The sequence below is a fragment of the Streptomyces sp. NPDC006476 genome (assembly GCF_040612015.1).
GTDB lineage: Bacteria > Actinomycetota > Actinomycetes > Streptomycetales > Streptomycetaceae > Streptomyces > Streptomyces griseorubiginosus_B.
The window spans coordinates 1-55,018 of sequence record NZ_JBEXPK010000002.1 but is presented as its reverse complement, the minus strand read 5'-3'; the positions used below and the strand labels follow the sequence as shown (position 1 = coordinate 55,018).

The 55,018-nt window shown below is 71.2% G+C and carries 59 protein-coding genes; 35 read left to right on the top strand and 24 right to left on the bottom strand.

The genetic code is table 11. From position 1 onward, the window contains the following. Window positions 1-114 precede the first annotated feature (114 nt). Together ABZZ74_RS02340 and ABZZ74_RS02335 are read left to right on the top strand one after the other, a co-directional pair. Window positions 115-336 (top strand): helix-turn-helix domain-containing protein, encoded by a 222-nt coding sequence (locus tag ABZZ74_RS02340; protein ID WP_004002281.1) that lies wholly within the window; start codon window positions 115-117, stop codon window positions 334-336. Window positions 337-463: 127 nt separating this feature from the next. Beyond that, entirely contained in the window at window positions 464-1,267 is an 804-nt protein-coding gene (locus ABZZ74_RS02335) for an enoyl-CoA hydratase/isomerase family protein (protein ID WP_356761188.1), read from the top strand. Between the two features lie 205 nt (window positions 1,268-1,472). On the opposite strand, the gene ABZZ74_RS02330 is transcribed toward ABZZ74_RS02335, so the two are convergent. Beyond that, a complete protein-coding gene (locus ABZZ74_RS02330; protein WP_356761186.1) occupies window positions 1,473-2,225 on the bottom strand; it encodes a nucleopolyhedrovirus P10 family protein in 753 nt (250 codons plus the stop codon). A gap of 88 nt (window positions 2,226-2,313) precedes the next feature. On the opposite strand from ABZZ74_RS02330, the gene ABZZ74_RS02325 reads away from it, so the two are divergent. The 5 genes from ABZZ74_RS02325 to amaP are packed head-to-tail and all read left to right on the top strand — an operon-like array spanning window position 2,314 to window position 4,636. After that, a complete protein-coding gene (locus ABZZ74_RS02325) occupies window positions 2,314-2,811 on the top strand; it encodes an Asp23/Gls24 family envelope stress response protein (protein ID WP_356761185.1) in 498 nt (165 codons plus the stop codon). A gap of 37 nt (window positions 2,812-2,848) precedes the next feature. Then, on the top strand, window positions 2,849-3,034 hold the full coding sequence (locus ABZZ74_RS02320; RefSeq protein ID WP_356761183.1) for a hypothetical protein: 186 nt from the start codon (window positions 2,849-2,851) through the stop codon (window positions 3,032-3,034). After that, window positions 3,031-3,414 (top strand): hypothetical protein, encoded by a 384-nt coding sequence (locus ABZZ74_RS02315; protein ID WP_356761182.1) that lies wholly within the window; start codon window positions 3,031-3,033, stop codon window positions 3,412-3,414. Before ABZZ74_RS02320 ends, ABZZ74_RS02315 begins: the two co-directional genes overlap by 4 nt. Then, a complete protein-coding gene (locus ABZZ74_RS02310) occupies window positions 3,411-4,052 on the top strand; it encodes a DUF6286 domain-containing protein (protein ID WP_356761181.1) in 642 nt (213 codons plus the stop codon). Before ABZZ74_RS02315 ends, ABZZ74_RS02310 begins: the two co-directional genes overlap by 4 nt. Window positions 4,053-4,057: 5 nt before the next feature. Continuing rightward, the gene (amaP, locus tag ABZZ74_RS02305) at window positions 4,058-4,636 is read left to right on the top strand and encodes an alkaline shock response membrane anchor protein AmaP (protein ID WP_356761179.1); all 579 of its coding nucleotides are present in this window, start codon (window positions 4,058-4,060) and stop codon (window positions 4,634-4,636) included. Window positions 4,637-4,649: 13 nt separating this feature from the next. On the opposite strand, the gene ABZZ74_RS02300 is transcribed toward amaP, so the two are convergent. From ABZZ74_RS02300 to ABZZ74_RS02280, 5 genes are all read right to left on the bottom strand, one after another. After that, on the bottom strand, window positions 4,650-5,405 hold the full coding sequence (locus ABZZ74_RS02300) for an SDR family oxidoreductase (RefSeq protein ID WP_356761177.1): 756 nt from the start codon (window positions 5,403-5,405) through the stop codon (window positions 4,650-4,652). A 5-nt stretch (window positions 5,406-5,410) separates the two neighbouring features. After that, on the bottom strand, window positions 5,411-7,198 hold the full coding sequence (locus ABZZ74_RS02295) for a glycoside hydrolase family 15 protein (RefSeq protein ID WP_356761175.1): 1,788 nt from the start codon (window positions 7,196-7,198) through the stop codon (window positions 5,411-5,413). Between the two features lie 71 nt (window positions 7,199-7,269). Further along, a complete protein-coding gene (locus ABZZ74_RS02290; RefSeq protein WP_356761174.1) occupies window positions 7,270-8,064 on the bottom strand; it encodes an SURF1 family protein in 795 nt (264 codons plus the stop codon). Between the two features lie 49 nt (window positions 8,065-8,113). Then, window positions 8,114-8,347: a hypothetical protein gene (locus tag ABZZ74_RS02285; protein ID WP_356761172.1), complete on the bottom strand. Its 234-nt coding sequence runs from the start codon at window positions 8,345-8,347 to the stop codon at window positions 8,114-8,116. An 80-nt stretch (window positions 8,348-8,427) separates the two neighbouring features. After that, window positions 8,428-9,411, bottom strand: coding sequence for a DEDDh family exonuclease (locus ABZZ74_RS02280; protein WP_356761171.1), 984 nt, complete (start codon window positions 9,409-9,411; stop codon window positions 8,428-8,430). 173 nt (window positions 9,412-9,584) lie between these two features. Between ABZZ74_RS02280 and ABZZ74_RS02275 the strand changes: the two genes are divergently transcribed. The 8 genes from ABZZ74_RS02275 (at window position 9,585) to ABZZ74_RS02240 (ending at window position 17,466) form a co-directional block, all read left to right on the top strand. After that, the gene (locus ABZZ74_RS02275) at window positions 9,585-10,391 is read left to right on the top strand and encodes an acetoacetate decarboxylase family protein (RefSeq protein ID WP_356761169.1); all 807 of its coding nucleotides are present in this window, start codon (window positions 9,585-9,587) and stop codon (window positions 10,389-10,391) included. 82 nt (window positions 10,392-10,473) lie between these two features. After that, window positions 10,474-11,358, top strand: coding sequence for an SDR family NAD(P)-dependent oxidoreductase (locus tag ABZZ74_RS02270; protein ID WP_356761167.1), 885 nt, complete (start codon window positions 10,474-10,476; stop codon window positions 11,356-11,358). Window positions 11,359-11,368: 10 nt separating this feature from the next. Then, on the top strand, window positions 11,369-12,652 hold the full coding sequence (locus ABZZ74_RS02265; RefSeq protein WP_356761165.1) for an amidohydrolase family protein: 1,284 nt from the start codon (window positions 11,369-11,371) through the stop codon (window positions 12,650-12,652). Then, complete coding sequence (locus ABZZ74_RS02260; RefSeq protein ID WP_356761163.1) at window positions 12,649-13,875, top strand: amidohydrolase family protein; 1,227 nt, start codon at window positions 12,649-12,651, stop codon at window positions 13,873-13,875. The genes ABZZ74_RS02265 and ABZZ74_RS02260 overlap by 4 nt, the downstream gene beginning before the upstream one ends. A gap of 79 nt (window positions 13,876-13,954) precedes the next feature. After that, window positions 13,955-14,668: a VIT family protein gene (locus ABZZ74_RS02255; RefSeq protein WP_356761161.1), complete on the top strand. Its 714-nt coding sequence runs from the start codon at window positions 13,955-13,957 to the stop codon at window positions 14,666-14,668. Window positions 14,669-14,785: 117 nt separating this feature from the next. Then, on the top strand, window positions 14,786-15,676 hold the full coding sequence (locus ABZZ74_RS02250) for a sterol desaturase family protein (RefSeq protein WP_356761160.1): 891 nt from the start codon (window positions 14,786-14,788) through the stop codon (window positions 15,674-15,676). Between the two features lie 35 nt (window positions 15,677-15,711). Continuing rightward, window positions 15,712-16,383, top strand: coding sequence for a lysoplasmalogenase (locus ABZZ74_RS02245; RefSeq protein WP_356761693.1), 672 nt, complete (start codon window positions 15,712-15,714; stop codon window positions 16,381-16,383). A 36-nt stretch (window positions 16,384-16,419) separates the two neighbouring features. Further along, window positions 16,420-17,466 (top strand): zinc-dependent alcohol dehydrogenase family protein, encoded by a 1,047-nt coding sequence (locus ABZZ74_RS02240; protein WP_356761159.1) that lies wholly within the window; start codon window positions 16,420-16,422, stop codon window positions 17,464-17,466. Window positions 17,467-17,547: 81 nt separating this feature from the next. Here ABZZ74_RS02240 and ABZZ74_RS02235 read toward each other — a convergent pair whose 3' ends face one another. From ABZZ74_RS02235 to ABZZ74_RS02225, 3 genes are all read right to left on the bottom strand, one after another. Next, a complete protein-coding gene (locus ABZZ74_RS02235; RefSeq protein WP_356761157.1) occupies window positions 17,548-18,558 on the bottom strand; it encodes a CopD family protein in 1,011 nt (336 codons plus the stop codon). A 100-nt stretch (window positions 18,559-18,658) separates the two neighbouring features. Next, the gene (locus tag ABZZ74_RS02230; protein WP_356761156.1) at window positions 18,659-19,972 is read right to left on the bottom strand and encodes a CoA transferase; all 1,314 of its coding nucleotides are present in this window, start codon (window positions 19,970-19,972) and stop codon (window positions 18,659-18,661) included. Window positions 19,973-20,045: 73 nt separating this feature from the next. Next, window positions 20,046-21,572 carry a S8 family serine peptidase gene (locus ABZZ74_RS02225; RefSeq protein WP_356761155.1) on the bottom strand — a complete coding sequence of 509 codons (1,527 nt, stop codon included), beginning with the start codon at window positions 21,570-21,572 and terminating at the stop codon, window positions 20,046-20,048. A 255-nt stretch (window positions 21,573-21,827) separates the two neighbouring features. Between ABZZ74_RS02225 and ABZZ74_RS02220 the strand changes: the two genes are divergently transcribed. The 3 genes from ABZZ74_RS02220 to moaA all read left to right on the top strand — a co-directional run bounded on the left by ABZZ74_RS02220 (window position 21,828) and on the right by moaA (window position 24,998). Further along, on the top strand, window positions 21,828-22,184 hold the full coding sequence (locus ABZZ74_RS02220) for a DUF485 domain-containing protein (protein ID WP_133048245.1): 357 nt from the start codon (window positions 21,828-21,830) through the stop codon (window positions 22,182-22,184). Then, window positions 22,181-23,806 (top strand): cation acetate symporter, encoded by a 1,626-nt coding sequence (locus tag ABZZ74_RS02215; protein WP_356761153.1) that lies wholly within the window; start codon window positions 22,181-22,183, stop codon window positions 23,804-23,806. The genes ABZZ74_RS02220 and ABZZ74_RS02215 overlap by 4 nt, the downstream gene beginning before the upstream one ends. Before the next feature lie 202 nt (window positions 23,807-24,008). After that, entirely contained in the window at window positions 24,009-24,998 is a 990-nt protein-coding gene (moaA, locus tag ABZZ74_RS02210) for a GTP 3',8-cyclase MoaA (protein WP_356761151.1), read from the top strand. Window positions 24,999-25,005: 7 nt separating this feature from the next. On the opposite strand, the gene ABZZ74_RS02205 is transcribed toward moaA, so the two are convergent. Continuing rightward, on the bottom strand, window positions 25,006-25,227 hold the full coding sequence (locus ABZZ74_RS02205; RefSeq protein WP_133048247.1) for a hypothetical protein: 222 nt from the start codon (window positions 25,225-25,227) through the stop codon (window positions 25,006-25,008). 213 nt (window positions 25,228-25,440) lie between these two features. Next, window positions 25,441-25,839: a DUF3099 domain-containing protein gene (locus tag ABZZ74_RS02200; RefSeq protein WP_356761692.1), complete on the bottom strand. Its 399-nt coding sequence runs from the start codon at window positions 25,837-25,839 to the stop codon at window positions 25,441-25,443. A gap of 245 nt (window positions 25,840-26,084) precedes the next feature. On the opposite strand from ABZZ74_RS02200, the gene ABZZ74_RS02195 reads away from it, so the two are divergent. Continuing rightward, window positions 26,085-26,363, top strand: coding sequence for a GlsB/YeaQ/YmgE family stress response membrane protein (locus tag ABZZ74_RS02195; protein ID WP_356761149.1), 279 nt, complete (start codon window positions 26,085-26,087; stop codon window positions 26,361-26,363). A 208-nt stretch (window positions 26,364-26,571) separates the two neighbouring features. Here the strand turns inward: ABZZ74_RS02195 and tyrS are convergent, their stop codons facing one another. From tyrS to ABZZ74_RS02180, 3 genes are read right to left on the bottom strand one after another with little or no spacing between them, the layout of a single operon-like run. After that, the gene (tyrS, locus tag ABZZ74_RS02190; RefSeq protein WP_208779544.1) at window positions 26,572-27,840 is read right to left on the bottom strand and encodes a tyrosine--tRNA ligase; all 1,269 of its coding nucleotides are present in this window, start codon (window positions 27,838-27,840) and stop codon (window positions 26,572-26,574) included. A gap of 56 nt (window positions 27,841-27,896) precedes the next feature. Further along, entirely contained in the window at window positions 27,897-29,291 is a 1,395-nt protein-coding gene (locus ABZZ74_RS02185; protein WP_356761147.1) for a metallopeptidase TldD-related protein, read from the bottom strand. Next, window positions 29,288-30,811 (bottom strand): TldD/PmbA family protein, encoded by a 1,524-nt coding sequence (locus ABZZ74_RS02180; protein WP_356761145.1) that lies wholly within the window; start codon window positions 30,809-30,811, stop codon window positions 29,288-29,290. The genes ABZZ74_RS02185 and ABZZ74_RS02180 overlap by 4 nt, the downstream gene beginning before the upstream one ends. 254 nt (window positions 30,812-31,065) lie before the next feature. On the opposite strand from ABZZ74_RS02180, the gene fabG reads away from it, so the two are divergent. From fabG to ABZZ74_RS02165, 3 genes are all read left to right on the top strand, one after another. Then, window positions 31,066-31,770: a 3-oxoacyl-[acyl-carrier-protein] reductase gene (gene fabG, locus ABZZ74_RS02175; RefSeq protein ID WP_133048253.1), complete on the top strand. Its 705-nt coding sequence runs from the start codon at window positions 31,066-31,068 to the stop codon at window positions 31,768-31,770. 5 nt (window positions 31,771-31,775) lie between these two features. Then, complete coding sequence (gene fabI, locus ABZZ74_RS02170; protein ID WP_133048254.1) at window positions 31,776-32,543, top strand: enoyl-ACP reductase FabI; 768 nt, start codon at window positions 31,776-31,778, stop codon at window positions 32,541-32,543. A 174-nt stretch (window positions 32,544-32,717) separates the two neighbouring features. Then, window positions 32,718-33,059, top strand: coding sequence for a hypothetical protein (locus tag ABZZ74_RS02165; protein WP_356761143.1), 342 nt, complete (start codon window positions 32,718-32,720; stop codon window positions 33,057-33,059). On the opposite strand, the gene ABZZ74_RS02160 is transcribed toward ABZZ74_RS02165, so the two are convergent. After that, on the bottom strand, window positions 33,040-33,729 hold the full coding sequence (locus ABZZ74_RS02160) for an FCD domain-containing protein (protein WP_356761141.1): 690 nt from the start codon (window positions 33,727-33,729) through the stop codon (window positions 33,040-33,042). The two genes, ABZZ74_RS02165 and ABZZ74_RS02160, sit on opposite strands and share 20 nt — an antisense overlap. 70 nt (window positions 33,730-33,799) lie before the next feature. Between ABZZ74_RS02160 and ABZZ74_RS02155 the strand changes: the two genes are divergently transcribed. The 4 genes from ABZZ74_RS02155 to ABZZ74_RS02140 all read left to right on the top strand — a co-directional run bounded on the left by ABZZ74_RS02155 (window position 33,800) and on the right by ABZZ74_RS02140 (window position 36,278). Continuing rightward, window positions 33,800-35,140, top strand: a complete 1,341-nt coding sequence (locus ABZZ74_RS02155; protein WP_356761139.1) for a CynX/NimT family MFS transporter — start codon at window positions 33,800-33,802, stop codon at window positions 35,138-35,140. A gap of 48 nt (window positions 35,141-35,188) precedes the next feature. Then, entirely contained in the window at window positions 35,189-35,305 is a 117-nt protein-coding gene (locus tag ABZZ74_RS02150; RefSeq protein ID WP_356761137.1) for an SGM_5486 family transporter-associated protein, read from the top strand. A 174-nt stretch (window positions 35,306-35,479) separates the two neighbouring features. Then, complete coding sequence (locus ABZZ74_RS02145) at window positions 35,480-35,683, top strand: hypothetical protein (protein ID WP_208779551.1); 204 nt, start codon at window positions 35,480-35,482, stop codon at window positions 35,681-35,683. Between the two features lie 76 nt (window positions 35,684-35,759). Continuing rightward, on the top strand, window positions 35,760-36,278 hold the full coding sequence (locus ABZZ74_RS02140; protein WP_356761135.1) for a histidine phosphatase family protein: 519 nt from the start codon (window positions 35,760-35,762) through the stop codon (window positions 36,276-36,278). 71 nt (window positions 36,279-36,349) lie between these two features. Here the strand turns inward: ABZZ74_RS02140 and serB are convergent, their stop codons facing one another. Continuing rightward, a complete protein-coding gene (gene serB, locus ABZZ74_RS02135) occupies window positions 36,350-37,576 on the bottom strand; it encodes a phosphoserine phosphatase SerB (protein WP_356761133.1) in 1,227 nt (408 codons plus the stop codon). Window positions 37,577-37,910: 334 nt separating this feature from the next. Next, window positions 37,911-39,776 (bottom strand): streptophobe family protein, encoded by a 1,866-nt coding sequence (locus tag ABZZ74_RS02130; protein WP_356761131.1) that lies wholly within the window; start codon window positions 39,774-39,776, stop codon window positions 37,911-37,913. Window positions 39,777-40,016: 240 nt separating this feature from the next. Between ABZZ74_RS02130 and ABZZ74_RS02125 the strand changes: the two genes are divergently transcribed. Continuing rightward, window positions 40,017-42,530 (top strand): FHA domain-containing protein, encoded by a 2,514-nt coding sequence (locus tag ABZZ74_RS02125; protein WP_356761129.1) that lies wholly within the window; start codon window positions 40,017-40,019, stop codon window positions 42,528-42,530. 105 nt (window positions 42,531-42,635) lie between these two features. Here ABZZ74_RS02125 and ABZZ74_RS02120 read toward each other — a convergent pair whose 3' ends face one another. The 3 genes from ABZZ74_RS02120 to ABZZ74_RS02110 all read right to left on the bottom strand — a co-directional run bounded on the left by ABZZ74_RS02120 (window position 42,636) and on the right by ABZZ74_RS02110 (window position 45,473). After that, window positions 42,636-43,388 carry a transglycosylase SLT domain-containing protein gene (locus ABZZ74_RS02120; protein WP_356761127.1) on the bottom strand — a complete coding sequence of 251 codons (753 nt, stop codon included), beginning with the start codon at window positions 43,386-43,388 and terminating at the stop codon, window positions 42,636-42,638. 301 nt (window positions 43,389-43,689) lie between these two features. Next, window positions 43,690-44,775: an S-adenosylmethionine:tRNA ribosyltransferase-isomerase gene (locus ABZZ74_RS02115; RefSeq protein WP_356761125.1), complete on the bottom strand. Its 1,086-nt coding sequence runs from the start codon at window positions 44,773-44,775 to the stop codon at window positions 43,690-43,692. Next, on the bottom strand, window positions 44,772-45,473 hold the full coding sequence (locus ABZZ74_RS02110; protein ID WP_356761124.1) for an SDR family NAD(P)-dependent oxidoreductase: 702 nt from the start codon (window positions 45,471-45,473) through the stop codon (window positions 44,772-44,774). The genes ABZZ74_RS02115 and ABZZ74_RS02110 overlap by 4 nt, the downstream gene beginning before the upstream one ends. Before the next feature lie 227 nt (window positions 45,474-45,700). On the opposite strand from ABZZ74_RS02110, the gene ABZZ74_RS02105 reads away from it, so the two are divergent. The 4 genes from ABZZ74_RS02105 (at window position 45,701) to ABZZ74_RS02090 (ending at window position 48,319) form a co-directional block, all read left to right on the top strand. Beyond that, window positions 45,701-46,849, top strand: a complete 1,149-nt coding sequence (locus ABZZ74_RS02105; RefSeq protein ID WP_356761122.1) for a GAF domain-containing sensor histidine kinase — start codon at window positions 45,701-45,703, stop codon at window positions 46,847-46,849. After that, window positions 46,842-47,483: a response regulator transcription factor gene (locus tag ABZZ74_RS02100; protein ID WP_133048267.1), complete on the top strand. Its 642-nt coding sequence runs from the start codon at window positions 46,842-46,844 to the stop codon at window positions 47,481-47,483. The genes ABZZ74_RS02105 and ABZZ74_RS02100 overlap by 8 nt, the downstream gene beginning before the upstream one ends. A gap of 168 nt (window positions 47,484-47,651) precedes the next feature. Then, a complete protein-coding gene (chpE, locus tag ABZZ74_RS02095; protein WP_133048268.1) occupies window positions 47,652-47,894 on the top strand; it encodes a chaplin ChpE in 243 nt (80 codons plus the stop codon). A gap of 185 nt (window positions 47,895-48,079) precedes the next feature. Continuing rightward, window positions 48,080-48,319 (top strand): chaplin family protein, encoded by a 240-nt coding sequence (locus tag ABZZ74_RS02090; RefSeq protein ID WP_208784238.1) that lies wholly within the window; start codon window positions 48,080-48,082, stop codon window positions 48,317-48,319. Window positions 48,320-48,395: 76 nt separating this feature from the next. Here the strand turns inward: ABZZ74_RS02090 and ABZZ74_RS02085 are convergent, their stop codons facing one another. Continuing rightward, entirely contained in the window at window positions 48,396-49,184 is a 789-nt protein-coding gene (locus ABZZ74_RS02085; protein ID WP_356761121.1) for a hypothetical protein, read from the bottom strand. Between the two features lie 138 nt (window positions 49,185-49,322). Between ABZZ74_RS02085 and ABZZ74_RS02080 the strand changes: the two genes are divergently transcribed. The 3 genes from ABZZ74_RS02080 to ABZZ74_RS02070 all read left to right on the top strand — a co-directional run bounded on the left by ABZZ74_RS02080 (window position 49,323) and on the right by ABZZ74_RS02070 (window position 51,701). Continuing rightward, on the top strand, window positions 49,323-50,120 hold the full coding sequence (locus tag ABZZ74_RS02080; protein ID WP_356761119.1) for an ABC transporter ATP-binding protein: 798 nt from the start codon (window positions 49,323-49,325) through the stop codon (window positions 50,118-50,120). A 76-nt stretch (window positions 50,121-50,196) separates the two neighbouring features. Continuing rightward, on the top strand, window positions 50,197-50,628 hold the full coding sequence (locus ABZZ74_RS02075) for an NfeD family protein (RefSeq protein ID WP_356761117.1): 432 nt from the start codon (window positions 50,197-50,199) through the stop codon (window positions 50,626-50,628). 131 nt (window positions 50,629-50,759) lie between these two features. Continuing rightward, on the top strand, window positions 50,760-51,701 hold the full coding sequence (locus tag ABZZ74_RS02070; protein ID WP_133048273.1) for an SPFH domain-containing protein: 942 nt from the start codon (window positions 50,760-50,762) through the stop codon (window positions 51,699-51,701). A gap of 121 nt (window positions 51,702-51,822) precedes the next feature. Here the strand turns inward: ABZZ74_RS02070 and ABZZ74_RS02065 are convergent, their stop codons facing one another. From ABZZ74_RS02065 to ABZZ74_RS02055, 3 genes are all read right to left on the bottom strand, one after another. Further along, on the bottom strand, window positions 51,823-52,329 hold the full coding sequence (locus ABZZ74_RS02065) for an HNH endonuclease (protein ID WP_133048274.1): 507 nt from the start codon (window positions 52,327-52,329) through the stop codon (window positions 51,823-51,825). Window positions 52,330-52,472: 143 nt separating this feature from the next. Further along, a complete protein-coding gene (locus ABZZ74_RS02060; protein ID WP_356761116.1) occupies window positions 52,473-53,012 on the bottom strand; it encodes a YbhB/YbcL family Raf kinase inhibitor-like protein in 540 nt (179 codons plus the stop codon). A gap of 44 nt (window positions 53,013-53,056) precedes the next feature. Next, on the bottom strand, window positions 53,057-53,839 hold the full coding sequence (locus tag ABZZ74_RS02055; RefSeq protein ID WP_356761114.1) for a sporulation protein: 783 nt from the start codon (window positions 53,837-53,839) through the stop codon (window positions 53,057-53,059). A gap of 152 nt (window positions 53,840-53,991) precedes the next feature. Between ABZZ74_RS02055 and ABZZ74_RS02050 the strand changes: the two genes are divergently transcribed. Continuing rightward, a complete protein-coding gene (locus tag ABZZ74_RS02050; protein WP_356761112.1) occupies window positions 53,992-54,633 on the top strand; it encodes a DNA-3-methyladenine glycosylase in 642 nt (213 codons plus the stop codon). The last annotated feature ends 385 nt before the right edge of the window (window positions 54,634-55,018 follow it).

Sequence of the window (55,018 nt, the reverse complement as noted above, 5' to 3'; positions counted from 1 at the left end):
ACGCGCTCCTGTCGTCAAAAGCCTGTCTCACGGACCTTGCCGAATGGGTGGCCATGACGGCCCGGAGGGGTGATCATGAGGAGACCAGAGCGCACTTCCCATGAGGAGGCACGGGTGGCCGAGACTCTGAAGAAGGGCAGCCGGGTGACCGGCGCCGCGCGCGACAAGCTCGCGGCAGACCTGAAGAAGAAGTACGACTCCGGTGCGAGCATTCGGGCACTGGCCGAGGAAACCGGCCGCTCGTATGGCTTCGTGCACCGGATGCTCAGCGAGTCGGGCGTCACGCTCCGTGGGCGTGGCGGTGCGACACGGGGCAAGAAGGCCGCCTCGTCCTGACCTGGGCGGCCCATCGGCTTCGATGGTGGCCACCCGGTCGGCCGGATGACTGGCCGGGTGGTTACTGTGCAGTCACTTAGCTTGTAGTCCCTACTGCTCTGCTGACCGCACTCATCGGAGGCACCCCATGGCCACGTCCGCCCAGGACCTCGGTCCCGTACTCGACAAGGACGGCGTACGGCTCACCGTCGACGACGCGATCGCCACGGTGACGCTCACCAACCCGGCCAAGCGCAATGCGCAGAGCCCCGCCCTGTGGCGGGCGCTCGCCGAGGCCGGGCGGGTGCTGCCGGGGTCGGTCCGTGTCGTGGTGCTGCGTGCCGAGGGGCAGTCCTTCTCCGCCGGCCTCGACCGGCAGATGTTCACGCCCGAGGGCATCCAGGGCGAGCCGACGTTCATCGACCTCGCGCGCAGCAGCGACGGTGAACTCGACGCGAGCATCGCCGGGTTCCAGGACGGCTTCACCTGGTGGCGGCGCGGCGACCTCGTGTCCATCGCCGCCGTACAGGGGCATACCATCGGGGCCGGCTTCCAGCTCGCCCTCGCCTGTGATCTGCGCGTCGTCGCGGACGACGTGCAGTTCGCCATGCGCGAGACCAGCCTGGGCCTGGTCCCGGACCTGACCGGCACGCACCCGCTCGTCGCCCTCGTCGGCTACGGCCGCGCGCTGGAGATCTGCCTCACCGGCCGCTTCGTCCAGGCCGAGGAGGCGGTCAGCACCGGCCTCGCCAACCTCGCCGTCCCCGCCGACCAGCTCGACGCGGCCGTCTCCGACCTGGCATCGGCGATCCTCGCGGCCCCCCGGGACGCGGTGATCGAGACCAAGACCCTGCTCCGCGGCGCCCACGACCGCACCTACGACGACCAGCGCGCCGCGGAACGAGCCGCCCAGGCCCGCCGCCTGCGAGACCTGGCCGGCCTCGGCGAGTGACCCCGCGGGTGGGCGGGACGACCTGAGCCGGCCCGGCGCGACCGCCTGTGCCGGTTCGGTGGGATCGACCCCGCGGGCCCGCGCGGCGGCCGTTCTTCGGGTGTACGCCGGTGCGTCGGGGGACCCTCGGCGTTGAGGAAGCCGTGGTCGGCCATCCACTCGTAGTCGAAGATCTTGGAGCGGTGGCCTCGGCCCCGGGCCTCGGTCAGGGGCCTACCGCCGTGACCAGGGTCGCCACCGTCGGGTGGTCCGGTAGGGCTGTGGAGACGGCGGCGCGGACCTCTCGGGCCACGTCCAGTGGGCGGTGGTCCGCGCGGACCGCGAACTCCACGCGGACATGGCGGCGCGGCAGCGCGCCCTCCGACTGCCGCTCCTCCAGATGCACGGCCCGATGCCCGACGCCGCCCGTCAGACGGTCCACGCCCGGGACGGCCAGGGCGGCGACGGCCACGCGTTCCTCGTCGGCCGTCTCCGGCCCCGCCGGTCGTGGCTGTGCGGGCGGCGGGTAGTGAGCCCCCGCCCCCGACTCAGCCCCCGCGCCGGCCTCCTGCGACCCTTCCTCCACGTCCAGCAGTTCCGTCACCCGTAGGTCCACCTCCGTCACCGTCAGCCCCAGCAACCGCGTCGCCGCCGTCGCCAGGGTCGTGCGGAGGAGGGCCGCCGTGGTCGGCAGCGGCTCGGTCGTCGTCGCTGCGAAGTCCGCCGTGATCCGTAGCGGTCCCGGCGGCAGGGCACTGGGCGGGGGCGGTACGACGGGGTCGTGCGTGTCCTCCGGGTCCGTCAGAGCGACGCGGAGGGCGTCCAGCCGCACCCCGGGCAGTTCACAGGCCGCGTTCCGCAGCACCGCCCCGGCCGCCTCCTCCGTGATCCAGGCGCCGTCTCGATCCTCCCCGAGGGGCAGGAGCCTGCCCAGCCCCAGCTGGTGCCGTACCGCCTGTGTCCATCTGTCCGCCGTCATTCCTCCAGCCTGCCGCATCCCTGGCGCGTGATGGCGCAACCCCACTTACGGTGGTCACAGGACGACGAACGGAAAGGGACGTACGGCGATGACCGACATGACGGAGCAGAACCGGACGGGGACCCCCGGAGTCGAGAAGGACCTACCCGAGACCCCGGGGACACGCAGGGCACAGGTCACACGGCGCGGTGGGGGAGACCCGGGCGCCCGGGGACGTACGACGATCGCCGACGGGGTGGTGGAGAAGATCGCCGGGCTGGCCGCCCGGGACGTGGTCGGCGTCCACGCCCTCGGCAGCGGGCTCAGCCGCACCTTCGGCGCCGTGCGCGACCGGGTGCCCGGCGGCTCGAAGTCCGTGACCCGCGGGGTGAAGGTCGAGGTCGGAGAGGTACAGACGGCGCTCGACCTGGAGATCGTCGTCGACTACGGCGTCTCGATCGCCGACGTCGCCCGCGCCGTACGGGAGAACGTCGTCGCGGCCGTGGAGCGGATGACCGGCCTCGAGGTGGTCGAGGTCAACATCGCGGTGAGTGACGTGAAGTTGCCGGAGGAAGAGGACGAGGAACCGGAGCCCCGGCTCCAGTGACGGCCCGGCGAGTGGACGACCGTAAGGGGAGCACACGATGAGAATGGCCGTGGTCGGCATGATTGCCGGAATGGCGCTGGGCTTCGCCGGCTACTTCGGCGGCTTCGGGGCCTTCCTGCTGGTGGCCGCCCTGGGCGCCGCCGGGTTCGTCGTGGGCCGGTTCCTGGAGGGGGACCTGGAGCTCGGCGACTTCTTCCGCACACGTGACGACCGCAGGCGGTGACGTGGGTGAGCGACGGCGTCGGTGACCTGGGCAGAGCCCCGGCGGCCGTCGCGCCGGGGGAGCGCGGCGCGACCAGGATCGCCGACCGGGTCGTCTCGAAGATCGCCGCCGAGGCGGCCCGCGAGGCGCTCGCCGGCCAGTCCGACGAGGCGTCACACCCCCACGCGACGGTCGTCGTGCACCACCGCACCGCCCACATCCGTCTCCATCTCGAGATCGACTACCCCTGTGACATCGGCGCCCGGTGCGCGGATGTGCGTCGACATGTCGCTTCCCGGGTACGCGCTCTGGTGGGCATGGAGGTGCCGGAGGTCGCCGTCCACGTGGAGCGGCTGCATCTGACCCCGGCGTACGGCGCGGCACAGGGGAGGACGCGATGAGCGAGCCCCAGGGCTCGGAGGGCACCACACAACGACTGCCGGTCATCGAGCGGGCACCGGAGGCACCACCGCCCCCGGTCGTCGGCGACCACGGCCCCGAGGGCCGCTTCTGGTCCGCGCGCCGCGTCCCCGCGGCCGTCGTGGCCCTGCTGGTCCTCGCCGTCGCGGGCATGTTCCTCTACGACGTCGCCGCCGTACGGGCGCACCGGCCCGCGATGGCCTGGCGCCGCGAACTGGCCCACCAGCTCGCGCACCGCCCCCTCGACGACATCTGGGTCCTCGTCGGCGCCGGAGTCGCCGCCGCTCTCGGCGTCTGGCTGATCGTGCTGGCGGCCACGCCCGGACTGCGCGGCGTCCTGCCGATGCGGCGCGTCCATCCCGACGTACACGCCGGACTGCAGCGGGAGGCCGCGGCCCTGGTGCTGCGCGACCGTGCCATGGAGATCGCCGGCGTCCAGTCGGCGCGGGTCAGGGTGGGCCGCTCGCGCGCCGACGTCCGCGCCGTCTCCCACTTCCGCGAACTGGACGACGTACAGGAGGACTTGGAGGCCGCGCTGGGTGCCGCGATCAGCGGTATGGGGCTCTCGCGTCCGCCCGCGCTGCATGTGCGTGTACGGCACCTCGGGCGGAAGGGGTGAGAGCGGTGCTGAGGATCGTCAACCGTGTACTGATCGGCGTCGTGGGCCTCGCGCTGCTGGCCCTGGGCGGCTCCGTCCTGGCCGTCGGGCTGGGCGCGAACCCGCCCTCCTGGTGGATCCACGACGGCCGCCACGACGTCCTGCTCAGCGACGCCGAGCGTACCCGCTGGGAGGGCCACGGCTGGTGGTGGCCCACAGTGCTCGGCGCGCTCGCCGTCCTCGTCCTGCTCGCCCTGTGGTGGCTGGCCGCGGTGCTGCGGCGGCGCAGGCTGAGGGAGGTCCTGGTCGACACCGGCGACAGCGAGGGCGCCTTGCTGCGGGGCCGGGCCCTGGAAGGCGTCCTGGCGAGCGAGGCGGCGGAGCCGGACGGCGTCGCCCACGCCCGCGCCCACCTCACCGGCCGCCGCACGGCCCCGCAGACCCGCGTCCAGCTCCTGCTGGAGCCGCACGTGGACCCGTCCTGGGCCCTGCACCACCTGACGGCCCGGGCCCTGACCCACGCCCGCGACTCGGCGGGCCTGGCCGCCCTCCCGGCGGAGGTCCGGCTGAAGGCCGTCAAACACCGTGCCGAAAGGGTCAGTTGAGTGGCGGAAGCCCTCAGAAGCCGTGCCGCATTCCGCCGTCCACGGGAAGCATGACGCCCGTCAGATAGGAGGCGGCGGGCGACAGCAGGAACGCCGCGGCCCGTCCGAACTCCTCCGGCGTGCCGTAACGCCTGAGCGGGATACGGGACTCGTGCGCGGCCCGCGTGGCCTCCGGGTCCGCGGACATCCCGTCCAGCTCGCGCACCCGGTCCGTGTCGATGCGGGAGGGGAGAAGGCCCACGACCCGGATGCCCCGCGGCCCGAGCTCGTCCGCCAGGGACTTGGCGAAACCGGCGAGACCGGGCCGCAGCCCGTTGGAGATCGTCAGCCCCGGAATCGGCTCGTGCACCGACGCCGACAGCACGAACCCGATGACACCCCCGGCCTCCAGCTCCGCGGCCGCCGCCCGGGCCAGCCGCACCGCTCCGAGGAAGACCGACTCGAACGCCGTCTGCCACTGCTCGTCGGTGTTGTCGGCGACGAACCCCGGAGCGGGCCCGCCGACGCTCACCAGTACACCGTCGAACCGCCCGAACCGCTCCCGCGCCACCGCGATCAGCCGCGCCGCCGCCTCCGGATCGGCGTTGTCGACGGCCACGCCCACGGCGTCGGGCCCGAGTTCGGCCGCCGCGTCGACCGCCCGCTTCTCGTCCCTGCCGGTCAGCACCACCTTCGCCCCGTCGGCGACAAGCTCCCGCGCCGCCGCGTTGCCGAGGCCCCGCGTGGCTCCCGTGACGACGTACACCCGGTCCTTCAGTCCAAGATCCATGGCCCCTATCCTGCCTCCCCGGTGCCGAACAGGGCGAGGGCGGTGTTCACCAGACCGACGTGACTGAAGGCCTGCGGGAAGTTGCCGAGCTGGCGGCGGGCCACGGGGTCGTACTCCTCGGACAGCAGTCCCACGTCGTTGCAGAGCCCCACCAGCCGTTCGAACAGCTCGCGCGCCTCCTCGGTGCGGCCCGTCATCTGCAGCGCGTCCGTCAGCCAGAACGAGCAGACCAGGAACGCACCCTCGTCCCCGGGCAGCCCGTCGACGGTCGTCTCGTCCAGGCTGTAGCGGCGCAGGAAGCCGCGGTGCGTCAGGTCCTCGCGGATCGCGTCGATCGTGCCGCGCACCCGCGGATCCTCCGGCGGCAGAAAGCCCACGCGCGGGATGAGCAGCAGCGCGGCGTCGAGTTCGCGCGAGCCGTAGGACTGCGTGAAGGTGTTCCGCTCGCTGTCGAAGCCCTTCTCGCAGACCTCCCGGTGCACCGCGTCGCGCAGCGCGCGCCAGCCGTCGAGGTCGCCCTCCAGCTCGGGGTTCTCCTCCAGCGTGCGCACGGCCCGGTCGGCGGCCACCCACACCATGACCTTCGAGTGCACGAAGTGCCGCCGGCCACCGCGCACCTCCCACAGTCCCTCGTCCGGCTGCCGCCACTCGTCGCGCAGCCACTCCATCAGCGCCACCTGGATCGCCCACATGTGCGGCCTGGTCGACAGCCCCGAGCTCCGGGCCAGGTACAGCGAGTCCATCACCTCGCCGTACACGTCCAGCTGGAGCTGGGTGTAGGCGTCGTTGCCGATCCGTACGGGCGTGGAGCCGGCGAAGCCGGACAGCCACGGCAGCTCGACCTCCGGCAGCCGCCGCTCGCCGGCGAGGCCGTACATGATCTGCAGGTCGGCCGGGTCGCCCGCGACCGCGCGCAGCAGCCAGTCGCGCCAGGCCTCGGCCTCCTCGCGGTAGCCCGCGGACAGCCCCACGTTCAGGGTGAGGGTCGAGTCGCGCAGCCAGCAGTAGCGGTAGTCCCAGTTGCGGACGCCGCCCAGCTCCTCCGGGAGCGAGGTGGTGGCGGCGGCCACGATGCCGCCGGTGGGACGGTAGGTGAGGGCCTTGAGGGTGATCAGGGAGCGGACGACGGTGTCGCGGTGCGGGCCGTCGTAACGGCAGCGCCCCGCCCACTCCCGCCAGTCGCGGACGCTGGTGCGCAGGGCCTTGTGCGGGTTGATGCGCGGCGGTGGCGACTCGTACGAGGGGTGCCAGCCGAGTACGAACGCGACCTGCTCGCCCTCCTCGACGGTGAACTCGGCGTGGGTGCCGAAGTCCTCGCCCCAGGTGTGCACGTCCGGTTCGCTGCGCAGCCACACCGCGTCCGGGCCGGCGACGGCCACCCGTTCCTCGCCGGACCGGTGCACCCAGGGCACGATCGAGCCGTAGTCGAAGCGCAGGCGCAGGGTGCTGCGGACGGTCACCCGGCCGCCGAGGCCCTCCACGATGCGGACGAGGTGGGGGGTGCGGTCCCGCTCGGGCATGAAGTCGGTGACGCGTACCGCGCCCTCGCCGGTCTCCCACTCGGTGTCCAGGACGAGGGTGTCGTGCCGGTAGGCGCGCCGGGTGCAGGGGCCCTCGGCGTCCTTGGGGGCGATGCGCCAGTGACCGTTGTCCTCGTCGCCGAGCAGCCTGGCGAAGCAGGCCGCGGAGTCGAAGCGGGGCAGGCACAGCCAGTCGACGGAGCCGTCGAGGCCGACCAGCGCGGCCGTCTGTTCGTCGCCGATCAGGGCGTAGTCCTCGATACGCGGGTGCACGCTGTGCGGGTTCCCGGCGGCTTCGGCCGACAATCAGGGGCTGACCCGGGCGGGTGAGCCGGGCCGGTGCCTCACACGGACGCCGGTTCGGCCTCCGTCTCGGACTCCTTCGCCGCCGCCTCGGCCCGGTCCCGGCGCTCACGCTTGACCAGCACCCACCAGCCGTAGGGGACACCGGCCGCGAACAGCCACCACTGGATCATGTACGCGTAGTTCAGCGGGGCGTCTTCCTTGCCCGGGTCGGAGATCTGCTCCGGGGTGTCGCCCTTCGGGTCGGGCGCCGTCTGCTGGATGTAGCCGCCGAGCACCTCGGCGCCGAGACGGCGGGCCTGCTCCTCGCTGTTGATCAGCATGATCTGCCGGGGCGGCAGCCCCTTGAGGTCCTTGATGCCGCTGGCCGCGGTCGTCTCGTCGGGCATCAGCCGCCCGGAGATCGTCACCGTGCCGGCGGGCGGCGCGGGCACCTTGGGGAACGTGGTCTGGCTCGGCCCGTCGGAGGGGATCCAGCCCCGGTTGACCAGCAGCACCTTGCCGTCGGCGAGCACGAACGGGGTCAGCACGTGGTAGCCGACCTCGTCGTCGGAGTTGGTGCGGCGGCGGACGACGACCTCGTCCTTGGTGTCGAAGTGACCTTTCGCTGTGACCGTGCGGTAGCGGTCGTGCCTGGTCACGGTGTGTCCCGGCGAGGTCAGCTCCTCGGCGGGCACCGGCCTCGCGTGCAGCGCGTCGGAGACCAGCTGGTTGCGGGCGCTGCGCTCCTCGTAGCGGTGCATCTGCCAGATGCCCAGCCTGATCATCGTGGGGATGAGCAGCAGAGCGACCAGCGTGAGGATCACCCACTGCCGGGTCAACAGGAAGCGGTACACCCCACGACCGTACAACTCGGTCGTGGGGCGCACGCACGCGGGTGGCGGGTCACACCTTGTCGACGATCCCCGTCTTCCCGGCCTCGCGGGCGCAGTGGGCACCGCAGTACCACTGGTTCCCGACCTCGACGCCCTGCCCGATGATCTGCACCCGGCAGTGCTCGCAGACGGGGGCCATGCGATGGATCGCACAGGAGAAGCAGTCGAACACATGGACAGCGCCCTGTGCGTGCACCTCGAAGGTCATTCCGTAGTCATTGCCGCAAACTTCGCATTTCGCCATGCGCCACAGGGTGAGCCGCCACCGCCGTGGGGGCGAGTCGGCGGTGGGCGAGTCGCCGCGCAATCACCCGTCCGTACGGGTCACTCGTCGGCCGGCGCCACATCGCGCAGCAGCTGCCCGAAGGCCGCCTCGTCCACCACCGGGGTGCCGTACTGCCGCGCCTTGACCACCTTCGAGGTGCCCGAGTCGGGGTCGTTCGTGACGAGCAGACTGGTCAGCCGGGAGATGCTGGTCGCGACATGCAGCCCGGCCTCGACCGCGCGGTCCTCCAGGAGGTCCCGCTCGACGGAGGTGTCCCCGGAGAACGCCACCCGCATGCCCTGTTTGAGTGGTTTGCCGTCCTGGTAGCGACCCGGGTTGGGGTAGGGGCAGGCGGGCCGTTTGCGCGAGGGGCGCCAACTCGTCGACCGGTAGCCGCCGTAGCCGCCCGGCTGGCGCGGCACCGGGCTGTCGCTCCACTCCGTCAGCGGGCGGCACTCCAGCAACGGCAGCCGTACGCCGCCCGCCGCCGCTGCCGCCAGGCTCGGCCGGAACACCTCCGCCAGCACCCGCGCGTCGTCCAGCGCGTGGTGCGCCCGGCGCTGCACCACACCGAAATGGGCGGCCAGTGTCTCCAGCTTGTGGTTGGGCAGCGGCAGGCCCAGCTCCTTGGACAGGGCGATGGTGCACAGCCGCTGACGGACCGGCGCCTCACGCTGCGCACGCGCGTACTCCCGCGCGATCATCTGCCAGTCGAAGACCGCGTTGTGCGCGACGAGCACCCGGCCCTCCAGCCGGTCCGCGAACTCCCCGGCGATGTCCGTGAACAGGGGAGCCCCTTCGAGCATCTCGCTCGTCAGACCGTGGATCCACACCGGGCCCGGGTCCCGCTCCGGGTTGACCGTCGTGTACCAGTGGTCCTCGACCTCGCCGCGCGAGTCAAGCCGGTAGACGGCCGCGGAGATGATCCGGTCGTCCCGGGCCAGGCCGGTGGTCTCCACGTCAACGACCGCGTATCCCTGCGGATACACGGCCGGCCACGCCGTGGGGGAGGACGCTGCGGTCGTCGTACGGTCTTCGAGCATGGTCACTGAGGATACGGGCCGCCACTGACACTCCCCTCCGTCAGGTGCCCTGCCCCACAAGCCCGTTCGAATGTCCGGAATGCCCCGCGCGCGGCTATGGACCTTTTCACCGCCCGGTGCAAGCGTGCCTCCCGCCCGGCGTGTGACCCCTCGACGGAAGGGCGGTACGGCGTATGGCACGCGTACGGTACGGCGCACGGACCGAGGCGGAGATCGCCGCGGCGCGGACGGCGAGCGCGAGACTTCCCGACATCTGGTCCACCGGTGTGGTGGCCCTGTGGGAGACCGACCCGGACGTCCTGGCCGCAGTGCTGCCACCGCCGCTGAAACCCACCGGCCGGCCGCTGGTCCGGGTGAACATCAGCAAGGTCGATCTGCCCGGATACCCGCTCGGCGCGGGCTCGTTCGCGGTCGCCGCGAGCCACGGCGGCGTCGACGGCTGGTACCCGCTCGTGATGCCGATGACCCATGAGCGGGCCCTGACCGGCGGCCGTGAGGTCTTCGGGGAGCCGAAGAAACTGGGCGAGGTGAGGGTCGAGCGGGACGGGTCCGCGGTACGGGCGTGGATGGCCCGGCACGACATCGCCTTCGTGGAGGTGCGCGGCCGGGTCGGCGAGACCCTGCCCCTGCCGGAGCCGAGCCGCAAGACCGACTTCTACTTCAAGTTCCTTCCCGCGGTGGACGGTTCGGGGTTCGACGCCGACCCGGTGCTCGTGCACTGCGTACGCCACGAGAAGGTGCGCCGGCTGGAACGCGTCACCGGGGACGTCGTCCTGCGCGAGTCGATGTACGACCCGGTGGCCGACCTCCCGGTCCTCAGGCTCCTCGACATCACCATCGGAGAGAAGACCAGCGACCAGCGCGGCAAGGTCGTCGAACGGGTCGGCGGCGAGGCGCTGCTGCCGTACGTCCACCAGCGCTACGACGATCCACGGCAGGTCCACGACGCGCCGCCGGAAAACTCGGAAGGGGCCGCCTGATGCTGTGTCCGCCCGGGGGACAACCCCCGGACCCCCGGCAGGAGACCAGCTCGGCCCGAGCGATCCGGAGAGGTGGGGTGCCGTGGAACTGAAGGCAGGCCAGGTCGCCGTCGTCACCGGCGCGGCGAGCGGGATCGGGCTCGCGATGGCCCGGCGCTTCGCGGCGGAGGGGCTCAAGGTGGTCCTCGCGGACGTCGAGGAGAGCGCGCTGGAGAAGGCCGCCGCGGATCTGCGGGCCGCCGGCGCGGAGGTGCACGCGCGCGTGGTGGACGTCGGCGAGCGCCAACAGGTACTCGACCTCGCCGAGTCGGCGTACGACACCTACGGCGCGGTCCATCTGCTGTGCAACAACGCCGGGGTCGGCTCGGGCGCCGAGGGCCGGATGTGGGAGCACGAACCGAACGACTGGAAGTGGGCGTTCTCCGTCAACGTGTGGGGCGTCTTCCATGGGATCCAGGCGTTCGTTCCACGGATGATCGACTCCGGTCAACCCGGTCATGTCGTCAACACGTCCTCCGGTGACGGCGGTATCGCCCCGCTGCCCACCGCCTCGGTGTACGCCGTCACCAAGGCGGCCGTCGTCACCATGACCGAGTCCCTGTACGCCCACCTGAGGGCGGAGCACGCGCGCGTGGGCGCCTCGGTGCTCTTCCCCGGCCCGCACATGCTGCGCACCGGCCTGTGGGAGTCGCACCGCAACCGTCCCGAGCGGTACGCGAAGGAGCGGCCGCGGAAAACCCCGTACCGCAGCCTCGACCAGTGGGAGACCGCGATGCGGGCGGCGGGCAAGGAGGTCCGCTTCACGCCCGTGGAGGAGGTCGCGGAGTTCGTCGTAGAGGGCGTCCGCGCCGACCGCTTCTGGCTGCTGCCGCCGAGCGAGCACAGCGACGCCCAGATCCGCGCGCGGGCCGGGTCGATGCTGGACCGCACGAACCCGTCGTACCTGGAGAGCTTCATCCTGGACTGAGGAGGCCGATGTGACCGACCAGGAGCCGTATCTGATCATCTCCTCCGACTGCCATGCCGGGCTGCCCACCGAGGAGTACCGGACCTATCTGGACAGCCGGTTCCACCGGGACTTCGACGAGTTCCTCGCCGGGCGCGAACGCCGTCGCGAGGAGATGACCCGGCTCGGCATCCGCAACGACGCGTTCGCGGCCAAGTGGTTCCAGGACAACGAGGAGGGCCTGCGCGGCGGTTGGGACACCTCGCAGCGGCTCAAGGAGCTCGACGGCGACGGGGTGGCCGCCGAGGTGGTCTTCCCCGACGCGGACGCCGTCGACAGCCAGACCGCCGCACCCTTCGGAGTGGGCCTCGGCCTGTCCGGCGACCACGACCCGGAGCTCGGCATGGCGGGTGCGCAGGCGCACAACCGCTGGCTCGCGGACTTCGTGTCGGAGAACCCCGAACGGCACTGCGGAGTCGCCCTGTTGCCCGTCACGGCCGAGGTGACGAAGGTGGTCGCCGAGATCCACCGGGCCAGGGAGTCGGGGCTCGGCGCGCTGATGATCCCCGCGCTGTGGGGCGACAAGGAGCCCTACCACGACCGCCGTTACGACCCGGTATGGGCGGCCGCGGCCGAGTGCGGCATGCCGGTGCTGACCCACTCCGGATCGGCCCCGCGTCACGAGTACGGCGACCACCTCGGCATCTTCGTCAGCGAGGTGACCTGGTGGCCGGCCCGCCCTCTGTGGTTCTTGCTCTGGTCCGGGGTCTTCGAACGCCACCCCGGCCTCACATTCGGAGTCGCGGAGTCGGGCTGCTGGTGGCTGCCGAACCTGCTGTGGTTCATGGACCGCCTCTACCTGGGCGCGCACGGCGGCAAGAAGCTCTCCCCCTTCGAGGAGCTGAAGCGGCCGCCGAGCGAGTACCTCGACCGCCAGGTCTTCATCTGCGCGACCAACACCAAGCGCCGCGAACTCGCCCAGCGCTACGAGATCGGCGTCGACAACATCCTCTGGGGCAGCGACTTCCCGCACCCCGAGGGCACCTGGCCCGACACGCGTGCGTGGCTGCGCCGGACCTTCCACGACATCCCGGTCGCCGAGACGCGCCGCATGCTCGGCCTCGCGGCCGCCGAGGTCTTCGGCTTCGACGTGGCGAGGCTGACCCCGCTGGCCCGGCGCATCGGCCCCACCCCGGGCGACCTCGGCCAGCCGGACGACCAGGAGGCCGTGGAGGCGTCCTGGGCGCGCTCGCGCGAGGTGGGCCGGCACTGGCTGACCGACCATGACTTCCCGACCCTGGGGGTGACGCGGTGAACGACCGGTACACGGTCATCTCGGCCGACTGCCACGCGGGAGCCGACCTGCTCGACTACAAGCCCTACCTGGAGAAGCGCTACCACGACGAGTTCGACGTGTGGGCGGCGACCTACGTCAACCCCTACGAGGACCTGCTCGCCGACGCGGCGGACCAGAACTGGAACTCCGAGCGGCGGCTGGCGGAGCTGGAGCAGGACGGCATCGTCGCCGAGGTGATCTTCCCCAACACCATCCCGCCGTTCTTCCCGTCCGGCTCCCTGATGGCGCCCGCCCCGAGCGCCGAGGAGTTCGAGCGGCGCTGGGCCGGGCTGCGCGCCCACAACCGCTGGCTCGCGGACTTCTGCGCGGCGGCGCCGGGCCGGCGCGCGGGCGTCTTCCAGATCCTCCTGGGTGACGTCGAAGCTGCCGTCAAGGAGATCAGGCGGGCCGCCGAGGCGGGCCTCAAGGGCGGCCTGATGCTCCCCGGCACCCCGCCGGGCTCCGGGCTGCCGGAGCTCTACTCGCAGGCGTACGACCCCATCTGGGCCGTCTGCGAGGAACTCGAGGTGCCCGTCAACCACCACGCGGGCTCGGCGTCCCCGCCGCTCGGCGACGAACCGGCCGCCCGCGCGGTCTTCATGGTCGAGACGACCTGGTTCTCCCACCGCGCCCTGTGGCACCTGGTCTTCGGCGGCGCCTTCCGACGTCATCCGGACCTGAGACTCGTCCTCACCGAGCAGGGCTCGGGCTGGATCCCGGGCGTGCTCGACATGCTGGACTACTACCACGGCCGTCTGATCGCCGCCGCGACCAAGGCGTCCACGGCGGAGTCGAAGTTCGGCGCCGGCCTCGCCGCCCGCATGGGCAAACCGCCCTCCGAGGTCTGGCACGACAACTGCTACGTCGGCGCCAGCTTCATGCGGCCCCACGAGGTGCCGCTGCGGGACCGCATCGGCGTCGACAAGATCATGTGGGGCAGCGACTACCCGCACGACGAGGGCACCTACCCGTACACCCGCGAGGGCCTGCGCTTCGCCTTCCCGGGCGTCCCCCGGGAGGACCTGACCGCGATGCTGGGCGGCAACGCGGCCCGCGTCTACGGCTTCGACCTGGACCTGCTGGACCCCATCGCGGCGAAGGTGGGCCCGACGGTGGAGGAGATCGCGGAGCCCCTGCCGGAGCCCCCGCAGGACGCGACCAGCCCGCTGTTCGCGAAGGGGGCTTCGGTACGGGTGTGGTGAGGGGCGGGCGCGCGGGATGGGCGCAGGTCCGTGAGCGTCGGTCCGCGTGGGGGTGTCGGCAGGGTGGCATCCTCGCGGTGTGAGCGAAGCGACGCACGGCGGTGAGGCCCATGGGGGCGCACTGGGTCAGCGGCTGAACTGGCTGCGCGCGGCGGTGCTCGGCGCCAACGACGGCATCGTCTCCACCGCCGGACTGGTCGTCGGTGTGGCCGGCGCGACCGACAACCGTTCCGCGCTCCTCACCGCCGGGCTCGCGGGGCTGCTCGCCGGGTCGATGTCGATGGCCGCAGGCGAGTACGTCTCCGTTTCCACCCAGCGCGACTCCGAGCTGGCCGCCCTGGCGATGGAGAAGCGGGAGCTGCGGGAGCAGCCCGAGGCCGAGCTGGAGGAACTGACCCAACTGCTCGAGGAGCGCGGCCTGTCCCGCGAGGTCGCCCGGGAGGCCGCCGAGCAGCTGACGGAACGGGACGCGCTCAGGGCGCACGCGCGCGTGGAGCTCGGCATCGACCCCGACGAGCTGACGAACCCCTGGCACGCGGCGTGGGCGAGCTTCTTCGCGTTCACCGTGGGCGCGTTGCTGCCCCTGCTCGCGATCGTGCTGCCGCCCGCGGGCTGGCGGGTGTGGATCACCGTGGTCTCGGTCCTGGCCGCCCTCGTCCTCACCGGCTGGAGCAGCGCCCGCCTGGGCGACGCGGAACCGGGCCGGGCCGTCCTGCGGAACGTGGTGGGCGGCGCGCTGGCGATGGGCGTCACGTACGCGGCGGGGGCACTGCTCGGCGCCGCCGGGGTCTAGGGCCACCGCGTCGCACACCCATTGGCGGAGATCGCCAAGAAGCAAGCGCGTACCCCGGGAAATACTTGTGGGTAACAACGTCTAGCCGCGGCCGACCAGCGGTTCTACGGTGCCCCCATGCCGAACCTGCCCGATGTCGTGCTGTGGTCGATACCCGCCTTCGTGCTGCTCACCGTGGTCGAGATGATCAGCGTGCGCATCCATCCCGACGAGGAGGCGGCCGGATACGAGACCAAGGACGCCGCGACGAGCGTCGGCATGGGACTCGGCAGCCTCGTCTTCGACTTCTTCTGGAAGATCCCGATCGTCGCGATCTACTCGGCGGTCTACGAACTCACGCCCCTGCGCGTGCCCGTGCTGTGGTGGACCGTCCCCCTGATGCTCCTCGCGCAGGACTTCTTCTACTACTGGTCCCACCGCGGCCACCACGTCATCCGCATCCTGTGGGCCTGCCACGTCGTGCACCACTCCAGCCGGAGGTTCAACCTCACCACCGCGCTGCGCCAGCCCTGGACGACATGGACGGTCTGGCCGTTCTACGTCCCCCTGATCGCCGTCGGAGTGCATCCGGCCGCCCTCGCGTTCTGTTCCTCGGCCAACCTCGTCTACCAGTTCTGGATCCACACCGAACGCATCGACAAGATGCCCCGCTGGTTCGAGTTCGTCTTCAACACCCCGTCCCACCACCGCGTCCACCACGCCTCCCAGGGCGGCTACCTGGACCGCAACTTCGGCGGCATCCTCATCGTCTGGGACCGGCTCTTCGGCTCCTTCGTGCCCGAGACCGAACGCCCCGTCTACGGGTTGACCAAGAACATCAACACGTTCAACCCGATCAAGGTCGCCACCCATGAGTACGTCGCGATCCTCAAGGACGTCCGGGCGGCGAGGAGTTGGGGCGAGCGGGCCGGGCGGGTCTTCCGCGGCCCGGGCTGGGCGCCGACGCCCCCGGTGGAGGCCGCCCCGGTCGCCGAGCCGGCCCCGGCCGAGGGGACCGCGGCCGCGTGACGCCGGGCCCTGAGGGCCGGGCACGCACCCGTGCCCTGGCGCCTGTCCTCCTCGGCGCATTCGTCACCGCCACCGTCGTCGATCTCGCCTCTCTGGCCGTCGGCTTCCACCCCGGCCATGTCGTCGCCAAGCCCCTGCTGATGCCGCTTCTCGCCGCCCACGCGGGTGTGCGCGGCGCGCCCCGGCTGCTGATCGCCGCGCTCCTGTGCGGCTGGGGCGGTGACGTCCTGCTGCTGTCCGACGCGGACTGGGCGTTCCTCGCAGGGATGGCGTTCTTCGCGGCGGGGCACGTCTGCTACCTCGTCCACTTCCGCCGACGGCGACCGCCGCACGGCACGTCCGGCGCGCGTGGCCGTCTGCTCGCCCCCGTCTACGCCGCCGCCCTGGTCACCACGGTCGCCCTGCTGTGGCCGGACCTGCCCGCGGGCCTGCGCGTCCCCGTCGCCGGCTACAGCACCCTGCTCACGGCCATGGCGTACACCGCCGCCGCCCGGCTCGGCCCGGTCGCCGGTCTCGGCGGTGCGCTGTTCATGCTGTCCGACACCCTCATCGCGACCGGCGTCGCGGACTGGCCGCAGCCGCCGAGACCCGACCTGTGGATCATGCTGACGTACGCAGCCGCTCAGTTCCTGCTGGTCCGGGGCACCCTCGAAGAGCGGCCCGCGCCCGCGACGGCGTACCGTGAAGTGCGCTCGACCACCCCCTGAGCGCACCCACGACACCGCACGAGAGGGACCCTCGCCATGCGCGCCACCACCATCCACGCCCCCTATGACATGCGCGTGGAGGACGTGCCCGAGCCCGTGGTGCAGCTGCCCACCGACGCGGTGGTGCGGGTGCTGCGGGCCTGCATCTGCGGCAGCGACCTGTGGGCCTACCGCGGCGAGGCGGCCCGTCGGCCGGGCCAGCGCATCGGGCACGAGTTCCTCGGGTTCGTCGAGGAGACCGGCAGCGAGGTCACGGGCGTGCGGCGCGGCGACCTGGTCGTGGCTCCCTTCATGTGGTCCGACGGCGTCTGCGACTACTGCCGTGAGGGCCTGACCACCTCCTGCGAGCACGGCGGCTTCTGGGGTTCCGTCGGGTACGACGGCGGCCAGGGAGAGGCCGTGCGCGTGCCGTTCGCCGACGGCACCCTCGTGCGGCTGCCGAAGGACGCCGCGTCCGACGAGCACCTGCTGTCCGCGCTGCTGACCCTCTCCGACGTCCTGGGCACCGGCCACCACGCGGCCCTCGGCGCGGGCACCCGCCCGGGCGCCACGGTCGCCGTCGTCGGCGACGGCGCGGTCGGTCTGTGCGCGGTGCTGGCCGCCAAGCGGCTCGGCGCGGAGCGGATCATCGCGCTCGGCCGCCACCAGGTCCGCACGGACATCGCCCGCCGTTTCGGCGCCACCGACGTCGTCCCGGAGCGGGGGGACGCGGCCGTCGAGGCGGTGCGTGAACTCACCCGCGGCCAGGGCGCGCACGCCGTGGTGGAGGCCGTGGGCACCGAGCAGTCGATGCGCACGGCGATCGAGATCACGCGCGACGGCGGCGCGATCGGATTCGTCGGTGTCCCGCACGGCAGCGGCACCGGCGTCGACCTGGGCGTCATGTTCGACCGGAACATCGCGCTGCGCGGTGGCGTCGCTCCTGTCCGCGCCTACATCCCGGACCTGCTGCCCGACGTCCTGGACGGCACGATCGACCCGTCGCCGGTCTTCGACATGACCGTCGGTATCGAGGGCGTCCCGGACGGCTACAAGGCGATGGACGAGCGCACGGCGCTCAAGGTCCTGGTCACCAACGCTTGATCAACCGATTCGGTTGATCAACGGATCAACACGGACCGGGGCAGCCGTCAACGCGTCAAGATCACGCCCGATGAAACAAGGTCAGGACCAGCGGATCGGCAGCGGCAGCGCCGTCAGCAGCGCCGAGACCACGACCACGACTCCGAGGGCGACGACCTCCGCGCGCGCGGGGGAGCAGGCCGAGAGCGGGTCGGTGGCGCGGCGCAGCCGGATCCGCGCGCACAGGGCCAGCAGGGCGACGGCGGCCACCAGGAGCACCTTGGCCAGCAGGGTGCGCCCGTAGGCCGTCGCCGTCAGCTGGTCCAGGATCGTGTGCGGGGGCATGCGGCGCAGCGAACTCCAGACGCCGGTCGCGGTGATGGCGGCGAGCAGGACGGCCGCCACGCGCGCGTAGAGACCGAGCAGCGCCGGGCTCGCCTCGACGGGACCCCACAGACGCAGGGTGCGCAGGGCGTGCAGCAGACCGCCCACCCACAGGGCCGCGCAGCTCAGATGAACCAGCGTCAGCCCTGAGCCGAGGAGCGGGGTGTGCTCGGTGCCGGGATGCGCCCGCAGGGCCTCGGCCACGATCACCGCGGCCACCGGCCAGAGTTGGGTGGCGGGGCGGCGCGAGCGGGCGCACAGCGCGGCCACGAGGAAGGCGTTGACCTCGAGCAGCGCGAGCCGGCCGTCGCGCATGGCGTACAGACCGCCGACGTCGATCTGGGCGAGGCTGCGCGGCACCAGATTGCCCGTCGAGACGATCGAGGCCAGCCCCAGGGCCGCGACGAAACCGGCGAGGGCCGCCCAGAGGCTCCAGCTGCGGGGCGCGTCGAACGGGGCGCCGGGCAGCGAGCGGGCCAGACGGTTGATGAACCACTCGCCCACCGGCACGCACAGCGCGGCGAACAGCACCGACCGCATCAGCGCGACACCGGCGACGGCGGGGGCGGCGGCCTCACCGGTGCCGTGCAGCGCGGCGGTCGGACCGAGCAGGGGTATCAGGGCCGCGAGGCCAACCAGGACGAGGACGGCGGCGGCCCGGCCGGCGCCAGGGCGCCGTATGGGTCCGCCGGCGTCGGCCGCCTCAGGCGTGGGTCTGGTCAAAGTCACCCGAAGATCTTCACCAGGTACCGCAGAACCGGGCAAGTCGAGGAAAACAACCGGGGGTACGGCATTCCGCACATGGATACGTTTTTGGACGCCCCGTGGCTCAGTCCCAGCGCGCCGAATCCGACCCCCAGGGCGTCGGCGGCCGTGCCCAGTCGACCGGCCCGCCCGTGAAGGACACGGGAGGCAGGGCGTACCGCAGCCGTCCCAGCGCGCTGTTCGTCTCGGCGAGCCAGGGCCCCGGCCCGTCGTACAAGCGTTCCCCCGCCGGACCGGCCGTCACACCGTTCAGGAGCCATTGGGCCGTTCGTGCCAGCGCCAGCCGCACGAACCTGCTGCCGCCTTCGGACGCCTGCTCGGTCAGCGCCCGCAGTACGGCGCCGGCCAGCAGATAGCCCGTCCCGTGGTCGAGGGCCTGTGCGGGCAGCGCGCCGGGCGCCTCCTTCGACCCCTCGATCGCCGCGATGCCGGTCGCGACCTGCACCAGGCTGTCGAAACCCCGCCGCCCGGCCCAGGGCCCGTACGCGCCCCAGGCCGACACCTGGGCGACCACGATCCCCGGCCGCCGCTCGGCCAGTGCCCGGGGCGAGAGCCCGAACCGGTCCAGGGCGCCGGGCCGGTACCCGGTGACCACGACGTCCGCCCCGGCGAGCAGCTCCTCGAAGGCGGCCCGGTCCGCCGCCAGGTCCAGGAGCGCCGAGCGTTTCCCGAACCCCGTGTCGGCGTGCTGGTCGGGCAGTTCGGGCAGATACGGGGGGTCCAGGCGCAGCACGTCCGCGCCGAGCAGGGCGAGGGTGCGGGTCGCGACCGGGCCGGCCAGCACCCGCGTCAGGTCCAGCACGCGGACCCCGGCGGCGGGCAGGAGGGGAGCGCCGTCGATCGGCGCGAGCACCCGCGCGCGAGCCTCGTCCAGCCGCTCGTGCTCGACGAGGGGCCGCCGCGCCACCTCGGCACCCTGCTCGTGGGCGGCCCACGCCTCGGGGGTGCGCAGGGCCACTGCCAGGCCCCCGGCCGCGTGGACGGACTCCTCGACCTCCGTCGAGGTGCGCTCCGCGAGTGCCGCCTCGACGGCGCCCACGTCCTCGGGCACCCCCAGCACACCGAGCAGCCGCGCCCGGTGGTGCGGATAGTTCGCGTGCGTCCGCACCCAGCCGTCCGACGTCCGCCAGAACCGCGACAACGGCGCGAAGGTGACCGGTGCCCGTCCGTCGACGAGCACATGCCGCTCGCTGTGGAACGCGGTGGCCACGGCCCCGTCGTCCACCCGGACCCCGGGCGCCCGGTCGAGCCCCGCCCGCAGCGCCGCCAGTCCGGCGGCGGCCGAGGCGCAGGATTCGACGCAGGCGCGCGCCAGCTCGCGTGCGGGAAGGCGCCCCTGGAGAGCGCCCTCCCGCACCACTGTCTTGATTGCAGTCATGACTGCACTATGCAGTATTGACTCAATCAATATGTGGACGGAGGGGATCCGTACCGCAAGGACCCCGGCCGGTCTACTTCACCGCGCGCAGGGCGCTCACGATGCCGAAGCCGTAGAAACCGTTGACGCGCTTGCCGCCCACACAGGTCGCGTCCACCACGCCGTCGCCGTTCCCGTCGTACGGGTCGGTCGGGCAGCCCGGGTTCACCGCCTGGGCCTTCAACAGCGCCTGCAACTGGGCCGGCGTCGCCCACGGGTGCGTCGACTTCAGCAGTGCGGCCACGGCCGCCACGTGCGGAGTCGCCATCGACGTGCCCTGGAGGTAGCCGTACTGGTTGTTGGGCAGCGTGGACAGGATGCGGCCGTTCTTCGACGGCGTGTCCGGGATCTGGTACTTGTCCCCGCCCGGCGCCGCGACGTCCACGACGCCGTAGCCGTAGCTGGAGTAGTACGACTTGGCCCCCTTGACCCCCGTCGCGCTGACCGTGACGACACCCGGCAGTTGGGTCGGCACGTCGAAGCACTCGTGCGGATCGACCGTACGGTTCACCGGCGTCGAGTCGTCCGGGCTGGAGGCGTCGACAAGGGCGTTCGAGTCGAGGTCGTCGTTGGAGTTGCCCGCCGCGGCGACATTGAGCGTGCCCTTGTGCTGGGCGTACAACTGGGCCCTGTTGACCGCGTCGACGATCGCGCGCTGATCGGGATCGTCCATGCAGTTGTACTGCCACGGATCAACGTAGTAGCTGTTGTTGGTTATCTCGACGCCGTGATCGGCGGCGAACACGAAGGCGCAGACGACGCTCTCCGGGAAGAACAGCTGGTTCGCGTCGGGCTGGGCCACCGTGATGCCGGCGACCTTCACACCGGGCGCGACGCCCGCGACACCGATGCCGTTGCGAGCGGCGGCGATCTCACCGGCCACATGCGTGCCGTGGTAGTGGTCGGCGTCCACCGGCCGCCAGGAGCCGTACGTGGTGTCCGCCTTGCCGCTCACGCAGTTCGCGGACTGCGAGGGCGAGAAGTTCGGCGCTATGTCGGGGTGGGTGTCGTCGACGCCGACGTCGATGACCGCGACGGTCACCTTCTTGCTGCCCGGGTCGATCGTGGCCGCCTTGTCGGCGCCGATCGCCCTGAGGTCCCACTGGTCGGCCTCGAGGGGCTCCTCACCCGTCGTGGCGCCCTTCGCGAGCTTCGCCGACTCGGCCTTGGAGAGGTACTGCACCGCGCCCTCGTCCGTCGTCCCCGCCGCCTGCACCGGCGAGGTCCGCGAGGCGCCGGCGGACTGCACGCCGCGTACCTTGCGTATCTTCTTCGCGAAGTCGAGGTCGGTCGAGTGGACGACTATCACACCGATCCTGTCGTACGACACCACGACGGAACCGCCGGCCGCCTTGATCGCCGTCTTGACCGACTTGATCGTGTAAGGGTCCGTCTTCGTGTTGACGAGGTAGGCGTAGATGTCCGCGGCGGCGGCCTGGGAGGCGGACTCCGCGCGCGGGGCGGCCTGCGCGGCCGCGGGGAGGAAGCCGAGCGAGGCGGTCAGCGACAGCGCGACCGGCACCGCGAGGGCGAGCCGGCGTCTGGAACGCAGATGAGCCATGGGGTCTCCACATCATCCGGATACGAGAACCGCCCGAGACACAGGTGGTGGTGCTCGGGCAGGTACATGACGGGCGGTCCAGGGCGAAAACTATCCTCCGAAGTCCCTGGTCAGCAATGAGTTCCCCAACGTCAGTTCGGAAAGAGGTCAAGGACGTTGAACCTGTCCTTGCGTGGCGCCGTGACCTTGGACAGGGAACGCGAGGACACTCGCCCCGACCCCGTCCCGCCCGCATCCGCAACGCGAGGAGACTCCGTGGCCACCGAGACACCGCCCCCCTCGAATACCCAGGCCCAACTCCCCTCCACCGAGGAGTTCGTGACGGTGCAGGAGAGCGCGGAGTTCGGTGAACTGCGCCGCTCCCACCGCTCGTTCGCCTTCCCGCTCACCATCGGCTTCATCGCCTGGTACCTGCTGTACGTCCTGCTGTCGAACTACGCGGACGATTTCATGGGCACCCAGGTGGTCGGCAACATCAACGTGGCCCTCGTCCTGGGCCTCGCCCAGTTCCTGACCACGTTCCTGATCGCCTGGTGGTACTCACGGCACGCCGCCGCCCAGCTCGACCCCAAGGCCGAGGCCATCAAGACCCGGATGGAGGGCGGCGCATGAGCCCCGCGCAGCACACCCTGCTCGCCGCGGGCGAGGCGAGCCAGCACCGCCCGCTGATCATCACCCTGTTCTCGGTGTTCGTCGCCGCGACCCTCGTCATCACCGTCTGGGCCGGCCGCCAGACCAAGGACGCCGCCGACTTCTACGCCGGCGGACGCCAGTTCACCGGCTTCCAGAACGGCCTCGCCGTCTCCGGCGACTACATGTCCGCCGCGTCCTTCCTCGGCATCGCCGGCGCCATCGCCCTCTTCGGCTACGACGGCTTCCTGTACTCCATCGGCTTCCTGGTCGCCTGGCTGGTCGCCCTGCTCCTGGTCGCCGAACCGCTGCGCAACTCCGGCCGCTACACCATGGGCGACGTCCTCGCCTACCGCATGCGCCAGCGCCCGGTGCGCACGGCGGCCGGTACGTCCACCATCGTCGTCTCGATCTTCTACCTGCTGGCCCAGATGGCGGGAGCGGGCGTCCTGGTCTCCCTGCTGCTCGGCATCACCAGCGACGGCGGCAAGATCGGCATCGTCGCCCTGGTCGGCGTCCTGATGATCGTGTACGTCACCATCGGCGGCATGAAGGGCACCACCTGGGTGCAGATGGTCAAGGCGGTCCTGCTGATCGCGGGCGCGCTGCTGCTGACCTTCCTGGTGCTGCTGAAGTTCCACTTCAACGTCTCGGACCTGCTCGGCTCCGCCGCCGACAACAGCGGCAAGGGCGCCGCCTTCCTGGAGCCCGGCCTGAAGTACGGCGCCACGGGCACGACCAAGCTGGACTTCATCTCCCTCGGCATCGCCCTGGTCCTGGGCACCGCCGGCCTGCCGCACATCCTGATCCGCTTCTACACGGTGCCGACCGCCAAGGCCGCCCGTAAGTCCGTGATCTGGGCGATCGGCCTGATCGGCGCCTTCTACCTGATGACCCTCGCCCTCGGCTTCGGCGCCGCCGCGCTGATCAAGCCCGACGAGATCATCGCCTCCAACAAGGCGGGCAACACGGCCGCACCCCTGCTCGCCCTGCACCTCGGGGGCGTGGACTCCAACTGGGGCGCGATCCTGCTCGCCACCATCTCCGCGGTCGCCTTCGCCACGATCCTCGCGGTCGTCGCGGGCCTGACCCTGGCCTCGTCCTCCTCCTTCGCGCACGACATCTACGCCAACGTCATCAGGAAGGGCCAGGCCACCGAGAAGCAGGAGATCGGCGCCGCCCGCTGGGCGACCGTCGGCATCGGCGCGGTCTCCATCGTCCTGGGCGCCCTCGCCCGCGACCTGAACGTGGCCGGCCTGGTCGCCCTCGCCTTCGCGGTCGCCGCCTCGGCCAACCTCCCCACGATCCTCTACAGCCTCTTCTGGAAGCGATTCACCACCTCCGGAGCCCTGTGGTCGATCTACGGCGGCCTGGTCACCGCGGTCGGCCTGGTGCTGTTCTCACCGGTCGTCTCGGGCAAGCCGACGTCGATGTTCCCGGACGTCGACTTCCACTGGTTCCCGCTGGAGAACCCCGGCATCATCTCGATCCCGGTCGGCTTCCTACTCGGCGTCCTCGGTACCTACCTCTCCAAGGAGGAGCCGGACGCCGGCAAGTACGCCGAACTGGAGGTCCGGTCCCTCACCGGCACCGGAGCCCACTGAGAACCCCCGCACCCCTCGCACCACCCCCTCGCAGCGGCCGCGTCGTAGATCCCTACGACGCGGCCGCGCCGCACCTCGTGGGATCGGGCCGCTGTCGTTGTCAGTCGTGTCACGTAGGCTCGCAAGTGACAGAAAAAATTCACGGGCGCTGATCCGCCCGCGGATCCGCCCGCACTGAACCGCTACGAGGGAGGGGGCCCACGTGCTCATCGACACCTACGGCCGAGTGGCCACCGACCTGAGGGTCTCGCTGACCGACCGGTGCAACCTCCGCTGTACGTACTGCATGCCCGAGGAGGGCCTGCAGTGGCTGGCCAAGCCCGACCTGCTCACCGACGACGAGATCGTCCGTCTGATCGACATCGCGGTCACCTCACTGGGCATCGAGGAGGTCCGCTTCACCGGCGGCGAGCCCCTGCTGCGCCCCGGCCTGGTCGGCATCGTGGAGCGCGTCGCCCGGCTGGATCCCCGACCCCAGATGTCCCTCACCACCAACGGCATCGGCCTGAGGCGCACCGCGACGGCCCTGAAGGCGGCCGGCCTGGACCGGGTCAACGTCTCCCTCGACACCCTGCGCCCGGACGTCTTCAAGACCCTCACCCGCCGCAACCGTCACCAGGACGTCCTCGACGGCCTCGAAGCCGCCCGCGAGGCCGGACTGACCCCGGTGAAGGTCAACTCTGTCCTGATGCCCGGCCTGAACGACGACGAGGCCCCGGACCTGCTGGCCTGGGCCGTCGCGCACGACTACGAACTGCGCTTCATCGAGCAGATGCCCCTGGACGCCCAGCACGGCTGGAAGCGCGAGGGCATGGTCACGGCGGGCGACATCCTGGCCTCCCTGCGGACCCGATTCGACCTCACCCCCGAAGGCGCGGACGAGCGCGGCTCGGCCCCCGCCGAGCGCTGGCTGGTCGACGGCGGCCCGCACCGGGTGGGCGTCATCGCCTCCGTCACCCGCCCCTTCTGCGCGGCCTGCGACCGCACCCGCCTCACCGCCGACGGCCAGATACGCACCTGCCTGTTCGCCCGGGAGGAGACCGACCTGCGAGCCGCCCTGCGCGACGGATCCCCGGACGAGGAGATCGCCCGCATCTGGCGCCTGGCGATGTGGGGCAAGAAGGCGGGCGCCGGCCTGGACGACCCGTCCTTCGTCCAGCCGGACAGGCCGATGTCGGCGATCGGCGGCTGATCGGCGGCTAGGCCCCGGCTGCCGCTTCCCACTCCGAGAGCGGCACGACGTCCTTCAGGAACCCCCGCACCCCGAGGAACTGCGACAGATGCTCCCGGTGCTCCTCACAGGCGAGCCAGGTCTTGCGCCGCTCCGGCGTGTGGATCTTCGGATTGTTCCACGCCAGCACCCACACGGCGTCGACACGGCAGCCCTTGGCGGAGCAGATGGGGGTGGTCTCGTCACTCACAGATTCGTCTCACAACCGCTGCACAAAAGGCGACGCCGAGCAGCCACGGGGGGAGCTGCCCGGCGTCGGTCCGTCGCTCCGACGGGGGATGCGGAGCGCCTACGAAGTATGTCACGGGTAACCCGTCGCCCGGCACTGGAACAACATGATTGATCTGAGCTTTTCTTGAGCTTGGCGCGTAGTCGCCTTCCGCTTACGACACCTGCGCGCCGCTCAGGCCCGGTCGCGCGGCTCGCTTCGTACGCCAGGTCCGGGCTCCGTCGCGACATCTTCCGGGTCGGGTTCCGTGAAACCGTCATTCGTCCGCGACGGTGTGATCATCGGACGCATCGGCACGGTCACGAACGTCGTCGGAAGCGACGGCGCGTTCTCCCGCCCCGCGTTCGCGATCACCACCGCGATATAGGGCAGCACCGCTCCCAGTACCAACGCCACGATCGCGACAGGCCGTTCGACGTTCCACAGCGAGGCCGCGAGAATCACCGCCACCGTACGGATCGACATCGAGATCACATACCGCCGCTGCCGGCCGCGCACGTCCTCTTCGAGCCCCGTCCGGGCCCCGGTGATCCGGAACACCTGGCCGTTGCCACCGCCATGCTGCTTCCGCATCACATTCCACCATCCGCCCGCATCGGCCCCGCACCGCCCCGTGCCCGGTCCGACCCCGGTCGGGGGACGAGGTCCGGACCACTCCAACGTTACGCCGCGCCTGCGTCGCCTACGAGACCGGGTCACCTCCCGCCAGGGCGAACGGCATCGGCCGTAGCGCGTACGGCGGCACCCGACATGCGCCGTACGGCGTACGGGCGAAGACTGGCCCCAGTGCTCACCTCGAGCCGTACAAGGAGGCAGTCATGGGCTGGTTGTGGGCGATCATCGTGGGATTCGTGCTGGGCCTGATCGCCAAGGCGATCATCCCCGGCAAGCAGCACAGTCCTCTCTGGCTGACCACCATCTGCGGCATGCTCGGCGCGATCGTCGGCAACGCGATCGCACGCGCCGTCGGGGTGGAGTCGACCCCCGGCATCGACTGGAGCCGCCACGCCTTCCAGCTCGTGGCCGCGATCATCATCGTCTTCGTGGTCGACATGCTGTACATGGCGACGCTGGGCAAGCGCAAACAGAGGGCCTGACGGAGACCAGGGCCGGGCTCCACGCACCGCACGGGAGCCCGGCCCTTCATCCGTCGACGGAGGCGGACCTGGTGAGGTCCGCTGCGGTTCGGTAGCGCCCCGCAGGGCCGCGAGGCCGTGTCGACATGCGGCCGCGCCGCGGGGCGGGACCAGCCACGACGGGGCCGCGGACGACCGACGGCACATCCCGGCGCTTCCAGCGGAGCGTTCAGGCGGGCGTGACCTCGACCGCCGCCAAGTTCTTCTTGCCCCGGCGCAGCACCAGCCACCGCCCGTGCAGCAGGTCCTCCTTGGCCGCGGCGGCGTCCTCGGAGGCGACCTTGACGTTGTTCACGTAGGCCCCGCCCTCCTTCACCGTCCGCCGCGCGGCCGACTTGCTGGCCACCAGACCGACCTCGGCGAACAGGTCCACGACCGGGCCGAGCTCGGCGACCTTGATGTGCGGCACCTCGGACAGCGCCGCTGACAGCGTCCGCTCGTCCAGCTCCGCCAGCTCACCCTGACCGAACAGCGCCTTCGACGCGGCGATCACCGCGGCCGTCTGCTCGGCGCCGTGCACCAGCGTCGTCAGCTCCTCCGCCAGCGCCCGCTGAGCGGCCCGCGCCTGCGGCCGCTCCTCGGTCTGCTTCTCCAGCTCCTCGATCTCCGCACGGGACCGGAAGCTGAAGATGCGCAGGAACTTGGAGACGTCCCGGTCGTCCGCGTTCAGCCAGAACTGGTAGAAGGCGTACGGCGTGGTCATCTCGGCATCCAGCCAGACCGTGCCGGACTCGGTCTTGCCGAACTTGGTGCCGTCGGCCTTGGTGATCAGCGGCGTGCCCAGCGCGTGCACCACGGCGTCGGGCTCGACCTTGTGGATCAGGTCCGTGCCCGACGTGAGGTTGCCCCACTGGTCGCTGCCGCCGGTCTGCAGCGTGCAGCCGTACCGCCGGTACAGCTCCAGGAAGTCCATGCCCTGCAGGATCTGGTAGCTGAACTCGGTGTAGCTGATGCCCTCCTGGGACTCCAGACGCCGGGCGACGGCCTCCTTGGCGATCATCTTGTTCACGCGGAAGTGCTTGCCCACGTCCCGCAGGAACTCGATGGCCGACATCCCCTGGGTCCAGTCCAGGTTGTTGACCATGACCGCGGCGTTCGGCCCGTCGAAGTCCAGCAGCGGGGCGATCTGCGCGCGCAGCCGCTCCACCCAACCCGCGACGACCTCGGGCGAGTTCAGCGTGCGCTCGGCGTTGGGCTTCGGGTCGCCGATCAGACCGGTGGCCCCCCCGACCAGGCCCAGCGGACGGTTGCCCGCGTCCTGGATCCGGCGCATCGTCAGGATCTGCACGAGGTTGCCGAGGTGCAGGCTGGGCGCGGTCGGGTCGAAGCCGCAATAGAACGTGACGGGACCGTCCGCGAACGCCTTGCGCAATGCGTCCTCGTCAGTGGAGAGGGCGATCAGCCCGCGCCACTTCAGTTCGTCGACGATGTCCGTCACGGTTCTCGTATCTCCTTGATGATCTTCGGGCGGTCGCGCGACCACCGGCTACGAGGTTATACGCCCTGACTGACAGAGCTCATATTGAAGTCGGGCACCCGCAGCGCGGGCATCGCAGCCCTAGTGAACCAGTCGCTCCACTCCCGCGGCAGCGTCTTTTCCGTGCGCCCGGCCTCGGTGGCCCGGCCCAGCAGGTCGACCGGGGACTCGTTGAACCGGAAGTTGTTGACCTCGCCGGTCACCTCGCCGTTCTCGACCAGGTAGACGCCGTCCCGGGTCAGGCCGGTGAGCAGCAGGGTGGCCGGGTCGACCTCGCGGATGTACCAGAGGCAGGTCAGCAGCAGCCCGCGTCCGGTGCCGGCGACCATCTCCTCCAGCGAGCGGTCCTCGCCGCCGGTCAGGATGAGATTCTCGATGGCGGGAGCCACCGGCAGCCCGGTCAGGCCCGCGCTGTGCCGGGTGGTCGTGAGGTGCCGCAGCTCGCCCTCCCGAACCCACTCGGTGGCCGTGAGCGGAAGCCCGTTGTCGAACACCGACTGGTCGCCCCCGGAGGAGTGCGCGATCACGAAGGGCGCCGACTCCAGTCCCGGCTCGTTCGGGTCGCTGCGCAGGGTCAGCGGCAGCTCGGTCAGCCGGTCGCCCACGCGCGTGCCGCCGCCCGGCCTGGAGAACACCGTGCGCCCCTCGACCGCGTCCCGGCCGGACGCCGACCACAGCTGGTAGATCAGCAGGTCGGCCACCGCGGTCGGCGGCAGCAGCGTCTCGTACCGCCCGGCCGGCAGCTCGACGCGCCGCTCCGCCCAGCCGAGGCGGACGGCGAGCTCGGCGTCCAGCGCCGCCGGGTCGACGTCCTTGAAGTCCCGCGTCGAGCGGCCCGCCCACGCCGAGCGCGTACGGTCCGGCGACTTGGCGTTCAGCTCCAGGGTGCCGTTGGGCTGGTCGTGACGCAGGCGCAGCCCCGTCGACGTACCGACGTAGCTCGTCACCAGCTCGTGGTTGGCGAAGCCGTACAGCTCGCGCCCGCCGGCACGCGCGCGTGCGAAGGCCTCGCCCAGCGCGGGCGCGAAGTCGGCGAAGACGGCGGAGGTGGTCTCCGCGGGCGCGTCCGTGAAATCCGGGGATGCGGGCACGCCCGTCACCAGCGGCTGCGCGTCCTCGGCGGGCCCCGCGCTGCGGGCGGCGGCCTCGGCGGCCCGCACCAGGGCCTCCAGCTCGTCCACGGTCACCGCCGAGCGGGAGACCACACCGGAGGCGGTGCCCTCCTTGCCGTCGACGGTCGCGACGACCGTGAGCGTACGGCCGCGGGTCACGCCGTTGGTGGTGAGCGCGTTGCCCGCCCAGCGCAGGTTGGCGGTGGAGTGCTCGTCGGCGATGACGACACAGCCGTCGGCGGTGGACAGCTCCAGCGCCCGCTCGACGATCTCGTGGGGCTTGTGGGTGCGGGCGCTCATCGACCGGCCTCCTGCGTCGTGTTGAGGATGTTGACGCCCTTGAAGAGCGCGGAGGGGCAGCCGTGCGAGACGGCGGCGACCTGGCCCGGCTGGGCCTTGCCGCAGTTGAAGGCGCCCCCGAGGACGTACGTCTGCGGTCCGCCCACCGCGGCCATGGAGCCCCAGAAGTCGGTGGTCGTCGCCTGGTAGGCCACGTCCCGCAGCTGCCCGGTGACCCGCCCGTTCTCGATCTTGAAGAACCGCTGGCCGGTGAACTGGAAGTTGTAGCGCTGCATGTCGATCGACCACGACCGGTCCCCGACGACGTAGATCCCGCGGTCCACGCTGCCGATCAGATCGTCCGTCGACATCCCCGCCGGATCCGGCCGCAGCGACACGTTGGCCATGCGCTGCACCGGCACATGGCCGGGGGAGTCCGCGAAGGCGCAGCCGTTCGACCGCTCGAAGCCGGTCAGCCTGGCGATGCGCCGGTCCAGCTGGTAGCCGACGAGCCGGCCGTCCTTCACCAGGTCCCAGGACTGGCCCTCGACGCCCTCGTCGTCGTACCCGATGGTCGCGAGTCCGTGCTCGGCGGTGCGGTCGCCGGTGACGTTCATCAGCTCGGAGCCGTACCTGAGCTTGCCGAGCTGGTCGAAGGTGGCGAAGGAGGTGCCGGCGTAGGCGGCCTCGTAGCCGAGCGCGCGGTCCAGCTCGGTGGCGTGGCCGATGGACTCGTGGATGGTCAGCCACAGGTTGGACGGGTCGACGACCAGGTCGTACAGACCCGCCTCGACGCTCGGCGCCCGCATCTTCTCGGCGAGCAGCTCCGGGATCTGCTCCAGCTCGCTCTCCCAGTCCCAGCCGGTGCCCGTGAGGTACTCCCAGCCGCGTCCGACCGGCGGCGCGATCGTCCGCATCGAGTCGAACTCGCCGCTGGACTCGTCGACCGACACGGCCGTCAGCGACGGATGCAGCCGCACCCGCTGCTGGGTGGTCACGGTCCCCGCGGTGTCGGCGTAGAACTTGTTCTCGTGCACGGTCAGCAGCGAGGCGTCGACATGGTTGACGCCGTTCGCCGCCAGCAGCCGCGAACTCCAGTCGGCCAGCAGCGCCGCCTTCTCCTCGTCCGGCACGGTGAACGGGTCGATCTCGTACGACGAGATCCACGTCCGCTCGGCGTGCACGGGCTCGTCCGCCAGCTCCACGCGCTCGTCCGAGCCGGCCGCCCTGATCACCTGGGCGGACAGCTTGGCCATCGCCACCGCCTGCGAGGCGACCTTGGCCGCCGCGTCGAGCGTCAGATCCACCCCGGACGCGAAGCCCCAGGTGCCCCCGTGCACGACCCGTACCGCGTACCCCAGGTCGGTGGTGTCCGACGAACCGGCGAGCTTGGCGTCCCGCAGCCGCCAGGAGGCGCTGCGCACCCGCTCGAACCGGAAGTCGGCGTGCTCGGCGCCCAGCGCACGCGCGCGTGCCAGCGCCGCGTCGGCGAGGGCGCGCAGGGGTAGGGCCGTGAAGGCTTCGTCGATGGTATGAGGCACCGAGGTCTCTCCTTGACTGTCGTGACCTGACCGGACCGGCGGTTGCCCCGATCATGTCGCGCCGGCGGGCCCGCCGACCACAGGTTTCGGGCCGCTGTCGGGACGATTCTGTAGAGACCCGACAGTGAGTCCCGTACGCCACTGTCGGTGCCCGAATGTCCTCAGGCGCGACCGGCCCGATAGGTTTTCGACTGAAGCCGCCTGTCACCAGGTGTTGGGCGGGTGTGTCAGACCCCTATCGAAAGGGTGATCCGTTGAGCCGCTCGGTTCTCGTCACCGGAGGCAACCGGGGCATCGGCCTCGCCATCGCCCGCGCGTTCGCCGACGCCGGCGACAAGGTCGCGATCACATACCGCTCCGGGGAGCCGCCGGCCGGCTTCCTGGCCGTCAAGTGCGACATCACCGACACCGAGCAGGTGGAGCAGGCCTACAAGGAGATCGAGGCCCAGCACGGTCCGGTCGAGGTCCTCATCGCCAACGCCGGCGTCACCAAGGACCAGCTCCTGATGCGTATGTCCGAGGAGGACTTCACGTCCGTCCTCGACACCAACCTCACGGGCACCTTCCGCGTGGTCAAGCGCGCCAACCGCGGCATGCTGCGCGCCAAGAAGGGCCGGGTCGTCCTCATCTCGTCGGTCGTCGGGCTCCTCGGCTCGGCCGGCCAGGCCAACTACGCCGCCTCCAAGGCCGCCCTGGTCGGCTTCGCGCGTTCCCTCGCCCGTGAGCTGGGCTCGCGCAACATCACCTTCAACGTCGTCGCGCCCGGTTTCGTCGACACCGACATGACCAAGGTGCTCACCGACGAGCAGCGCGCGGGCATCGTGGCCCAGGTGCCGCTCGGCCGCTACGCGCAGCCCGAGGAGGTCGCCGCGACGGTGCGGTTCCTCGCCTCGGACGACGCCTCGTACATCACTGGAGCCGTCATCCCCGTTGACGGCGGACTGGGAATGGGTCACTGAACACCATGAGCGGAATTCTCGAGGGCAAGCGCGTCCTGATCACCGGTGTGCTGATGGAGTCCTCCATCGCCTTCCACACCGCCAAGCTGGCCCAGGAGCAGGGCGCCGAGATCATCCTGACCGCGTTCCCGCGGCCCACGCTGACCGAGCGCATCGCCAAGAAGCTCCCCAAGCCCACCAAAGTCATCGAGCTCGACGTCACCAACGACGAGCACCTGGCCCGGCTGGCCGACCTGGTCGGCGAGGAGCTCGGCGGGCTCGACGGCGTCGTGCACTCCATCGGCTTCGCACCGCAGGACGCGCTCGGCGGCAACTTCCTGAACACGCCGTTCGAGTCGGTGGCCACGGCCATGCACGTCTCGGCGTACTCCCTGAAGTCGCTGACCATGGCCTGCCTGCCGCTGATGCAGAACGGCGGCTCCGTCGTCGGCCTCACCTTCGACGCGTCCTTCGCCTGGCCGCAGTACGACTGGATGGGCCCGGCCAAGGCCGCCCTGGAGGCCACCAGCCGCTACCTCGCGCGCGACCTGGGCAAGCAGAACATCCGCTGCAACCTCATCTCCGCGGGCCCGATCGGCTCCATGGCCGCCAAGTCCATCCCGGGCTTCGGCGAGCTGGCCTCCGTCTGGGACAGCCGCTCCCCGCTGGAGTGGGACCTCAAGGACCCGGAGCCGGCCGGAAAGGGCGTCGTCGCCCTGCTGAGCGACTGGTTCCCGAAGACCACGGGCGAGATCGTCCACGTCGACGGCGGTCTGCACGCCATCGGAGCCTGACGCCGCCGCTGGGCCGAGCCGGGAGAACGAGGGCCCGCGTCCTACGGGACGTGGGCCCTCGCGTGTCACTCGTCCGGGCTAGCCGGCCGGGCGGACCTGGCGGGCAACCGCGCACGCTGGATGAAGCGTTCACCACACGCTCCCCCTCCCGAGCACGGCCGAGGAGGTCCCCTTGTGCGCCTGTCCCGCAGCCTGGCCTCAGCGACCGCAGCCGTCGTCCTCGTCCTGTGCCTGCCCTACGAGGCGGTGCCCCACGCGCGCGTGAAGCGCCCCGCCCCGGCGGAGCCCTTCGGGGCCGAGTGCCGTACCAAGGTCACCGGGTCCCATGTGACCGCGTACTGCCACAACCCCTATCCGCAGACCGACGGCGTCAGCCTGCACGTGGAGTGCGAGCGGTGGTGGGACCTCGACACCGACAGTGCGACCGTCGACGCCGGGCCCGCCATGACCGTACGGCTCACCGGGCGCTGCTGGGAGGAGGTCCGCTCGGCGTGGATCACCCACCAGAAGCGGTGAACCGCCCAGGACGGCACAGGAACGGATAGCTGGCGGCCGCCGCGCCGGCCTCCTCCGCGTCACCTGCGCGGATTGCGTCGACCAGCCGCGTGTGCTCCATGTACGACTCCGGGGTCAGCGCGCCGCCCACGTCCTCACGCAGCCAGTCCCGCAGCACCTCGCCCAGGTCGGCGTACATCGCGGTCATGACGTCGTTGTGGGAGGCGGAGACCACCGCGAGGTGGAAGGTGGCGTCGGCCGTCACGAACGCCTCCGCGTCACCCGACTCCCAGGCCTCCTCGCGGCGCACCAGCAGCGCGTCGAGCTGCTTGAGGTCCTTCTCCGTGCGCCGCTCGGCCGCCAGCCGCGCCGCGGCCGACTCCAGCGTGGAGCGCAGCTCGGCGATGTGCCGGGGGTCGGCGTCGGCGAAGCGGCGGTGCATCACACCGGCCAGCTCGCTGGTCGCCACCACATAGGTGCCCGAGCCCTGGCGGATGTCCAGCAGACCGTTGTGGGCGAGCGCGCGGACGGCCTCGCGGACGGTGTTGCGGGCCACCCCGAGCTGCTCGACCAGCTCGGGCTCGGTCGGGATGCGGGAGCCGACCGGCCACTCGCCCGAGGTGATCTGGTTGCGCAGCGCGGCGATGACCTGCTCGGACAGGGCGGAACGGCGGGGATGGCTCAGGGGCATGGCACACCTTCGCACGAGGTGGCCGGGTGCGGCCGACCAAGGGATGGACAGCGGGTCATCCTATGATTCTATGATAGGCGGCATGCAGAGCGAGGAAACAACGACGATGACGTCCGAAACCGCGCGCAGCTCGGTCGGCCAGGCCCTCGGGCGGCCCGCCACGCGCGCGTGGACGATGCGCGTGCTGGTCATCGGCATCGTCCTGTCGGCGCTCAACCTCCGCCCCGCCATCACCAGCCTCGGCGCGCTCCTGGAAGAGGTCCGCGACGGGCTCGGCATGAGCGGCAGCCTGGCCGGACTCCTCACCTCCGTGCCCCCGCTCTGTTTCGCTGTCTTCGGTGTCACGGCCCCGCGCCTCGCCCGCCGGTTCGGCCCGGGCGCGGTCGTCTGCGCGGGCATGGTGGCCATCACCGCGGGTCTGCTGATACGGCCGTACGCGGGCGGTACGGCGGGCTTCCTGGCCGCCAGCGCGCTCGCCCTCATGGGCATCGCCGTCAGCAACGTCCTGATGCCGGTCATCGTCAAGCGCTGGTTCCCGGACCGCGTCGGCTCCATGACCGGCCTGTACTCCATGGCCCTCGCCGCGGGCACCTCGGTCGCGGCGGCGGTGACGGTGCCCATGACGGACGCCCTGGGAGGCAGCTGGCAGACCGGGCTCGCGGTGTGGGCGGGGCTCGCGGCGACGGCCGTACTGCCGTGGATCCCGTTCGTACAAGACCGGGGCGCGCCGCCTGCCGCCCCGGCACGGCAGCACGCGCGCGTGGAGGCGCCCACCCGGGGCCGGGCCTCCGCCGACGCCCACGCGCGCGTGCAGGCGCCCGCGCTGCGGATCACCCGCAGCCGTACCGCCTGGGCGCTGGCCGTCTTCTTCGGGCTGCAGGCCACCGCCGCCTACATCACGATGGGCTGGATGGCGCAGATCTTCCGGGACGCCGGGGTGCCCGCGAGCACGGCCGGACTGCTGCTCGCTGTCACGATGGTGATGGGCGTGCCGCTGGCCTTCGTCATCCCGCGCGTGGCCACCAGGCTGCCCCACCAGGGCCCGATCGTGCTGGCACTGGGCGCCTGCGGCCTCGTCGGCTACGCGGGCCTGTACCTCGCACCCGCCGGCGGCGCCTGGGCCTGGGCCGTGCTGCTCGGCGTCTCCAACTGCGCCTTCCCGCTCGCCCTGACGATGGTCGGCATGCGGGCGCGGACCGGTGCCGGCGTCGCCCAGCTGTCGGCCTTCGCGCAGAGCACCGGTTACCTCATCTCCATCCCCGGCCCCCTGCTGGTCGGCGTCCTCTACCAGCACAGCGGCGGCTGGGGGCTGCCGATCGCCCTCATGGCCGCGCTGATGGTCCCGCAGATGGTGGTCGGCGTCCTGGCGGGCCGCGACCGCACGGTGGAGGACGAGGCAGCCGCCCGCTGAGCTCACCCCGGCGGATCCGGCGCGGACGGGGGGTGCGAGACTGGCCGTATGCCAGTGCTCGAGCCGGACCCCCCGAACGGCCAGAAGAAGATGCTGATCGTCTTCGGCTCGTTCTTCGCCATCTTCGTGATCATCGCCATCGTCGCGACGATCGTCTCGCCGTGATCTCCGCCCCCTTCGGTGGTGGGGCTAGCCCCACCGTCCCCTAGGGGGTGGGTGTCAGGGTCAAGTGGGTGGATCTCCGGATGGGTTGAGGGGTCCCGAGTCCGTACCTTCGAAGAGTGGCCGCGGACGGCGGCCACCGACCGCTCGAAGACCACGGCTACCACGGAGGCACCCATGTCGGCCCCTACGCACACCCGGCCCCTCCCGGCGAGCACGGGCGGCATCGACATCCGGCTGCCCTGGTGGGCCCTCGCCCTGCCCGCGCTCGCCTTCGTCGTCCTCCTGGCCCTCATGCTGAACCCCAGCGACGCACAGGCGGCCGGCGACCCGGTGATCACCCACCTCTTCGAGCGGGCGCAGCAGCTCATGGCCCGCTGAGCACCCGCCGAGTACGCGTCGAGCCGCCGGTCAACTACCTGCGCCCCATGGCCTGTTTCGTGCGAAGCTGGGTGGCATGAGCGTCGCTGAACTCCGCAGGATCGTCCTCTTCCGCCATGCGAAAGCCGACTGGCCACAGGTGACCGACCATGAGCGCCCCCTCGCCGAGCGGGGCCGATTGGACGCCGCGGCCGCCGGACGCAGGCTGGCCGACACCGGCATCCCCTTCGATCTGGCCCTGTGTTCCACCGCGACCCGCACCCGGGAGACCTGGAAGCTCGCGGTCCACGAGTTCCCGCACCGGCCGAAAACCGTCTATGAGGAGCGGATCTACGAGGCCTCGCCCGGTGAGCTGATCGCCCTGCTGAACGAGACCCCGGACGACGCGCAGAACGTCATCCTGATCGGCCACAACCCGGCTGTGCACGGCCTCGCCGACATCCTGGCCGGCTCGGGCGAGGGCGACGCCCGCGAGCGGATGAACCGCCGCGGCTTCCCGGCCGCCGGTTTCGCCGTCCTGTCCTTCGACGGCTCCTGGAAGGGCCTGGAGCCCGCCACGGCCACCCTCATCGACTACTGGGCACCGACCGAGTAGCCCGCCGTACCAAGGCCGTGGGGCCCGGCACCGCAGCGGTGCCGGGCCCCACGGCCGTTCTCACGAGGGGATCAGCGGTCGTCGTGCGTGTCCGCCGCCTCGACCTCCTCGCGGGTGACGCCCAGCAGATACAGGACCGTGTCCAGGAACGGCACGTTCACCGCGGTGTGCGCCGCCTCCTGTACGACGGGCTTGGCGTTGAAGGCGACACCGAGACCGGCCGCGTTGAGCATGTCCAGGTCGTTGGCGCCGTCGCCGATCGCCACGGTCTGGGCGAGCGGCACGCCCGCCTCGGCGGCGAAGCGGCGCAGCAGCCGCGCCTTGCCCGCGCGGTCCACGATCTCCCCGGTGACCTTGCCGGTCAGCTTCCCGTCGACGATCTCCAGGGTGTTGGCCTGGGCGAAGTCCAGCCCCAGCCGCTCCTTGAGATCATCGGTGACCTGGGTGAACCCGCCGGAGACGACACCGACTTGGTAGCCGAGCCGCTTCAGCGTGCGGATCAGCGTGCGCGCGCCCGGCGTCAGCCGCACCTCGCTGCGCACCTTGTCCACCACGGAGGCGTCCAGCCCCTCCAGCAGCGCCACGCGTGCGTGCAGCGACTGCTCGAAGTCCAGCTCCCCGCGCATCGCCGCGGCCGTGACCTCGGCGACCTTGTCCTCGCAGCCCGCGTGCGCGGCGAACAGCTCGATGACCTCGTCCTGGATGAGCGTGGAGTCGACGTCCATGACGACGAGCCGCTGGGCCCGCCGGTGCAGTCCCGCGGCGACCACCGCGACATCGACACCGAGTGCCGCCGCGTCGGTCACCAGGGCGGTCCGCAGGGGCTCGGTCTCCACACCGGAGACCGCGAACTCGACCGCGGTCACCGGGTACTTGGCGAGCCGGAAGATACGGTCGATGTTGCCGCCGGCCTGGGCGATATTCGCGGCGATCCGAGCGGTGGCCGCCGCGGTGAGCGGATGGCCGAGCACGGTGACCAGGGAACGGCCGAGGCCGCGCGGCCGGTTGTCGCCGCGACCGGAGATGATCTCCGCCTGCATCTTCATCGACTCCGCCCAGCTGTGGACGGTGGCGCGGAGATCGCCCTCGAGCGTGGCCGCCGGATGGGTCACGAGCGCGCACAGGGTGAGCCGGCCACGGGTGACGACCTGCTCGATGTCGACCACGTCGACGGAGTAGGCGGCGAGGGTGTCGAAGAGGCCGGCCGTGATGCCCGGCCGGTCCTTGCCGAAGATCTTGACGAGGAGGGTCGGGGCGTCGACCGGAACGTCGGAGGTCGGGATCTGCGAAGCGCTCATGGTCTTCCCACCGTATCCGGCACCCAGTGCCGCCCGCCGCCGCGGTCCGCCTAGCGGACACGGAACAGTGGGTGTCGACGGGGTGGCGGGCGCATGACGGGGGGACCACGGCGGCCCCCCGCCGCCACGGGTGGCCGCACCGCATCCGGGCAGCCGCCCTGTGCCCGGGGAACGGCCCTGTGCCTGGGAAGGCCCTGTGTCAGGGGAACCGCCCTGTGCCCGGGAACCGCCGTGTGCCCGGGAACCGCCCCGCCCTTGCGAAAGCCGCCCCGCGCCTGGGAACGGCCCCGCGCCCGCGGAATCCGGCCTGCGTCAGGTGAATCCCGGGTCTCGCTCAGTGACCCCCCTTGGGACGGCCGGGTGGGGGAGGAGGCGGTGGTGGCGGGGGTGGCTGGCGGCGCCTGCCCTCGGGGGAGCGTCCGGTCCCTGGTCGCCGTGGCGGGGGGCCGTCGTAGGGCCGGGCCACGGTCGGCGCACCGTACACGTCCCTGTTCCCCGTGCCGGGCGGTGGTGCCTCGCCCGTGCCCTGCTCCTCGCCGGGGCCGGGACGCGCGTCCTCCGGCTCCCGCAGTTCCTCCGGCAGCTGCAGATACGGATTGGTGGCGGGGTTCGGCGGCCGGTACGACGAACCGGGCCGGTACGGCCCCGGCACCCCTGTACCCGGCTCACGCACCGGCATCGGGGGCGGCTGCGGCTCACGCGCGTGCCAGGGATACTCGGCGGTCCCGACCGGCGTGCCCGTCCCCACGGGCCCCGCAGCCCCTGTGCCCGCGGCCCCCACCGCCAGCGGCGCCGCCCGTCGTCCCGCCGCCCCGGTGACCCACGCCAGGAGCGCCCCGGCCGCCCCCGCACCCGCGCCCCACAGGGCGCCGAGCAGCAGCGCCATACCGAGGTTCCCGTGCAACCGGATCCCGGCGCCGAACGCGTCGAACCCCAGCACCGACAGCGAGGCGTTCACCGACACCTCCGTCAGCCACGCGAGCAACGGCAGCGTCAGCGCGGTCAGTACACCGAGCCGCACCGCACACCGCCCCGCGAAGGCGAGGGCACCCGGACCACGCACACCTCGGGAGTCCGTACCGCGCGCGGCGACCGGGGTCCGTACCGCCGCCAGCACGCCCGCCAGCAGCATCATCACGGCCGCCGCCACCCCGAGCAGCCACACCCGTCCGTCCAGGTCGGCCAGGCGGCTCAGGGTCACCGACTGGTCGGTCTTCGCGGTGAGGAGCTTGTCCAGCGGATCGGGGAGGAACTTGGTGAGCACGCCGGTCGCCCTGCCGTCGAAGGGGACGAACAGACCGATCGGGATGCCGAGCCAGGTGCCGTTGGGCGCACCCAGCAGCGCCGCTCCGAAGATCCGCTTGGGATGGGCGTCGCCGATCGCCGCGTACACCGCCGCCGCGCACCCCGCCGCCACGGCGACCAGCAGCACCGTGACGAGCGCGGAAGCGGCCGGCCGTACGACACGGTGCACGGCCTCCCAGCCGGGCGGCAGGGGCGTGCGGCGCGAGGCCAGCAGGGCGATCAGCAGGACGCCCGTCGACCAGCCGAGCCCGCCCAGCACGGTGGGCGCCGTGTCGACCGAGAAACCGACCGCCGCCTTGGCGTGGATGAGGTTGCCGATGTTGTCGGGCAGCAGCCCGCCGATGTTCCCGACGTCCCCGAGGCCCGGGATGTTCACACCGCCGCCCCCGCCACCGGCGCCGGGGAGCTTGTCCAGCCCGAGCGAGCCGCCGTCGATGGTGATGACGTCGTGCCCCGCCCACACCAGCCCGCCCAGTGTCGCGACGAACAGCACCACCACCGCGCCCGCGCGCGCGAGGAGTTCGGCCGGCGCGATCACAACTCCCGCGGAGCGCAGGGACCGTAGGAAGACCCAGGACAGCAGCAGCGCCCCCACCAGACTGACGCCCAGTGGCGTGATCGTGACGGCCGTATGGGCTTCCGCGCCCTTGAGGCCGAACGCGGACACGTCGCCGGACGGCGATATCGAACCACCCGCCCCAAGAGCCACCACAGCAGCGGTCATCGGGCCCAGCGAACCCGTCGAGTCCGCCTCCAGAAGATGCAGCCCGAGGGCCGCCGTGCCCGCCATCCCGATCAACGCCCAGCTCACGGAGGCGATCGCGGACAGCAGGACGTCTCCCCACGGCACCCTTGTGCCGCTGCGGACGGACTCGACACTCGACGACGCGCTCATGGCAGACCCCCCGATCCGCGGCGCGGCCGAGCGGCCGCGCGTGTCCCCCTCGCGTGATTTACCACTCTCCGGGTCGGTTTCAACCCCGTCAACGGAACCGGCGGATGCGTATGAGCGTGGTGTTCACAAGGTCCGACTTTCGGTCAGAGGGGCGGGCCTGAAATAGTTCCCGACGATGTTCGACATCCCTAGACTCCCTGTGATGGGGGTAACTCGGGGGACTACTCAGTGGGGCTTGGAGTGCCGGAACTCGTACTGGAATCAAATGGACGTACCTGGACGCTCGAGCCGTCCAGGACCTACACCCTCGGACGCGATCCGCAGGGCGACATCGTGCTGGAGGACGCCAGGGTGTCCTGGCGCCATGCCACGATCAGCTGGGGCGGCCGGAGTTGGGTCATCGAGGACCACGGCTCCACCAACGGCACGTTCGTGCAGGGCCAGCGCATTCACCAGATGGAGATCGGGCCCGGCTCGGCGGTCCACCTCGGCAACGCGACCGACGGTCCGCTGCTGAACCTCTCCGGCGCGGCGGCGGCCGTCGCCACACCGCAGGCCCAGCCGCAGCAACAGCCGTTCGCCGCGCAGGGCGCCACCCCCGGCTGGGCGCAGCAGGCACCGCAGCAGCAGGCGCCGCAGCCCTCGTGGGGACAGCCGCAGCAGGCCGCCGCGCACGTCCCGCAGCAGCACGGCCCCGGTGGTGGCGCGGGGGCGCCGCCGGTCTACGGCGACCGCAGCCCCACCACGTTCCACCAGTTCTCCATCGGCCGCGTGATGCGCATCGGCCGTGCCCTGGAGAACGAGCTGGTCGTCTCCGACCTGCAGGTCTCCCGGCACCACGCCGAGTTCCACTCGACGCCCGACGGCCGCATGGAGATCCGCGACCTCGGCTCGCACAACGGCACCTACGTCAACGGCCAGCCGATCCCCAAGGGCGGCTCCCAACTCCTCGGCCCGGCCGACATCGTGGGCGTCGGCCACTCCACCTTCCGGATCGTGGGCGACCATCTCGAGGAGTTCGTCGACACCGGTGAGGTGTCCTTCTCGGCCCGTCATCTGACCGTCACGGTCGACGGCGGCAAGCAGATCCTGAAGGACGTCTCCTTCGGCGTCCCGGAGAAGTCGCTGATCGCGGTCATCGGCCCGTCGGGCTCCGGCAAGTCGACGCTCCTGAAGGCGCTCACCGGCTACCGGCCCGCCAACCAGGGCGACGTCCTGTACGACAACCGCAACCTGTACAAGCAGTTCGCCGAGCTGCGCCAGCGCATCGGTCTGGTCCCTCAGGACGACATCCTGCACAAGGAACTGACCGTCAAGAAGGCCCTCAAGTACGCGGCCAAGCTCCGCTTCCCGGCCGACACCACCGGCGCCGAGCGCGAGGCCCGCATAGACGAGGTGCTGCGCGAGCTGAAGCTCGACATCCACAAGGAGAAGAAGGTCACCTCCCTCTCCGGCGGTCAGCGCAAGCGCGTCTCGGTGGCCCTGGAGCTGCTCACCAAGCCGTCGCTGATCTTCCTGGACGAGCCGACCTCCGGCCTCGACCCGGGCATGGACCGCGACGTCATGCAGCTGTTGCGCGGCCTCGCCGACGACGGCCGCACGGTCCTCGTCGTCACCCACTCCGTCGCCGAGCTGGCGCTGTGCGACAAGCTGCTCGTGATGGCGCCGGGCGGCGCGGTGGCCTACTTCGGCCCGCCCGAGGAGGCGCTGAACTTCTTCGGCTACGACACCTGGGCCGACGTCTTCTCCGCCTTCGAGAACTACCGCGACTACGACTGGGCCGGACGCTGGAAGGGCTCGCAGCACTACCAGATGTACGCCGCGGACATCGACGCGGTCGCACCACAGTCCGTACAGATGCCGCCGATGCAGGCGATGAAGCCACCGAAGCCGCAGGGCTGGATGAGCCAGTTCGGCACGCTGGTGCGCCGCTATGTGTCGGTCATCGCCTCGGACCGGGGCTTCCTGGCCCTGACGGTGATCCTGCCGCTGGTTCTCGGCGCGGTGAGCCTGCTCATCGACTCCGGCAAGGGCCTGCTGCCCAACCCGATGATCAACCGGGCCACCGGCCAGCCCGTCCCGAACGGCACGGCCACCACGGTCCTGCTGATCCTCGCGGTCGGCGCCTGCTTCGCCGGCGCGGCGAACTCCGTCCGTGAGCTGATCAAGGAACGGGTCATCTACGAGCGCGAGCGCGCCACCGGCCTGTCCCGCTCCGCCTACCTGATGTCCAAGGTCTTCGTGCTCGGCGTGGTCACCGTGCTGCAGGGTCTGATGGTCGGCGTCATCGGCTTCGCCAGCCGGGACATCCCGAAGCAGGGCCTGGTCCTCGGCAACGCCACGCTCCTGGAGCTCTGCCTGCCGATCATGGCGCTGGGCTTCACCTCGATGATGTTCGGTCTGATCATCTCGTCGCTGGTGAAGACCTCCGAGAAGACCATGCCGCTGCTGGTCATGTTCGCGATCATCCAGGTCGTCTTCACGGGCTGTCTGTTCGCTCTGAACGGCTCGATCGGCGCCAACCAGGTCTCGTACCTGATGCCGTCCCGGTGGGCGGTCGGCGCGGCGGGTGCCACGCTGGACTTCAACAAGATCAGCCCGCCCGGCAAGGGCAAGAGCAACGACCCGCTGTGGGAGCACACCGTCACCGCGTGGAGCATGGACATGATCGCTCTGCTCGTCCTGGGTGTGATCTGCGCCTTCTTCGTGGCCCGCTTCCTGCGCCGCCACGAGCCGGAGGTCATGCGGAAGTAGGAGCGGTACGACGCGACCGTGCGACGCATCCGTACGACGCGAAGGGCGGCACCCGTCAGGGGGTGCCGCCCTTCGGCGTTCACGCAGCAGAGGTCCGCGCTGACCTCAGTACGCGCTGTTGACGTTGTCGATCGAGCCGTACCGGTGGGCCGCGTAGTTGGCGGCGGCGGTGATGTTGGCGACCGGGTCGTAGATGTTCCAGGACGTGCCGGCGACGTGGTACGCGGTGAAGGTCGGCGGGATGACCTGCAGCAGGCCCTTGGACGGGATGCCGTTGATCGCGTTGATGTCCCAGTCGTTGATGGCGTTCGGGTTGCCCGAGGACTCCCGCATGATGTTGCGGTACAGGCCGTTGTAGGAACCCGGGATGCCCTTGGACTTCATGATGTCCAGGGAGTGCTTGATCCAGCCGTCGAGATTGTTGCTGTAGGACCTGACGGTGGCCCTCTTGAGGGCGGCGCGCTTGGCGGAGCGGCTCGCGGCCTCCTTGGCCCTGCGCTCAGCGGCGGCCTTCTTGCGGGCCTGTGCCTTCTTCTTGGCGGCGGCCGCGGCGGCGGCCCGCTTCTTCGCGGCGGCGGCGACGGCCTTGGCGCGGGCCTCGGCCTGTGCCTTGGCGGCCTGGGACTTGATGCTGTCGGCGGCGAGCCGGTCGGTGACGCTCGCCTTGACGTCCTTGATCGGCTCGTTGCTGTAGGCGACGCGCGACGCGGTGGCCTCGCTCGTGGTCGTCTCGGCGTTGCTGGGCACCGCGGTGAAGGCGATGGCGGCGGCACCGAGGGCGGCGACACCACTGATGGCGATCTTGTGATGGCGGGTCAGCGCACGACTGTGACGGCGAAGGTTGATGTTCTTGGGCATGGCAGACGGACCTCTTCGAATAGCGCGGAGGTCGCTCTTCGACCGGCGGGGGACACGGGTCCTTCCCGCACGAACGCCGCGGGCTGGAACCCGCGGCGCTGAGCGACGGCAGCCATTCTTAGCGGCCGCAAAATGCGGAGGCAAAGGTGTGACGTACGATCCCGGGTAGTGGATCGCAGATGGGCAAAATAGGACAGACTGGACCGTCTATGCCGCTCATGAGGTCAGTCTGTATCTCCTACCGACCTTCGTACGTGACCTGCGCCCTATGCGCGGGCTCACACCGTGCCCCCCGCACGTCTCACCAGCAGTTGCTGGAGCAATGCGCTGCGTGAGGATGCTCCTCCGGCAGGATGAGATGGACGTCGCCGAACTCGTGCCACAGATAGCGTCCGCGTAGCGCCTCCTCGTACCCGCGGTCGAGCGCCGCCCGCCCCGCGATCGCCTCCAGCATCAGCAGATGCGAGGCCTCCGGCTCGTGCAGCCCGGTCAGCAGCCCGTCCACCACCCGCACCCCGCGCTCCGGGGTCACCACCAGATCGGTCCACCCCTCACGCGCGCGTACGACAGCGTCCGGCCCCGCAGCCGACTCCACGGCCCGCACGGCCGTCGTCCCCACGGCGACGACCCGCCCCCGACCGGCCTTCACGGCGTTGATCAGCCGCGCCGAGGCCTCCGGCACCGAGAACCGCTCCGGATACGGCGGCTCGTGCGCCTCCGCCGAGGCCACCCCGGTGTGCAGCGTGACCGGAGCGAACTGCACGCCCCGGCTCACCAGCTCCGCCACCAGCCGCGCCGTGAAGGGCCGCGCCGCACTCGGCATCTCCGCGCTGCCCGTCCCGTCGGCGGACGGCAGCGCGAACACCGTCTGGTAGACGGACAGCGGCTGGTCCCGCTCGGTGTAGGAGTACCGGATGGGCCGCCCGTGCACACGCAGCATCCCGAGCACCTCCGCCCCCGAGGCCCGCCCCCACCACAGACGGTCGCCGCACGCGCTCAGCGGCTCCTCCAGGACCAGCCGCACACCCCCCGGCAGCCGCACCTCCGTCCCCGCGGGCCCGCCCGCACGCACGCACGTGGTTCCCTTCCCGTCGGGATCGCGCAGCTCGACCGCCCACCGCCCGTCGTCCCCGCGCGTGGAGAAGTGCACCACCACACGCGCGTGCTCCACCCGCCCGTCCACGGCGGCGGCCAGCGTGGTCGACGTGTTCACGATGAGCAGATCCCCGGCCCGCAGCAGCCGGGGCAGCTCCCGGAACGCGTGATGTGACACCTCCGTCCCCCGCGACACGAGCAGCCGTACGGCGTCCCGGTCGAGCCCGGGCCCACGCTGCTCGACCGGGACACGCGCCGACAGCTCCTCGGGCACGTGCACCGCCAGCGTCATCGCCCCTCCACCAGCAGCGACGGAGCCGCGTACCGCCCGCTCGCCGGCCGCTCGTCCAGCAGTCGCAGGAACGCCGGAACCACACCGGCCGGCGCGGGCCGCGGATCGTCGTCGTCCGGTACGGCCGCCGCGTACAGGTCCGTCGCCATGTCCCCGGGGTCCACCGCCCACACCCGCAACCCCGGCTCCTCCTCGCCGAGCACCGCCGCCAGCTGGTCCAGGGCCGCCTTGGACGCCCCGTACCCGCCCCAGGTCTCGTAGGGCTCGGCGGCCGCGTCCGAGCTGACCGCGATGACCGCGCCGGCCTCCGCGGCCCGCAGCAGCGGCAGCGCCTCCTGGACCAGGCCGAGCGCGGCCACCACGTTCACCTCCAGCGCCCGTCGCAGCCCCTCCAGGGGCAGCCCCTCCAGCCGCAGGAGCGGCTCGGCCCCCAGCGCGCTCGCGTTGCTCACCAGCAGATCGACGCCGCCCAGCTTCCACGCCGCCGCCACCAGCTCGGCCCGGTGCCCGGCGTCCGTGACGTCCCCGGGCAGCGCCCGCACACGCGTGCCGTGCCTCGCCTCCAACCCTGCCGCCGTCTCCCGGAGCACCTCGGCCGTCCTGGCGTCGAGCACCAGATCCCAGCCCCGCGCGGCCAGGGCCTCGGCGAGCGCTCGCCCCAGCCCCTTGGAGGCTCCCGTGATGATCGCTACCGGCATGACTCCACGTCCCCTCGTCGTCGCCGCCGTCCGACGGCCATGCCCACAACGTAGGAACGGGACCCGCCCGCCGGCCTCGGACGCGGGCACCAAAGCGGCGCGGCCCTTCGCCCTACGTCGCAGGTCCGGGGCCCCGGACCTAGGCCGACCGCCCTAGGCCCAGCGGCCCGGACCAGGCACCCACAGGTCCGATCCGCGCTGTCACACCCCGCCGGTACCGTGAGGTCATGAGTCAAGGCCCCCGCACCGGTCTCGCCGCCGTCAGCGACGCGCTGCTGGCCATGAGCAGGCATCTCGAGGTGCGTGACGTCCTCAAGACGATCGTCGCCTCGGCCCGTGAGCTGCTCGGCGCGCAGTACGCCGCGCTCGGCGTCCCCGACGACCACGGCGGCTTCGCCCAGTTCGTCGTCGACGGGGTCAGCGACGACCAGTGGAAGGCCATCGGCCCGCTCCCGCGCCAGCACGGCATCCTCGCCGCGATGCTGCGCGAGGCCAGGCCGGAGCGCCTCGCCGACGTGCGCAAGGACCCCCGCTTCGAGGGCTGGCCGTCCGCCCACCCCGACATGTCCGACTTCCTGGGCCTGCCCATCCGCGACGGCGACGAGGTCATCGGCGCCCTCTTCCTCGCCAACAAGCAGAACTGCCCCAAGCCGGAAGGCGGTTGCGGCTTCACCGAGCAGGACGAGGACCTGCTGGCCATCCTCGCCCAGCACGCCGCGATCGCCCTCACCAACGCCCGCCTGTACGAGCGCAGCCGCGAACTGACCATCGCCGAGGAACGCTCCCGCCTCGCGCACGAACTGCACGACGCCGTCAGCCAGAAGCTGTTCTCCCTGCGCCTGACCGCCCAGGCCGCCGCCGCCCTCGTCGACCGCGACCCCGCCCGCGCCAAGGGCGAACTGCAGCAGGTGGCCGCGCTCGCCGCCGAGGCCGCCGACGAACTGCGCGCGGCCGTCGTCGAGTTGCGCCCCGCCGGCCTCGACGAGGACGGCCTCGTCGCCACCCTGCGCACCCACGTCCAGGTCCTCGACCGCGCCCACACCGCGCGCGTCACCTTCGACAGCCACGGTGTGCGCGCCCTGCCCGCCGCCCAGGAGGAGGCCGTCCTGCGGGTCGCCCAGGAGGCCCTGCACAACGCCCTCAGACACTCCGCGGCACAGGACGTGCGCGTGACCCTGGCCCGCCACGGCACCGGCACGCTGCTGCGGGTCGCCGACGACGGCAGCGGCTTCGACCCCAAGGCCGTCCGCCGCGCCGGACGCCACCTCGGTCTGGTGTCCATGCGCGACCGCGCGAGCGGGGTCGGCGGCACGCTGACCGTGGAATCGGCGCCCGGAAAGGGCACCACGATCGAGATGGAGGTCCCCGGTGGCTGACGCAATCAGGGTGCTGCTCGTCGACGACCACCAGGTGGTCCGCCGTGGCCTGCGCACGTTTCTGGAAGTGCAGGACGACATCGAGGTCGTGGGCGAGGCCGCCGACGGCGCCGAGGGGGTCGCCCGCGCCGAGGAGCTGAGGCCCGACGTCGTCCTCATGGACGTCAAGATGCCGGGCATGGACGGCGTGGATGCGCTGCGCAGACTGCGCGAACTGGACAACCCCGCGCGCGTGCTGATCGTCACCAGCTTCACCGAACAGCGCACGGTGGTCCCCGCCCTGCGCGCCGGAGCCGCCGGGTACGTCTACAAGGACGTGGACCCCGACGCGCTCGCCGGCGCCATCCGCTCCGTGCACGCCGGGCACATCCTGCTCCAACCCGAGGTCGCGGGCGCGCTGCTGTCTCAGGAGGAGGCCAACTCCGGCCAGGGCAGGGCGGGTTCGCTAACCGAGCGGGAGCGGGAGGTGCTCGGCCTGATAGCGGACGGCCGCTCCAACCGGGAGATCGCCCGCGCTCTCGTCCTGTCCGAGAAGACGGTCAAGACCCATGTCTCGAACATCCTGATGAAACTCGACCTCGCGGACCGCACCCAGGCCGCCCTGTGGGCCGTACGCCACGGCGTGGCGGGCTGAAACGCCCTGCGCGGGGCCTCACGGACGGCAATACGGAGGGTTCCGCTCCGGACTGAGATTCATACCGTCGTGGGAATGTCCCCCGGATGGCGCAACCCCCGGTGAACTCCGCCGTTCTCCAGTGCGTGCTGCGGCGACTGCCGCGGCGATCGCTAGGAGGGCTCAGAAGTGAAGAACCTGAAGAAGGCAGCGGCCGTGACGATGGTGGCCGGCGGTCTGATCGCCGCCGGTGCCGGGATGGCCTCCGCCACCGACGCGCACGCCGACGGCCAGGCCGTGGGCTCCCCGGGCGTCGTCTCGGGCAACCTCGTCCAGGCCCCGGTGCACATCCCCGTGAACGCGGTGGGCAACAGCGTGAACGTCATCGGCGCGCTGAACCCCGCCTTCGGCAACCTCGGCCTCAACCGCTGACGTCCGCCGACAGCGGTCAGTGACCTCCGGCCTCCCGGTGCTCCGGGAGGCCGGTCGGCTTTTCCTCCGACTGATCCGAACGGGCAGTCGGCGTCCACCGCCCGTACCGCCCCCGTTCCCACCCTCGTTGATCAGCGCGCGACCCCCGGCCGGGTCGTCACGCAATCGCAGGAGGAACACTTCCCATGAACATCGCCAAGAAGGCCGCCGTGGCCCTCACCGTCGCCGGTATCGCCGCCGGCGCCTCCGCCGGTGCCGCGGTCGCCAGCTCGGACGCCGACGGCGCGGCCGTGAAGTCCCCGGGCGTCGGCTCGGGCAACCTCGTCCAGGTCCCCGTCCACGTCCCCGTCAACGTGGTCGGCAACAGCGTGAACGTCATCGGCCTGCTCAACCCGGCGTTCGGCAACAAGGCCGCGAACAGCTGACGCCGGACCGCCCGACGAAGGGCCCCTCGCGTCCGCCGCGACTCGAGGGGCCCTTGCGCGCACCGGCCGGGGACGCTCACCGCATCCCGCGCTCCCGCTCCTCCACATACGCGTTGTAGGCCGCGACCTGCGCCCGCCGAGCCGTCCGCTCAACAGGCCGAAGAGCCTCGGCCCGTGCCCCCATCTCCGCCGAACTCACCGCGCCCCCGTGCCCGTTCTCCCGGGCGAGGGACACCAGCAGACCCACCCGCTGCGCCAGCTCCAGCACCCGCACCGCCCGCGGCGGATACCCCGGTGCCAGCACCTCCCGGCCCCGCTCGGCCCGCGCCCGGTACGCGTCGATCGCCGCCTCCGCGGCCGGCCCCGACCCGGCCACGTCCAGCTGCGACAACACCTCCGTCGCCTCGCGCAGCGCCTCCGCCAGCTCCCGCTCCGCCTCGCCGAGCGAAGGCACGTCCGCGGGCGGGGCCTCCCGCACCGGCAGACAGTGCCAGACCACCTCGACATGCACATCACCGTCGGGCCCGGCCTCGTACACCTCCGGCACCAGACCCAGCGCGCCGCCGTGGCAGACCACCGCCTCCTCGGCCTCGATCGCCCGCGCGTTGAACTCCGGCGGACCGCTCAGCCCCAGCGGATGCCCCGGCGCGGGCAGCGCCACCCTGAGACCGGTCACCCCGAGCGCCCGCAGCCGCCCCAGCCCGAGCGTGAGCCCGACCGGGCCCGACTCGCCGGGCAGCCCCTCCATCCGGTGCACGGCGTCCTCCCCGACGATCGCGAGCACCGCGTCGTCCGGTGAGACAAGTCCGGCCAAAAGGGCGTTTCCCCAAGCCGCAAGGCGTCCTGAACGTGGTTCCGAGAGCATGCGTCCACCCTAAGGACCGGACCGATGGAATGGACCGGCCGACCGGTGGCGTAGATTTCTTCGAGGGCGGCGCCCACAGGCGCCCGCGACCGCCGAGACGCCGAGACCGGTCACACTGCAAGGGGAGACAACGCGCTCATGAGCGATGTTCTGGAGCTGGAGGACGTATCCGTGGTCCGCGAGGGCCGGGCTCTGGTGGAGGAGGTCTCCTGGTCGGTCAAGGAGGGGGAGCGCTGGGTCATCCTCGGCCCCAACGGCGCCGGCAAGACCACCCTCCTGAACGTCGCCTCCAGCTACCTCTACCCCAGCAAGGGCACCGCCACCATTCTCGGAGAGACCCTCGGCAGGCCCGGCACCGACGTCTTCGAACTGCGCCCCCGCATCGGCGTCGCCGGCATCGCCCTGGCCGACAAGCTCCCCAAACGCCAGACCGTCCTGCAGACCGTCCTGACCGCCGCCTACGGCATGACCGCCGGCTGGCAGGAAGAGTATGAGGACATCGACGAGCAGCGCGCCCGCGCGTTCCTCGACCGCCTCGGCATGAGCGACTACCTCGACCGCAAGTTCGGCACCCTCTCCGAGGGCGAGCGGAAGCGCACCCTCATCGCGCGCGCCCTGATGACCGACCCCGAACTGCTCCTGCTCGACGAGCCCGCCGCCGGCCTCGACCTCGGCGGCCGCGAGGACCTCGTACGCCGTCTCGGCCGTCTCGCCCGCGACCCGATCGCCCCCTCGATGCTGATGGTCACCCACCACGTCGAGGAGATCGCCCCCGGCTTCACCCACGTCCTGATGATCCGCCAGGGCAAGGTCCTCACCGCCGGCCCCCTGGAGCTCGAACTCACCTCCCGCAACCTCTCCCTCTGCTTCGGCCTCCCGCTCGTGGTGGAACAGGCCGGCGATCGCTGGACGGCCCGCGGCCTCCCGCTGTCCTGACTCCTCGGCAACAACTGGGGGGTTACGGACTTTTGCGCCCTGTCCGGGAACGGACCGCCGGTCCTACCATGACCATGTGAACGACATCGACGCCTGGGTGTGGTGGCTGGTCGGCGCGGCCGCGCTCGGAATCCCGCTCGTGGTAACGGCAATGCCGGAGTTCGGCATGCTCGCGGTGGGAGCCGTCGCCGCCGCGGTCTTCGCCGGACTCGGCTTCGGCGCCGTGGCCCAGGTGCTCACCTTCGTCGTCGTCTCGGTCGCTCTGATCGCCGTCGTCCGGCCCATCGCCGTCCGGCACAGCAGACAGCGTCCCCAACTCGCCACAGGCGTCGACGCGTTGAAGGGTAAACAAGCCGTCGTCCTCGAACGGGTCGACGGCTCCGGTGGCCGGATCAAGCTCGCCGGCGAAGTCTGGTCGGCCCGCTCCCTCGACACCGAACGCTCCTACGACGTAGGCCAGGAGGTGGACGTTGTGGAGATCGAGGGGGCGACCGCGATCGTCATCTGACCTCGTACGACTCAACTGAACCGAACGGTACCCGAGTTGCACGACGGTCTGTCAGACTCGACCAGCAAGATCTTCAACAAGCATAAGATCTTCCGAGAGCGCCGAGGCGGAGAAGGGTACGGGGAACGACGATGGAACCGGTCATCATCGTCCTGATCATTCTGGTGGTGTTGGTCTTCATCGCCCTGATCAGGACCATCCAAGTCATCCCACAGGCCAGCGCCGCCATCGTGGAGCGCTTCGGCCGCTACACGCGGACGCTGAACGCCGGCCTCAACATCGTCGTCCCGTTCATCGACACCATCCGCAACCGCATCGACCTGCGCGAACAGGTCGTACCGTTCCCGCCGCAGCCGGTGATCACCCAGGACAACCTGGTCGTCAACATCGACACGGTCATCTACTACCAGGTGACGGACGCCCGCGCGGCCACCTACGAAGTCGCCAGCTACATCCAGGCCATCGAGCAGCTGACGGTCACCACCCTCCGCAACATCATCGGTGGCATGGACCTGGAGCGGACCCTGACCTCCCGCGAGGAGATCAACGCGGCCCTGCGCGGCGTCCTCGACGAGGCCACCGGCAAGTGGGGCATCCGCGTCAACCGCGTGGAACTGAAGGCGATCGAGCCGCCGACCTCCATCCAGGACTCGATGGAGAAGCAGATGCGCGCCGACCGTGACAAGCGCGCCGCGATCCTCACCGCCGAAGGTACGCGCCAGGCCGCCATCCTCACCGCGGAGGGCGAGAAGCAGTCCCAGATCCTGCGTGCCGAGGGTGAGGCCAAGGCCGCCGCCCTGCGTGCCGAGGGCGAGGCCCAGGCCGTCCGCACGGTCTTCGAGGCCATCCACGCCGGCGACCCCGACCAGAAGCTCCTCAGCTACCAGTACCTGCAGATGCTGCCCAAGATCGCCGAAGGCGACGCCAACAAGCTCTGGATCGTCCCCAGTGAGATCGGCGACGCCCTCAAGGGCCTGTCCGGCGCGATGGGCAACTTCGGCGTGGGCGGCGGCTCGAACGGCGGTGGCTCCGAGAAGGCCACGGAACGCCGCGAGAACCCGTCCATAGACTGAGCGCCCGTACGTACCAAACCGCCGTTCCCCGCACCCACCTCAGGGGCGCGGGGAACGGCGAGACAAGCCACACCCATACAGCCGGCAGCCGCAGAACTACCGGAACCCGGCAGACGCTCCGCTAAGCGGCGTCCATGGCCAACCAATCAGGCAGCGCCTCGAACTCCTCGGCGCCAAGAGCCAGCAGCATCGCGTCACGCGGCGTCGGCTCGAACGGCTGCCTGAGCAGCGGCATCCCCGCCTGCTCCGGAGTCCGGTCCGCCTTGCGGTGGTTGTCCTCCGCGCACGAGGCCACCGTGTTCAGCCAGGAGTCCGTGCCACCCTGCGCCCGCGGCACCACGTGGTCCACGGTCGTGGCCCGGCGACCGCAGTACGCGCACCTGTGCCGGTCCCTGACCAGCACACCCCGCCTGGACCACGGGGCTTGTCTTCGGAACGGCACCCGTACATACCTGCAGAGCCTGATCACCCGGGGCACGGGTATGTCCACATCGGCGCCCCGCATGCGCAGTTCGGGGTGGGCCTGCTCGACGACGGCCTTGTCCTGCAGCACCAGGACAACGGCTCGGTTCAGCGTCACCGTCGACAGCGGCTCGAAGCTCGCGTTCAAGACCAGCGTGTCCCGCATCCAGCCCACCTCCTCTGTGCACCGGCCCACCCCCTGGCGGGCTGGATCAACTCTGGCCGGGCACGCCGAGATGGACAACGCAATAAAAACTGCCCGCCCCTGATCAATTCCAAGACCAGGGGCGGGCAAACGTTCCATGAACGTCAGTCTTCGGCGGGCACCTCGTACTCACCGATCAGCTGGGCACGCGCGATCGCGTGGAACCGCAGATTGAAGCCGACGACCGCCGGCGTGACGTCCGCGTCCGGTCCGAGCTTCTCCTGGTCCACTGCGTACACCGTGAACACGTACCGGTGCGGCCCGTCACCGGCGGGCGGAGCCGCGCCCCCGAAGTCCTTGGACGCGTAGTCGTTGCGCACCTGGATCGCGCCCTCGGGCAGGCCCTCGAACTTGCCGCTGCCCGCGCCCGCCGGCAACTCCGTCACCGAGGCCGGGATGTCGAACACGACCCAGTGCCAGAACCCGCTGCCCGTCGGGGCGTCCGGGTCGTAGCAGGTCACGGCGAAGCTCTTGGTCTCGGCGGGGAAGCCCTCCCACCGCAGCTGCGGCGAGGTGTTGCCGCCCGCGTAGACCTGAGCATCCTTGAGCGTGGCGCCCTCCTGGACGTCCTCACTCGTCACCGTGAACGACGGCACGGGCGGGTGGAAGTCGTGGGGGAGCGGCCGCCGCTTGAGCTCGGTCACCTCGGTACCTCCTGATCGAATGACGTGAATCAGCGGTTCCGAGCCTAGAACCAGTTGCGCTTGCTGCCGACCTCGGACAGCCACTGGTTCAGATAAGCCGCCCAGTCGGTCCCGTGGAAGTCGTGCAGACCCACCTGGAAGGACCGGTAGGTGTCACTGCCCTCGCTGAACAGCCCCGGCTTCTTGTCCATCTCCAGCACGACGTCCATCGCGTGCTCGTCGGCCACGAAGCTCAGCTCGACCTGGTTCAGCCCGCGGTACTGGGACGGCGGGTAGAACTCGATCTCCTGGTAGAACGGCAGCCGCTGCCGGGTCCCCCGGATGTGACCGCGCTCCATGTCCGCGTTCTTGAAGCGGAAGCCCAGCTGGATGAAGGCGTCCAGGATCGCCTTCTGCGCCGGCAGCGGGTGCACGTTGATCGGGTCCAGGTCACCGGAGTCGATCGCACGCGCGATCGCCAGCTCCGTCGTCACCCCGATGTGCATCCCGCGCAGCGACTGCCCGTCGATCATCGTGATCGGCGTCTCCCACGGGATCTCCAGCCCGAACGGCACCGCGTGCACGGCCCCGGCCTGCAGCTCGAAGGCCCCACCGAGCCGCACCTTGGTGAACTCGATGTTCTGCTTGTACTCCTCGTCGCCGCTCTCCACCTCGACCTTGGCCTGCAGTCCGACGGACAGTCCCTCGATGTCCTGGTTCACGGACCCGCCCTGGATCCGCACCTCCCCCTGGACCACGCCACCGGGAACGACGTTGACCTCGGTCAGCACCGTCTCCACCGAAGCCCCGCCGGCCCCCAGACTCGCGAGCAGCTTCTTGAACGCCATGTCTCTCCCTCTGCGTGTACGTGCCGTACGTCCGGACCCTTGATCCCTGTAAACGCGATCCGGTCACGACCGGTTCCGCCCCACACCCTGGCAAGAAGGGGAAACCTTGACCACCCCTTGGCATCCAGCCGCCTGGACTACGCTCGGACGCCATGATCGCGCCCCCGGACCGTACGCCACTCCCCAGGGAGTTCTTCGACCGCCCCGTCCAGGACGTCGCCCCGGACCTCCTCGGCCGCATCCTCGTGCGCACCACCCCCGACGGTCCGATAGCCGTGCGCCTCACGGAGGTGGAGGCGTACGACGGCCCGAACGACCCCGGCTCCCATGCCTATCGCGGCCGCACGCCCCGCAATGACGTGATGTTCGGTCCCCCCGGTCATGTGTACGTCTACTTCACCTACGGCATGTGGTTCTGCATGAACCTCGTCTGCGGCCCCGAGGGCCGGGCGAGCGCGGTCCTGCTCCGCGCCGGCGAGGTGATCGAGGGCGCCGAACTCGCACGCAAACGTCGACTCTCGGCCCGCAACGACAAGGAACTGGCCAAAGGCCCGGCCCGCCTGGCCACGGCCCTGGGGGTGGACCGAAGCCTCGACGGTACGGACGCGTGCGCCGTCGGCGACACCCCCTTGCGCATGCTCACGGGCACCCCGATCGCCTCCGACCAGGTACTCAGCGGTCCCCGCACCGGAGTGGCCGGCGAAGGAGGCGTCCACCCCTGGCGCTACTGGGTCGCCAACGACCCGACGGTGAGCCCTTATCGAGCCCATACGCCGAGGCGCCGCCGAAGTTGACGCTGCCCTGGAAGGTGCGTAATGTAGCCCAAGCCGCTTGAACCGGGTACGGCGATCCGCCAGCAGCCGGAAGCGGCCAAACCACTACCTACGATCACCCCTCAACGGGGTCGAATTCGTCATGTCCGCATGTCTGAATTCGAACTCGCGGAACTCGATTATGAGCTCTCCGGGGAATCGGCTAACGTAGTGAATGCCGAAAGGCCCCGCCGACTGGGAATCAAGCCCGAAAGGGTCTGATAGAGTCGGAAACGCAAGACCGAAGGGAAGCGCCCGGAGGAAAGCCCGGAAGGGTGAGTACGAAGGAAGCGTCCGTTCCTTGAGAACTCAACAGCGTGCCAAAAATCAACGCCAGATATGTTGATACCCCGTTCCCGGCCGGTTC

Coding starts and splice junctions, on each gene's coding strand:
- ABZZ74_RS02335 (WP_356761188.1), top strand. CDS start 464: ATGGCCACGTCCGCCCAGGACCTCGGTCCCGTACTCGACAAGGACGGC.
- ABZZ74_RS02330 (WP_356761186.1), bottom strand. CDS start 2,225: ATGACGGCGGACAGATGGACACAGGCGGTACGGCACCAGCTGGGGCTG.
- ABZZ74_RS02325 (WP_356761185.1), top strand. CDS start 2,314: ATGACCGACATGACGGAGCAGAACCGGACGGGGACCCCCGGAGTCGAG.
- ABZZ74_RS02320 (WP_356761183.1), top strand. CDS start 2,849: ATGAGAATGGCCGTGGTCGGCATGATTGCCGGAATGGCGCTGGGCTTC.
- ABZZ74_RS02310 (WP_356761181.1), top strand. CDS start 3,411: ATGAGCGAGCCCCAGGGCTCGGAGGGCACCACACAACGACTGCCGGTC.
- ABZZ74_RS02300 (WP_356761177.1), bottom strand. CDS start 5,405: ATGGATCTTGGACTGAAGGACCGGGTGTACGTCGTCACGGGAGCCACG.
- ABZZ74_RS02285 (WP_356761172.1), bottom strand. CDS start 8,347: ATGGCGAAATGCGAAGTTTGCGGCAATGACTACGGAATGACCTTCGAG.
- ABZZ74_RS02280 (WP_356761171.1), bottom strand. CDS start 9,411: ATGCTCGAAGACCGTACGACGACCGCAGCGTCCTCCCCCACGGCGTGG.
- ABZZ74_RS02275 (WP_356761169.1), top strand. CDS start 9,585: ATGGCACGCGTACGGTACGGCGCACGGACCGAGGCGGAGATCGCCGCG.
- ABZZ74_RS02250 (WP_356761160.1), top strand. CDS start 14,786: ATGCCGAACCTGCCCGATGTCGTGCTGTGGTCGATACCCGCCTTCGTG.
- ABZZ74_RS02240 (WP_356761159.1), top strand. CDS start 16,420: ATGCGCGCCACCACCATCCACGCCCCCTATGACATGCGCGTGGAGGAC.
- ABZZ74_RS02230 (WP_356761156.1), bottom strand. CDS start 19,972: ATGACTGCAATCAAGACAGTGGTGCGGGAGGGCGCTCTCCAGGGGCGC.
- ABZZ74_RS02225 (WP_356761155.1), bottom strand. CDS start 21,572: ATGGCTCATCTGCGTTCCAGACGCCGGCTCGCCCTCGCGGTGCCGGTC.
- ABZZ74_RS02215 (WP_356761153.1), top strand. CDS start 22,181: ATGAGCCCCGCGCAGCACACCCTGCTCGCCGCGGGCGAGGCGAGCCAG.
- ABZZ74_RS02200 (WP_356761692.1), bottom strand. CDS start 25,839: ATGCGGAAGCAGCATGGCGGTGGCAACGGCCAGGTGTTCCGGATCACC.
- ABZZ74_RS02195 (WP_356761149.1), top strand. CDS start 26,085: ATGGGCTGGTTGTGGGCGATCATCGTGGGATTCGTGCTGGGCCTGATC.
- ABZZ74_RS02185 (WP_356761147.1), bottom strand. CDS start 29,291: ATGAGCGCCCGCACCCACAAGCCCCACGAGATCGTCGAGCGGGCGCTG.
- fabI (WP_133048254.1), top strand. CDS start 31,776: ATGAGCGGAATTCTCGAGGGCAAGCGCGTCCTGATCACCGGTGTGCTG.
- ABZZ74_RS02160 (WP_356761141.1), bottom strand. CDS start 33,729: ATGCCCCTGAGCCATCCCCGCCGTTCCGCCCTGTCCGAGCAGGTCATC.
- ABZZ74_RS02155 (WP_356761139.1), top strand. CDS start 33,800: ATGATAGGCGGCATGCAGAGCGAGGAAACAACGACGATGACGTCCGAA.
- ABZZ74_RS02150 (WP_356761137.1), top strand. CDS start 35,189: ATGCCAGTGCTCGAGCCGGACCCCCCGAACGGCCAGAAGAAGATGCTG.
- ABZZ74_RS02145 (WP_208779551.1), top strand. CDS start 35,480: ATGTCGGCCCCTACGCACACCCGGCCCCTCCCGGCGAGCACGGGCGGC.
- ABZZ74_RS02140 (WP_356761135.1), top strand. CDS start 35,760: ATGAGCGTCGCTGAACTCCGCAGGATCGTCCTCTTCCGCCATGCGAAA.
- serB (WP_356761133.1), bottom strand. CDS start 37,576: ATGAGCGCTTCGCAGATCCCGACCTCCGACGTTCCGGTCGACGCCCCG.
- ABZZ74_RS02130 (WP_356761131.1), bottom strand. CDS start 39,776: ATGAGCGCGTCGTCGAGTGTCGAGTCCGTCCGCAGCGGCACAAGGGTG.
- ABZZ74_RS02120 (WP_356761127.1), bottom strand. CDS start 43,388: ATGCCCAAGAACATCAACCTTCGCCGTCACAGTCGTGCGCTGACCCGC.
- ABZZ74_RS02115 (WP_356761125.1), bottom strand. CDS start 44,775: ATGACGCTGGCGGTGCACGTGCCCGAGGAGCTGTCGGCGCGTGTCCCG.
- ABZZ74_RS02110 (WP_356761124.1), bottom strand. CDS start 45,473: ATGCCGGTAGCGATCATCACGGGAGCCTCCAAGGGGCTGGGGCGAGCG.
- ABZZ74_RS02105 (WP_356761122.1), top strand. CDS start 45,701: ATGAGTCAAGGCCCCCGCACCGGTCTCGCCGCCGTCAGCGACGCGCTG.
- ABZZ74_RS02090 (WP_208784238.1), top strand. CDS start 48,080: ATGAACATCGCCAAGAAGGCCGCCGTGGCCCTCACCGTCGCCGGTATC.
- ABZZ74_RS02085 (WP_356761121.1), bottom strand. CDS start 49,184: ATGCTCTCGGAACCACGTTCAGGACGCCTTGCGGCTTGGGGAAACGCC.
- ABZZ74_RS02080 (WP_356761119.1), top strand. CDS start 49,323: ATGAGCGATGTTCTGGAGCTGGAGGACGTATCCGTGGTCCGCGAGGGC.
- ABZZ74_RS02070 (WP_133048273.1), top strand. CDS start 50,760: ATGGAACCGGTCATCATCGTCCTGATCATTCTGGTGGTGTTGGTCTTC.
- ABZZ74_RS02065 (WP_133048274.1), bottom strand. CDS start 52,329: ATGCGGGACACGCTGGTCTTGAACGCGAGCTTCGAGCCGCTGTCGACG.
- ABZZ74_RS02055 (WP_356761114.1), bottom strand. CDS start 53,839: ATGGCGTTCAAGAAGCTGCTCGCGAGTCTGGGGGCCGGCGGGGCTTCG.
- ABZZ74_RS02050 (WP_356761112.1), top strand. CDS start 53,992: ATGATCGCGCCCCCGGACCGTACGCCACTCCCCAGGGAGTTCTTCGAC.